Below are 56,529 nucleotides of genomic sequence, written 5' to 3' on the forward strand. Positions count from 1 at the left end.
CCCCTATCGTTGTCGTCGAAGACCCCTTTGACGTCCGCCTGGAGCGCCTGCGCGAAGAGTATTTCGACCATATGTGGGCCGATTTTTCTGCTGCTTACGGTGAAGAAGCGGGCTGGAAAGAGTACAGCGAGTACCTGCATCACGGCCTGTTCGCCATTCGCCGTCGTCTGGGGCAGCAGCGTTTTGCGGAATTTACGGCGCTGCTGGACGCTGCACTTGCCGAACAACAGCGAACGGGCAGCACTGACGCACACTTCAGCTGGCTTGTACCGCTCCTGAATGACTATTACGACCCGATGTACGGCTATCAGCTGGAGAAAAAGGCGGAGAAGATTATTTTTCGCGGGACGTATGTCGAGGTCGCTGACTGGCTTAATCGCTAAAAGAAAGCCGGGTGGCGGCTACGCCTTACCCGGCCTACATGTGCTACCCGACTGTTCCCTCTCCCTTTCAGGGAGAAGGTTAGGCTGAGGGTGCCTTAGAAGTCGTAACGCAGACGCACCAGGTTCATGTCACCCAGGTTGTCGGTGCTGGAGGTGAACACGTGTTCGTAATCCACGCGGAAACCGTAATCCAGCTGGAAGCTGATACCCACGCCGTTGTCGATACGCTGGTAGTTACGGCCATTCACGTACTCAATACGGTCACCCATGAAGTAAGGCTGGATGGATTTCACCGCGTACTGACCGATTGGGAATTTGTAACCCGCAAAGTATTCAATACCCCATGCATCACCGGCGAAATAGTCGTTAACAGACACTTTTTTGGTGGTCAAGAAGTTCTGGTACCAGCCGCCGCCCGCGGAGAAGGTCCAGTTGTCCGGCGTCCAGCTCAGCGCAGTACCGAGGATGTTCTGGTCGTAGGTTTTGCTGTCGCCGTTGTCCGGGTTACGCATGTCCGCACGGGTGTAGTTCCACGCGGCGCCCCAGGTCAGGTCGGTGGTCAGGTGGTAATCGATACCCAGTGAGCCGCCGCCTTTGCGCTTGTAGCGCAGGCCGTTGCCCGGCAGGTATTCGCTGTCTTCAAACAGGTAAGATGCATAGATGTCGGCATCGCCCACGGTTTTCTTATATTTCAGCATCTGGCGTGAACGATAAGAACCGTCGTAGTCGCCGTTGATACCGTTACCCGGTGCCTGACCGATCATGTCGTAGTCCCAGATATCGGTTTTCGCACCCACCACATCATAATAAACGCTGTTCTGTTGACCGAAGGTCAGCGTACCCCAGGTGTCGCTCTTCAGACCGGTGTAGAGCATACGACGAGACGTGTCGTGCGCACCGTCTGCGTAGTGGTGATCCCAGTTGAACTGCGCAGGAATGTTCACGCCCAGCTCGTAGTAGCTGATCCAGCTGATGTCATCAAACAGGTAGTAATCAGCCGCGAAACGGAAACGGGTGCCGCCGTCAAAGCCGTTACGCTTGTAGCTGTTTTTACCGTCGTCGCCGGTCATGTTCTGGAACTGAGGACGAATACTGCCGCCAACGGTGAAGTTCAGGCGGCTCAGCGGGTTACCCGCCTGAGGATCCTGCTTAAGTACGGTGATTTCTGCCTGAGATGCAAAAGTAGTCAATGCCACTGCCGCGCCGATCGTTGCCGCCAGCGCTGATTTTTTTATAGTCATTATTTTTCCTTAATAGACACGCTGCTAAATATTTAGCGGGTGAATATTAACTGGAAATAATCGGGCTGTGTGGACGGGTTTTTAATGTTTTGTGCTACTAAACGCTATAGCGTTATCACTTTGTGCTATTTATGTGCTACGCACCGGCATAAAACCCGGTGCGTAATTATCACCATGCTAAATCAATTCACAAACTGGCGGAAAAGGGCTTTGCCCTTTAACAATCGCGTGCCGAGCCAGCCACCGCAAAGCGAGAGCAGCCCCGCGCCGCAGAGGGGCAGGATCAGCCAGAGACGCCAGTCAGGCTCCCACGGGAAGTCGAAGACCTTTGTCTGGAGCACCGCCAGCGCCGTCTCTGCACCAATCGCCGCGACCAGCCCTGCCACCAGCCCCAGTAAAGCAAATTCGCTCCAGAGCGTCATGCGCAGCAGGCGCTTGCCCGCGCCAAGCGTGCGGTAGACTATCAGCTCCTGATGACGCTGGCGCATGCCCACCTGCACCTGAGCCAGCAGCAGCAGCACGCCGCAGATTGTCACCAGCACCACCATCACCTCCAGCGCGCGGCTCACCTGCTCCAGCACCTGTCCCACCTGTTTCAGGATCGCGCCAATATCCAGCAGGCTGACCGTCGGGAATTCCCGGTTAAGCTGGGTCAACATGCCGTTGCCGTTTTCCCAGCGGAAGCTGGTCAGCCAGCTCTGCGGCTGTCCGTCCAGCGCGCCTGGCGGAAAGATAAAGAAGAAGTTCGGCCGCAGGCTTTCCCAGTCCACTTTACGCAGGCTGGTGACTTTGGCAGTAAAATCCTGGGTATCACCGGTGAAGGTGACGCTGTCCCCGAGCTTCACGTTCAGACGCGTCGCCAGCCCCTCTTCCATCGACACCTCCCCCGCTTTCGGCGGCCAGGTGCCGGCGGTTATCGGGTTGTGATCCGGGCGTTTCTCCTGCCAGGTCAGGTTAAGTTCGCGGTTCAGCGATTCGTCTTTATTTCCCTCCGTCGACTGGCCGTTTATCTGCGTCAGTCGGGCGCGAACGATGGGATAGAACGACTCGGGGATAATGTGGTGCTCCGACAGGAAACCCTTCAGCGGCGTCACCTGTTCTGGGGCAATGTTGATCAGGAAATAGTTCGGGCTTTCCGGAGGAAGCTGCTGCTGCCAGCGATCCAGCAGATCGCCGCGAAGCACGAGTAGCAGCGCCAGCAGCATAAACGACAGCGAAAAGGCCGACAGCTGGCTGAGCGTTGACCATGGCTGATGCAGCAGGCGGTTGACCGCCAGCCGCACAGGCAGCGATTTGACCGTCAGCTTTCTAAGAACGTTGAGCAACAGCCAGCCCAGCACGCCGCACAACAGCGCCAGTACAACCGCCCCGGCCAGCACGGCCCACAGCAGCGTGCTGCCGCCCATCAGCCAGGCCAGCAGCCCGACCGCAACAGCAATAATCACCGGAAGATAGAACTTCAGCGGCCAGACGTTCGCCACCACATCGTTGCGCAGCACCCGCAGCGGCTGCGTGGCGAGCAGCAGGCGGTACGGGCGCAGCCCCACCAGCACCGAGATCACCGTCATCGCACCTATCGCCCACAGCCAAGGCCAGAGGCTGGCCGGGGGCAAGGCGGCTGGCAGCACCGGTTTCAGCATCACCATCAGCAGTTTTTCAAACAGCAGCCCTATTATTCCGCCGGTAAGCGCAGAGAGAACCAGCAGCATCAGCCACTGGCCGACGATCAGCCTGCGCAGCTGCGCCCGCCCCGCGCCGAGAGTTTTGAGGATCGCCACCAGGTCGTAGCGGCTGCGGCAGTAGTGCCCCATCGCCACGGCAACCGCCGCCACCGCCAGCAGCAGAGTTAACAGCGCAGACAGCAGCAGGAACTGTTGAGAACGTTCAAGAGATTTACCCAGCGCCCCTTCGTCCTGCTCCAGCCCGTACCAGCGATGCTCCGGCTTGAGCTGCGGCAGAAGCCATTTTTCATACGCCTCCAACTGGGCAGGCGTCCCGCCAAACTTGTAGCGCCAGGTGACGCGGCTTCCCGGCTGAACGGCATGGGTTGCCGCAACGTCGGCAGTGTTCATCAGCAGGCGCGGCGCAAGCTGGAACGGGTTAAAGCCGGAGTCGGGCTCCTGCACCACTTCCCCGGCGATGTTCAGCGTCGCGTCGCCGACGTCGATACTGTCACCAGGTTTCAGGTTCAGAAGCGCCATCAGACGAGATGCCAGCAGCACCGTGCCGGGCGTCGGTTTTAACCCCGGCGGGCTGGTTTGTAATTCCCCGTACATCGGGTAGATGTCGTCCACGGCCTTGACGCTGGCGAGCTGCGGGGTATCTCCCGCGAAGGTCATGGTCTGGAAGGTGATTTGCTCCCCCACCTTCAGCCCTTCTTTGCGCGCTTCGTCAATCCAGCCCGACGGCACAGGGCGAGAGCTCTGCAGCGCCCGGTCCCCCGCCATAAACTCGCGGCTCTGCTGGCTGAGCCCTTTTTCCATGCGATCGCTGACGCTGCCGAGCGCCAGCACGCAGGCCACCGCCAGGCTTAACGCCAGCCAGACAATCAGCAGCGAGGGCGAGCGCCATTCGCGCCAGAACCAGCGGGCGATCATGCTTCCTCCTGAAGGATACCGTTCACCAGCCGCAGGCGGCGGTCGCAGCGGGCGGCGAGCTGCGGATCGTGGGTCACGAGGATCAGCGTAGTGCCATGTTCGCGGTTAAGCGAAAACAGCAGGTCAGCAATTTTGTCGCCGGTTTTACGGTCAAGGTTGCCGGTGGGCTCATCGGCAAACAGCACTTCCGGGCGGCCGTTAAACGCCCGCGCCAGCGCCACGCGCTGCTGCTCGCCGCCGGAAAGCTGTGCGGGAAGATGGTCGAGGCGCTTGCCCAGGCCGAGCTGTTCCAGCAGCGTCTTCGCCTGCGTGCGGCTTTCGCGGCTGTTTTCACCGCGCAGCAGCGCCGGAAGTTCGACGTTTTCCAGCGCGTTCAGGGTCGGGATCAGCATAAAGGACTGAAAGACAAAACCGATATGGCGCGCGCGCAGCGCGGCCCGCGCCTCTTCATCAAGCTGGTGCAGCGGTTGCCCGACCAGGTGGACTTCCCCACTGCTGCCGTCGTCCAGACCGGCCAGAATCGCCAGCAGCGTGGACTTGCCGGAACCGGATTCGCCAATCAGCGCGATGGTTTCGGCGCGTTTGACAACGAGTTCAACTCCGGTAAGGATTGAAAGCTCCTGCTCCCCCTGACCGACGGACTTCTTAAGACGATGAACTTCAACACTGTTTTCCGCTGGCATTTGCCCTTCCTGTTTTTGATGCTGATGACCTTCCGCGCGGCGGCAGCGGACACGTTACTGATTCTTGGCGACAGCCTGAGCGCGGGCTACCGCATGGCGGCCAGCGCGGCCTGGCCGGCTCTGCTCAACGACAAATGGCAAAGCAAGACAACCGTTGTCAACGGCAGCATCAGCGGCGACACCTCGCAGCAGGGGCTGTCGCGCCTGCCTTCGTTGCTCAAGCAGCATCAGCCGCGCTGGGTGCTGGTTGAGCTTGGCGGTAATGACGGCCTGCGTGGCTTCCAGCCTCAGCAAACCGAGCAAACGCTGCGCACCATTTTGCAGGACATCAAGGCGGCAAACGCCCAGCCGCTGCTGATGCAAATTCGCCTGCCCGCCAACTACGGTCGTCGGTATAATGAGGCCTTTAGCGCGATCTACCCTAAGCTTGCCAAAGAGTTTGATATTCCGCTCCTGCCATTTTTCATGGAAGAGGTCTATCTCAAACCCCAGTGGATGCAGGACGACGGTATTCATCCCAATCGCGATGCGCAGCCGTTTATTGCCGACTGGATGGCAACGCGGCTGGCTCCTTTAGTTAAACATGACTCGTAATTCAGCGGAGTTCCTGACAGGTAAAGTTATGCAAAAATCGGTCTTAATAACAGGATGTTCCAGCGGAATCGGCCTTGAGAGCGCACTTGAGCTAAAACGCCAGGGATTTCGGGTGCTGGCAGCCTGCCGCAAGCCTGACGATGTCGAGCGCATGAACGGGCTGGGCTTTACCGGCGTGCTGCTGGATATGGACTCGCCGGAGAGCGTTGAATGCGCCGCCGACAAGGTGATAGCCCTGACCGACAATCGTCTGTACGGGCTCTTTAATAACGCCGGTTACGGCGTGTATGGCCCGCTCGATACGCTCTCGCGCGAAACGCTGGAGAAGCAGTTTTCGACCAATTTCTTCGGCGTCCATCAGCTCACTATGCGTCTGCTCCCGGCCATGCTGCCGCACGGTGAAGGGCGGATCGTGATGACATCGTCAGTGATGGGGCTGATTTCCACCCCGGGACGCGGCGCCTACGCTGCCAGTAAATATGCGCTGGAAGCGTGGTCCGATGCCCTGCGTATGGAGTTGCGCCACAGCGGCATCAAGGTCAGCCTGATTGAACCCGGCCCGATCCGCACCCGCTTTACCGAAAACGTGAACCAGACACAGGCGGACAAGCCGGTCGAAAACCCCGGCATTGCCGCACGCTTTACCCTCGGCCCAGAGGCAGTGGTTGCCAAAGTTCGCCATGCTTTTGAGAGCGAGCATCCCAAAATGCGCTATCCGGTGACGCTGGTCACCCATGCCGTAGGCTGGTTAAAACGCCTGCTGCCGGGCCGGATAATGGACAAAATTTTGCACGGCTGAGTTGAAGCGACGACGCTCATCCCCATGTAAAGAGTAAACCGACAAAAGAGAAAGCCGCATGTCCGTACAGAATATCGTCAATATTACAGAAGCAAACCTGCAACAGGTCCTCGAACAGTCGATGACCAAACCGGTGCTGTTCTACTTCTGGTCTGAGCGCAGCCAGCACTGCCTGCAGCTGACGCCGGTACTGGAAAGCCTTGCCGCGCAGTACAACGGTCAGTTCATTCTCGCTAAGCTGGACTGTGACGCCGAGCCGATGGTCGCGTCGCAGTTCGGTCTGCGCGCCATTCCAACCGTCTATCTGTTCCAGAACGGTCAGCCTGTTGACGGCTTCCAGGGGCCGCAGCCGGAAGAGGCTATCCGCGCCCTGCTGGATAAAGTGCTGCCGCGCGAAGAAGAGCTGAAAGCGCAGGAAGGCATGGCGCTGATGCAGGAAGGCAAATACGACGAGGCGCTGCCGCTGCTTAAAGAGGCATGGCAACTGTCGAACCAGAACAGCCAGATTGGCCTGCTGTTGGCGGAAACACAGATCGCCCTGCACCGTTCAGAAGACGCGGAAGCCGTACTCAGGACGGTTCCAATGCAGGATCAGGACACCCGCTATCAGGGGCTGGTGGCGCAGATTGAGCTGCTGAAGCAGGCGGCGGACACCCCGGAAATTCAGCAGCTGCAGCAGCAGGTAGCCGACAACCCGGCGGATGCCGCGCTGGCAAGCCAGCTGGCGCTGCAGCTGCATCAGGTGGGACGTAACGAAGAGGCGCTGGAACTGCTGTTCAGCCATCTGCAAAAAGACCTGGCTGCCGCAGACGGTCAGGCACGTAAGATGTTCCAGGAGATCCTGGCCGCGCTGGGCACCGGAGACGCGCTGGCGTCGAAGTATCGTCGCCAGCTGTACGCGTTGTTATATTGATGCACTTTGCCCGGTGGCGGCTTCGCCTTACCGGGCCTACAAAAGCACGAATCGTAGGCCGGGCAAACGCAGTGCCGCCCGGCACAATCAGCGCACGTTTTTCAACTGCGTCACCACCAGCTGGTGGCGCGCGTTGTAGAACTTCCTATACGTCAGGTAACAGGCAATGATGGTTGACAGGCTTGCCGTAGAAAGCAGCATAAACGTCACCATGATCTGATACTTAATTGCTTTTACCGGATCGATACCGGCAAAAATCAGCCCCGACATCATGCCCGGCAGGCTCACCAGCCCCACCGTTTTGGCTGAATCCACCGTTGGGATCAGCGATGAACGAATGCTCTCGCGGATCAGCCGCGCCGAGGCCACTTTTGGCGTCGCCCCCAGGCTTAACTTCTCCTGCAACTGCTGCTGTTCGCTGCTGAAACGCTGGCCGAGGTTGTTATAACAGAGCCCAACGGCCACCATGGCGTTCCCCGCAATCATCCCGGAGATAGGGATCACCTGCATCGGCGTAAACTCAATCGAGCCGGAGAGCACCAGCACCGCCAGGGTGAGCGCCGTCCCGGTGGTAATCGCGATAAACGACGAAATGAACGCCTTATCAATGTACTTACTGCGCTTTTGCGCGTTCCACGCCGCGTTAAAGCAGATAAAGAGCACCATCAGCAGCGTCAGCACCGCGTGGTTGACGTTGAATATATACTTCAGCACATAGCCGACGATGATGAGCTGAACCACCGCGCGGCAGATACTCCAGACAATATCTTTTTCCAGCCCCAGCTTTTCCCGGTAGCTGACGACGATAGCAATCAGCACCAGCACCATCGAAAACGCCAGTGATTCATTGGTAATGTTATGCTCACCCACGGTCCGCCTCCTGCATTTTCCCGCCGTGCGGCTGGAGCGTAATCACGTCGTCCGCATGGGTAATTTCGTTTGAGTCGTGCGTCACCCACAGCACGGCAATTTTCTGCTCGCGGGCGTAACGATGAATAATCTCGTTGACGTTGCGTTTGTTGGCGTCATCGAGCGCGCTGGTAATCTCGTCCAGCAGCAACACTTTCGGTAAAAACTGCAGATTACGGATCAGCGAGACGCGCTGCTTCTCTCCGCCCGAGAGTTCATTGATGGATTTGGTCAGCGTCTCCTGCGCGAGGCCAAAGCGCGCCAGATCGCTCTGGAATTTTTCCGGCTCCGGCGTTTTATTGCGGATTTGCCACGGGAAAATCAGGTTGTCATAGACCGTGTCGCCAAAAAGCACTGGCGTTTGTACACAATAAGAGACCTGCTGACGATAGCTTTCCGGGGAAAGCATCGCGATATCCTGCCCTTCAAACAGAATGGTTCCCTCCGTGGGGCTTAACAGTGAAGCCACAATTTTCAGTAAGGTGCTTTTACCGCAGCCTGATGGCCCCGTTATCAGCCTGAACTCACCGGGAGAAAGGCTAAACCCGACGTGTTGAAGGATCGTGCTGTTTCCCACTCGAAAGCCGACGTCCTTGATCTGCAATACTGCATTTTCGTTGTTCATATTTTTTCCAGTACCCCCTGAGCGTTATTAGCATAATCCGCGCCGCACGTTCGTCACAACGCGTTTTAGCCGCGCCCTTTTTCGTCATGACTTCCTATTGCGTTTAACCTGTATTCATTAGACATGCTTTACACTTTCGCTTTACAGTTTACGACGTGACCTTAGCGACACTTCCGCATCGCTGGTTTAGAACATTCGTTAAAGTGGTGTTAAGCTCTGCCCGCAACACAATAAGGAAGTACCAGAATGACTAATATTCACACTTTTTATGAGTTTTCTGAACTTGAACCCGGCGTGAAAACCATCGATCAGCTTCTTGCCGCTATTGCTTCAGAATCCATTACGGCTTATGTGTTTGGCGGGGAGCTTGTCCGGTTTGTTAAAGGCCTGCTGAAAATGAAGCCGGTCATTCAGCTCAAGAATTGCCGCTTTGCATTTGATAACGGTACTCGCTTCGTTGAAATCGACGGCAAAGGGAATGTGAAAGAGTTCAAACCCGGCAAGGTTCCGGCCTGGTTCCAGTCTCCCGGTGAATTTGCCCGCGGTCAGTGGCTGGTCAACCATGATTTTGCCGATCTCATGACGCCGGAGTTTATCCGCGCGTTTATCGAGCGTTTCCCGGACGTGAATAAAAGACGCGAACACGCTAACCTGCTGTTCGATCTGCAGCTCAATAAGATAGCGTCCGCGCAGCCTGCGGCGAAAAAGGCTGGTAATGTCCAGGGCAAAACGACCAAACCCAAAGTCACCGATCTGCAGTCTTTCGAACTCTTTGGCCAGTTTTATACGCGCATGAAAGCGGCAGTCTTTGCTGACCAGTTCCCGACGCTGCAAATCCTGACGGGACACGACGCCGTCAACGACGCGCCCACCTCTCTGAAGGGCGCGGTACGCACCTGGTTCAAAGGGATCACCGGCCAGCTTCCGCCGAACAACAAGCGCGTGGGCGCCGGCAATGCGGAACTGTTCTGCGCGCCGATCCGCGAGCAGCTGCGTCAGGTAGAGGAAATCGGGCTGGAGACCTTCTACCACGGCCTGTCGAAAGCCATCGCTGACGCGGGTGAGGATGCGCTGATCGCTGATTTTACCTACATCTACCACTAACGCTCTGCCCCACCCGACGGGCAGGGCGAATTTTAACCCGTTAACCGATATACTTACGCACAGTACACACGCATTTTCTCTTATCAAAGCATGCAAAACAGGAGGTTTTTATGCTCATCGTTGTTCCTGTCCTTATTTTTGTTGCGCTGGTTATTGTGGGCGCAGGTGTCAAGATTGTCCCTCAGGGTTACCAGTGGACCGTTGAGCGGTTCGGTCGCTATACCAACACGCTGCAGCCCGGCCTAAGCCTGATTGTTCCGTTCATGGACCGGATTGGCCGCAAGATCAACATGATGGAGCAGGTGCTGGATATCCCTTCTCAGGAAGTGATCTCCAAAGATAACGCCAACGTGACCATTGATGCCGTCTGCTTTATTCAGGTGATTGACGCGCCGAAAGCGGCGTATGAAGTGAGCAACCTGGAGCTGGCGATCGTCAACCTGACAATGACCAACATCCGTACCGTGCTCGGCTCGATGGAGCTGGACGAAATGCTCTCCCAGCGCGACAGCATCAATACCCGCCTGCTGCACATTGTTGATGAGGCCACGAACCCGTGGGGGATCAAAGTCACCCGTATTGAGATCCGCGACGTGCGTCCACCGGCGGAGCTGATCGCCTCCATGAACGCCCAGATGAAGGCCGAGCGTACCAAGCGTGCCTATATTCTGGAAGCCGAAGGGGTCCGTCAGGCGGAGATCCTCAAAGCGGAAGGGGAAAAACAGTCGCAGATCCTGAAAGCGGAGGGTGATCGTCAGTCCGCGTTCTTACAGGCGGAAGCGCGTGAACGTTCCGCAGAAGCGGAAGCCCGTGCGACGCAGATGGTCTCCGAGGCGATTGCCGCCGGTGATATCCAGGCCGTGAATTACTTCGTCGCACAAAAATATACCGATGCGCTGAAAGAGATCGGCTCCGCGAACAACAGCAAAGTGGTGATGATGCCGCTGGATGCCAGCAGCCTGATGGGCTCTATCGCGGGGATCGCCGAACTGATCAAAGACAGCGGAAACGAGCGTAAAAAATGATTGAGCTCATCGTTGCACATCCTCATGCCTTCTGGCTAAGCCTCGGTGGCTTGTTGCTGGCGGCGGAGATGCTTGGCGGCAACGGCTACCTGCTCTGGAGCGGTGTTGCCGCGGTCATTACGGGCCTGCTGGTCTGGATCCTTCCTCTGGACTGGGCGTGGCAGGGTGCGCTGTTTGCCGTGCTGACGCTGGTCGCCGCCTGGCTGTGGTGGCGCTGGCTGAACAAGCGGGTGAAGGCGCAGAAGCCGGTCGATGCGCATCTCAACCAGCGCGGGCAGCAAATTGTCGGCAAGCGTTTTACGCTCGACAGCGCGCTGGTGAACGGGCGCGGGCACATGCGGGTGGGCGACAGCTCGTGGCCCGTGGTGGCCGATGACGACCTCAGCGCCGGCACGCGGGTTGAGGTCATTGCGGTGGAAGCCATTACCCTGCGGGTGAAAGCCTGCTAAGCATGGGTTTTGCGATGACAGCAGCCGGCAAGATTATCGATAATCGGGCAGTCGGCGCTGTCATCACCCGGGCAGGATTCCGCCAGCTGCAGCAGCTGTTCGCGCATCGCCTGTAGCTCGATGATGTGGCGTTCAATCTCCGCCACTTTTTCCAGCGTGCGTTTTTTCACGTCGGCGCTGTGGCGCTTCGGATCGTTAAACAGGTTAACCAGCTCGCCGCACTCTTCCAGGTTAAACCCCACCTGTCTTGCCTGGCGCAGCAGCGTCAGTTCATCCAGATGCAGCTGCGTGTAGCTGCGGTAGCCGTTTTCACTGCGCAGCGGCGGCGTTACCAGCCCCTTCTCTTCATAAAAGCGGATTGCCTTGCTGGTTAAGCCGGTTTTTTTGGCCACGTCACTGATATTCACATTTCCCCCTTGACCTTCCCCTTGATGGAAGGTTTAACCTTCATAACAGTTAGCGAAAAGCGTTACTCCGGTCAACAACTGACCAATATATTATACGGGAGTTTTGTTATGTCTCACACTATCGACCTGACGCTGGACGGCCTCTCCTGCGGCCACTGTGTCAAACGCGTTAAAGAAAGCCTGGAACAGCGCCCTGATGTGGAAAGCGCTGACGTGACTATCGATCATGCCGCCGTGACCGGCAGCGCCAGCGCCGACGCGCTAATTGATACCATTAAACAGGCCGGTTACGGGGCGGAGTTAAGCCACCCAAAGGCTAAACCGCTGGCAGAGTCATCATCCCCGTCGGAAGCACTGACAGCGGCCACTCCTGAGCTTCCGGCAGCTGATGATATTGATGACAGCCAACAGCTGCTGATCAACGGCATGAGCTGCGCCAGCTGCGTTTCCCGGGTACAAAACGCCTTGCAGGCCGTACCGGGCGTCGCGCAGGCACGGGTCAACCTTGCGGAGCGTACTGCGCTGGTGATGGGCAGTGCCTCCGCCGCAGAGTTAGTGCAGGCCGTGGAAAAAGCGGGCTACGGGGCGGAGGCCATCGAAGATGACGCCGAACGCCGCGAGCGCCAGCAGGAAACGGCTATTGCCACCATGAAGCGCTTCCGCTGGCAGGCGATTGTCGCCCTGCTGGTGGGTATTCCGGTGATGGTGTGGGGCATGATGGGTGACAACATGATGGTCACCGCAGACAACCGCACGCTGTGGCTGGTGATTGGTCTGATTACCCTTGCGGTCATGGTCTTTGCAGGCGGGCATTTTTATACCAGCGCCTGGAAGAGCCTGAAAAACCGCACGGCGACGATGGATACCCTGGTCGCGCTCGGTACCGGCGCGGCATGGCTGTACTCCATGAGCGTGAACGTCTGGCCCCAGTGGTTCCCGATGGAAGCCCGCCATCTCTATTATGAAGCCAGCGCGATGATTATCGGCCTGATTAACCTGGGCCACATGCTGGAAGCGCGCGCGCGTCAGCGCTCCTCGAAAGCGCTGGAACGTTTGCTCGATTTAACCCCGCCAACGGCTCGCGTGGTCACAGACGACGGGGAGAAAAGCGTCCCGCTGGCGGAGGTGCAGCCGGGCATGACGCTGCGCCTGACCACCGGCGACCGGGTGCCCGTCGACGGTGAAATCACCCAGGGCGACGCCTGGCTGGATGAAGCGATGCTGACCGGGGAGCCGATCCCCCAGCAAAAATCCCAGGGCGACGCGGTCCATGCGGGTACGGTAGTGCAGGACGGCAGCGTGCTGTTCCGCGCCAGCGCCGTCGGCAGCCATACCACCCTTTCGCGCATTATCCGCATGGTCCGCCAGGCCCAAAGCAGCAAGCCGGAAATTGGTCAGCTTGCTGACAAAATCTCGGCCATTTTTGTGCCGGTGGTGGTCGGCATTGCCCTGCTGAGCGCCGCGATCTGGTATCTCTTCGGCCCGGCGCCGCAGATTGTCTACACCCTGGTGATCGCCACCACGGTGCTGATCATCGCCTGTCCGTGTGCCCTCGGCCTGGCGACGCCGATGTCGATCATCTCCGGCGTGGGCCGCGCCGCCGAGTTTGGCGTGCTGGTCCGTGATGCGGATGCCCTGCAGCGGGCGAGCACACTGGATACAATTGTCTTTGATAAAACCGGTACGCTGACCGAAGGCAAACCGCAGGTGGTGGCCGTGAGCACAACTGGCATTGCGGAAGAAGAGGCGCTGCGTCTCGCCGCCGCGCTGGAGCAGGGCTCCAGCCACCCGCTGGCCCGCGCCATTCTCGATAAAGCGGGCGATGCCGCCCTGCCGCAGGTCAACAATTTCCGCACCCTGCGCGGGCTCGGCGTCAGCGGTGAAGCCGACGGCCACGCGCTGCTGCTGGGCAACCAGGCGCTGCTGAATGAAAACGGTGTTGATACCAGCGCGCTGGAAAGCGAGCTGAAAGCGCAGGCGTCTCAGGGTGCCACCCCGGTTCTGCTGGCGGTGGATGGCAAAGCCGCCGCGCTGCTGGCCGTGCGCGATCCGCTTCGCCAGGACAGCGTGGATGCCTTACAGCGTCTGCACCGCGCGGGCTATCGTCTGGTGATGCTGACCGGGGATAACCCGACCACTGCCAACGCCATCGCGAAAGAGGCCGGAATTGATGAGGTCATTGCGGGCGTGCTGCCGGACGGTAAAGCGGACGCCATCAAAAAACTGCAAAGTCAGGGTCGCCAGGTGGCGATGGTGGGCGACGGCATCAACGACGCCCCAGCGCTGGCTCAGGCGGACGTGGGGATTGCCATGGGCGGCGGGAGCGATGTCGCCATTGAAACCGCCGCCATTACGCTGATGCGCCATAGCCTGATGGGCGTTGCCGACGCGCTGGCCATTTCGAAAGCTACGTTGCGCAACATGAAGCAGAACCTGCTGGGGGCGTTCGTCTATAACTCGCTCGGTATTCCGATTGCCGCCGGGATTTTGTGGCCGCTGACCGGAACCCTGCTGAACCCGGTGGTCGCGGGTGCGGCGATGGCGCTCTCCTCCATTACCGTAGTGAGCAACGCCAACCGTCTGCTGTGGTTTAAACCGAAGGATTGAACCTTGTACCCGTACGCGCTAGCATGAACATTTCCGGTCATGGAGCGCGTATGGGTCTGTTTAATCGTCTAAAAACATCGTTTCGCGCCCTCTTTCCTCGCCGTTACGCCTGGCCCGGTCTGGATATCTCACTCCCCGGCGGGCAACACCTGCACCTGGTCGGCAGCATCCATATGGGCACCCAGGACATGTCTCCCCTGCCACCCGGCCTGATAAAACGGCTAAAACGCGCCGACGCGCTGGTCGTTGAGGCGGATATTTCGGGTCAGGAGTCACCGTTTGCCGGGCTGGAAAGCGATCTCCCCCTGACGGAACGTCTGGATGAAACCCAGCTTGCGGAACTGACGCGCGTCGCAGATGAAACCGGCGTGTCGCTCTCCATGATTGACACCCTGCCGCTCTGGCAGATTGCCATGGTGCTACAGGCCACGCAGGCGCAGCGTCTGGGCCTGCGCGGTGATTACGGCATTGATTACCAGCTGCTGAACGTGGCGCGGGCGCGCCGTATGCCCATCATCGAGCTGGAAGGGACGGACAGCCAGATTGCGCTCCTGCGCCAGCTTCCTGACGACGGTCTGATGCTGCTGGATGATACCCTGACCCACTGGCACACCAACGCGCGTCTGCTGCAAACCATGATTGGCTGGTGGCTGGATGCACCGCCTGCGGACGGTAAGCTGGCCTTACCGTCGACGTTCAGTGAATCGCTTTACGATGTGCTGATGAATGCGCGCAACAAAGCCTGGCGAGAGACGCTGCATGCGTTACCTGCGGGAGAGTACGTGGTCGCGGTCGGGGCGCTGCATTTGTACGGAGAAGGGAATTTGCCGTCGCTGCTGAAATAAAAAAATGGCCAATATCTCTATTGGCCCGTCAAAGAGGAATTTCATAGTTTTTATTATACCGAAGTGACCTTCGGCTGAGCCGATTGTCGCTCAAAGTGACCATCACTGCCAACACTATTGCGCAAGATGGTGCTATTTTTTAGACAAACGTCAGGCGTATGCTGGCTGCATGAATTGTCTGTCGTAAGAAGGATAGCTATGACTCCCGCCGTTAAATTACTCGAAAAAAACAACATTTCTTTCCGGATCCATACCTACGATCACGATCCGAATGAAACCAATTTTGGTGATGAAGTGGTGCGCAAGCTGGGGCTGAACGCGGACCAGGTGTATAAGACGCTGCTGGTCGCGGTGAATGGCGATATGAAGCACCTCGCCGTGGCAGTAACGCCCGTTGCCGGGCAGCTCGATCTCAAAAAAGTGGCGAAGGCGCTGGGGGCGAAAAAGGTGGATATGGCGGACCCGATGGTTGCGCAACGCACCACGGGCTACCTGGTCGGCGGGATCAGCCCGCTCGGGCAGAAAAAACGCCTGCCGACGCTGATTGATGCGCCTTCACAGGCGTTTGAGACGATCTATATTTCGGGCGGTAAACGCGGGCTGGATATTGAACTGGCCGCGGGCGATCTGGCGAAAATGCTGGACGCGAAGTTTGCGGATATTGCGCGCCGGGATTGAGAAAATTGCCCGGTGGCGCTGCGCTTACCGGGCCTACGATTCGAATGTAGGCCGGGTAAGGCGAAGCCGCCACCCGGCAAAACACCCGCACTACTGCCAGCTCACCTCGCCCTTCGGCTCATACGCGTTCACGTCAATCGGCGAGTTCTGCTCGATGTACTGCTTCAGCACTTCCGCATCAATAAAGCCAGTGTTTACGTAGCCCGGTTTATTATCGATGTGCGGATAGCCGTCGCCGCCAGTGGCGTTAAAGCTCAACGTCGCCAGACGGTAGGTTTTCGCAGGGTCTACCGGCTCGCCTTTGATTTTCAGATCGTTGAGCTTGCCGTCCTTCGCCACAAAGCTGACGTTCGCGAACTGCGGATAGGCACCCGAGTCCGGCTTCATCTGCGCCACGGCGGTCAGGTAGTCAATCACCTCTTTCCCGCTCATATCCGCATAGACCACCACGTTGCCGAACGGCTGCACTTTGAGCACGTCTTTATAGGTGATGTTTCCGCCTTCGATAGAGTCACGAATGCCGCCGCCGCTCATAACGCCAAAGTCAGCACCGGTACGCGCCATTTGCGCGGCCAGCACCAGGTGGCCCATGTTGGTCTGCACGAAACGGACTTTACTGCGGTCCCCTTCCAGACGACCGTTCAGCGTGCCGATTTTCACGTCCAGCTGCGCTTTGCCTTTATTCTGGAACGGCGTCAGCAGGGAGAGCATCTGCTGGTTTTCAGCAATCTCTGGCGTGTAAAGTACGCGCTCACTTTTCCCGTCCGGGTAGGTGACTTTCTTCTTCAGGTTGACCGGGATGAGCTGATAATGCACCAGCTTCATCTCGCCGTTGCGGAACTCAAAGTCCGCCCGGCCCACGTATTTACCCCACTCATGCGCCTGTACAATCCAGATCCCGTTCTGACGGTCCGGCGCGCACGGCGTGCCCGGCACGTAGTCCACCTGCTTTTTGTTCTCCGACGCCATGCACACCGGATCCTGTGAGTGACCGCCCACAATCATTGCCAGCGAACCTGCCGGCAGGCTGCGCGCCATCTCCACGTCGCCCGGCGCATTGGAGCCGTGCTCACCGTTGTCGTAGTGCCCCATGTGGGTAGTGGCGATAATCACGTCCGGCTTTTCGTTCTGCTGCAGCTCCTGGATCACCAGCTTCGCTTCGTCTGCCGGTTTGCGGAATTCTATATCGGTGAAGAACTCAGGGTTGCCAATTTTCGCCGTGTCGTCGGTGGTTAAACCAATGACCGCGATTTTGAGATCCTGACGCTTAAACAGCGCCCACGGCTTAAACAGACGTTCACCGGTGCTTTTCTGATAAATATTGGCAGAGAGGAACGGGAATTTGGACCACTTCTCCTGCTGGCGCAGCACGCTCAGCGGATTATCGAACTCGTGGTTGCCGACGGCCATCGCGTCGTAGCCAATCAGGTTCATGCCGCGAAAATCGGGTTCAGCGTCCTGTAAATCGGATTCCGGCACGCCGGTATTAATATCTCCGCCGGACAGCAGCAGTACGCTGCCGCCCTGGGCCGCCACCTCTTTGCGAATGCCGTCCACCAGCGTTTTTTGCGCCGACAGGCCATATTCGCCGTATTCGCTGCGCCAGAAATGACCGTGGTGATCGTTGGTATGCAGAATGGTGATTTTATAGGTTTTATCTTTTTCATACGCCTGCGCGGGCAGGCTTACCATGCCCCATGCGGCAATAAGCATCAGCGCGACGCCCCGCTTCATTAACTTCATCTTCTCTCTCCCTGACCAATAGACAAAGGCAAAAATTACAGTGACTAACAAGAATAGACAAATAAGTTTTCAGAATTGCGACTTTCTTCAAATGTCACAGGCGGGTATGTTAGTCGGATAATAATTACTCCCTGCATCTCTAATAACAAATCGACGTGGTATTTATGGCAATCAGTGAATCAACCCAGCCCGTCCAGGGCGCTCCGGCGTCACCGCCGAAATCGCGCACTTCCTTTAAAGTATTAGGCGCAATCAGTCTCTCGCACCTGCTCAACGACATGATCCAGTCATTGATTCTGGCAATCTATCCGCTGCTGCAGGCCGAGTTCTCATTAACCTTTGTGCAGATCGGGATGATCACCCTGACCTTCCAGCTGGCCTCTTCGCTGCTGCAGCCGGTGGTGGGCTACTGGACGGATAAATACCCGATGCCGTGGTCGCTGCCGATTGGCATGTGCTTTACCTTAAGCGGGCTGGTGCTGCTGGCGATGGCAGGCAGTTTTGAAGCGGTTCTGCTCGCCGCCGCGCTGGTGGGAACCGGCTCGTCCGTCTTCCATCCCGAGTCCTCACGCGTGGCGCGTATGGCCTCCGGTGGCCGTCACGGGCTGGCACAGTCGCTCTTCCAGGTAGGCGGTAACTTCGGCAGCTCCCTCGGCCCGCTGCTGGCGGCGGTAATCATCGCCCCGTACGGCAAAGGCAACGTAGCGTGGTTTGTGCTGGCCGCCCTGCTGGCGATTGTTGTGCTGGCACAGATCAGCCGCTGGTACGCCGCTCAGCATCGTGTAAACAAGGGCAAACCTGTAGCGAAGGTTATCAATCCCCTCCCGCGCAACAAGGTTATTCTGGCCGTATCCGTACTGCTGGTGCTGATTTTCTCGAAATACTTCTATATGGCGAGCATCAGCAGCTATTACACCTTTTATCTGATGCAAAAATTCGGATTATCGGTACAAAACGCGCAGTTCCACCTGTTTGCCTTCCTCTTCGCGGTGGCCGCAGGAACGGTAATTGGCGGGCCAGTTGGCGATAAAATCGGGCGTAAATACGTGATTTGGGGCTCTATCCTCGGCGTAGCGCCGTTTACCCTTATTTTGCCCTACGCCAGCCTGGAATGGACAGGGATTTTGACCGTGATAATTGGTTTTATCCTCGCATCCGCGTTTTCCGCCATCCTGGTCTATGCTCAGGAACTGCTGCCCGGACGTATCGGTATGGTTTCCGGGCTCTTTTTCGGCTTCGCCTTTGGTATGGGTGGCCTTGGGGCTGCGGTGTTAGGGATGGTTGCGGATCACACCAGCATCTTCCTGGTCTATAAAATCTGCGCTTTCCTGCCACTTCTGGGGATGTTGACCATATTCCTGCCTGATAACCGTCATAAAGCCTGATATACATGCCGCCAAAGTTTTACTTTGGCGGCGCATCCCCCTGATGCCATAAGGCTCTCCTCCCTCTCCCCCCTCTGAATGTAGCAAAATGCACTTTTTTGAGTGCTTATTGCCGTTTTATTCAAACTTCAACAATTATTCATAAACATAATCACGAAAATTGTCATAAACTGTTACTCGGTTTTTGGTTTTCGCCAAAAAGGAACACCCACAACGAAAGGAGACGGAATGCATCACGCCACACCGCTTATCACCACCATTGTTGGTGGACTTGTGCTCGCTTTTATCCTCGGCATGATTGCCAATAAACTGCGTATTTCTCCTCTTGTCGGTTATTTACTGGCAGGTGTACTGGCGGGTCCGTTTACGCCAGGCTTCGTAGCGGATACCAAACTGGCACCGGAACTGGCGGAACTGGGCGTGATTCTGCTGATGTTTGGCGTCGGCCTGCATTTTTCCCTGAAGGATTTGATGGCGGTAAAGTCGATCGCCATACCCGGAGCGATCGCCCAGATAGGGGTGGCGACGCTGCTGGGGATGGCGCTTTCGGCACTCCTTGGCTGGTCATTAATGACCGGCATCGTCTTTGGGCTGTGCCTCTCCACCGCCAGTACCGTGGTGCTGCTGCGCGCGCTTGAAGAGAGACAGCTGATAGACAGCCAGCGCGGGCAGATCGCGATAGGCTGGCTGATTGTGGAAGATCTGGTGATGGTGCTGACGCTGGTGCTGCTGCCTGCCGTCGCCGGGATGATGGAAAAAGACAACATCGGCTTCGCCTCACTGGCGCTGGATATGAGTATCACCATCGGTAAGGTTGTGGCATTTATCGCCATCATGATGCTGGTGGGTCGCCGTCTGGTACCGTGGATCATGTCCCGCAGCGCGGCGACCGGCTCCCGCGAGCTGTTTACGCTCTCCGTCCTTGCGCTGGCGCTGGGCATTGCCTTTGGCGCCGTCGAACTGTTCGACGTCTCCTTCGCGCTGGGCGCGTTCTTCGCCGGGATGGTGCTGAACGAGTCCGAGCTGAGCCACCGCGCGGCGCACGATACTCTGCCGCTGCGTGATGCGTTTGCAGTGCTGTTCTTTGTCTCCGTCGGGATGCTGTTCGACCCGCTGATCCTCATCCAGCAGCCGCTCGCCGTGCTGGGCACGCTGGCAATCATTATCTTTGGTAAATCGCTCGCCGCCTTCTTCCTGGTACGGATGTTTGGCCACTCGCCGCGTACGGCGCTGACGATTGCCGCCAGCCTGGCGCAGATCGGTGAGTTCGCCTTTATTCTGGCCGGTCTGGGCATGGCATTGAACCTGCTGCCACAGGCGGGGCAAAATCTGGTGCTGGCGGGGGCAATCCTCTCCATCATGCTAAACCCGGTATTGTTTGCCCTGCTGGAAAAATACCTTGAGAAGACCGAAACCCTCGAAGAGCAGACGCTGGAAGAGGCAACGGAAGAAGAGAAGCAGATCCCGGTGGATATCTGTAATCACGCCCTGCTGGTGGGCTTTGGCCGCGTCGGCAGCCTGCTCGGTGAGAAGCTGATGGCGCAGGGGATCCCGCTGGTGGTGATAGAAACGTCGCGCACCCGCGTCGACGAGCTGCGCGAGCGCGGCATTCGTGCGGTGCTGGGCAATGCGGCGAACGAAGAGATCATGGAGCTGGCGCATCTGGACTGCGCCCGCTGGCTGCTGCTGACCATACCTAACGGCTATGAAGCGGGTGAGATTGTGGCGTCCGCCCGAGAGAAGTGCCCGAATATCGAGATTATCGCCCGGGCGCATTATGACGATGAGGTGGACTACATCACCGAGCGCGGTGCGAACCAGGTAGTGATGGGCGAGCGCGAGATTGCGAACACCATGCTGACGCTGCTGACGAAGCCGCCGGTTGAAGAAGGGGTGACGGGCTAGCTTGTGCGGTCTGGTTCCCCCTCACCCCGGCCCTCTCCCCATGGGGGAGAGGGTTAGGGTGAGGGGTTTTCTTTTAGCAATCAACGATCCCAGTACGCCTCTTCGAGGCTGTCTTCTCGTTCCGGCAGACCGCGCGTTAAGCGCGGAGAATGCTGATTCAGCACCTGATAGCTCACGCGGTTCGCGTACTTACACACCTGCGCCAGCGACGAATAGGTCAGCCAGCTGAACTTGTGCTTGCTGGAGTTCGGCACGTTGGTTTTGTGGTAGGCGTTAGCGGTAATATCGTGCAGCAGCGCCGCCAGTGCACCGTCGCCCGCACCGTTGGTGTTCATGATCTTCTCCGGCCCGCCCATATACGGCGCGATATGAGAGTAGATACGCAGCGGATTGACGCAATCTTTGTAGCGCATGCCGCGGCTGAACTCGTACTGGTTAAACTCGGCAATCGCGCCCGGCAGCAGCGGGTGCTGGGTTTTGCGTTTGCTCTCTTCTTCCGTAAAACCTGCCATATAGAGCCCAACCGGGCCAGCAGTGCAAAGCACCAGGTCCACCCAGTCCAGCGCTTTGTCAGATGCCAGCAGCGGATCGCTCTCGCCGGTCAGCGCTTCGGCCTCTTCTTCGTTCATCGCCAGAATCGAGACGTGCTCCTTCAGGAACGCCTGCCACCACTCCGGGTTATCGGCAATCACAAATTTAGTGCCCAGGGTTAACACCACCGGCACATCGTACTTTTTGGCGTACTCAATCGCCTTCATGGTCGCTTCCGGCATCGGCTCGCCCGGCTTGCAGCGCACCAGATACGACGTCAGCACCAGCGCCGAGGCGCCCGCGATCACTTCTTCGGGAATGCTTTCCGCGCGCAGTTTATTCATGTGGCCCGGACTGATGGCAAAGGTACGTTCGCCGGATTCGCCGATCAGCGTAAAGCAGCGGCCAATCGGGCCGTCAACGCCCTGAAGATAGTTCAGGTCGGTACGGCTGGAGGTGTTGCACAGGTAGCGGTAGGCGTAGCCACCGATTTCGATATTGCTGCACATCACGCCGAGCAGGACCGAACGGTCATCTGCCAGCACCGAGTAGTTGTGCATGGTGTTGCCGATGGTGCCGCCGGCGAACTGATGGGTAATCAGGTTTTCGCGCACCAGCTCCTGGTACAGCGCTTCGGCAACGTCGTCTTCAATCACCAGCGAGTGTCCGGCGCTCAGACCATAGCGGGCGACAAACTCATCATCCACTTTCGCTTCAATATCCACCAGCGTCTGGTCGATACCCACGACCCAGGCAGCGCTGGTTTCATTTTCAGGCTGGATTTGCTGCAGGAGCGGATCGCGAGCATCAACAGGAAAGTAGTGTTTGGATTTGCGTTTACCGGGAAATTTCATGGTCTGAACTGTACGAAGAATATGGGCCGGGAATGGTAGCACAAACCCGGCCCGGAGTGCGATCAGCGGCTGTTCGTCACCAGCGAGACCATCATGTCGATATGCTCAGGTGAGTCGTTAAGCGCCGGAATGTACTCGTACTTTTCGCCACCGGCCTCAAGGAAAAATTCCCGGTTTTGCACCGCGATCTCCTCCAGCGTTTCCAGACAGTCTGCCGAGAAGCCCGGCGACATCACCTGAATGTGCTTCACGCCCTTCTCGCCGAGCATTTTGAGGGTTTCATCGGTGTACGGCGTCAGCCACGGCTCGCGGCCAAAGCGCGACTGGAAGGTCATCATCACTTTCTCCGGCGGCAGGCCGAGGGCGGAGACCAGCTCGCGGGTGGTATCGCGGCAGCGCTGCGGGTAATCATCCCCTTCGTTGGCGAAGCGCTGCGGGATCCCGTGATAGGAGAGCAGCAGCAGATCCGGCTCGCCGTGCTTCTCAAACGACGCGCGGGCGCTGCTTGCAAGCGCCTTGATGTAGAGATCGTTATCGGCGTAATCGCGAATAAAGGTCACGCCCGGAATGCGGCGGCGGGTCGCCAGAATGCGGGCCAGCTCGTCCCAGACGGCGGCCACCGTCGAGCAGGAGTACTGCGGATACAAGGCCAGCACGACGATATGGTCCACGCCCTGCGCCAGCAGCGCGTCGACGGCGCTTTCCAGCGAAGGTTTACCGTAGCTCATGCCAAGCGCGACGGGCATATCCGGCAGGCGGGCAGCCAGCGCTTTTTCCTGACGACGGCTGTACACCATCAGCGGCGAGCCCTCTTCCATCCACACGGACTGATAGAGTTTGGCGACGCGCGGAGAACGAATCGGCAGAATGACACCACGCAGCAGCGGCCACCACAGCAGTCTTGGCGTATCCACGACGCGCGTGTCGCCTAAAAATTGTCGCAGGTAGCGTTTTACCGCGTCTGATGTAGGTGCTTCTGGAGTGCCCAGATTGGCAAGCAGGATGCCGGTTTTCGCCTGACTCATTCACGCCTCTTAACCATTTGATAGGCTGTCAATTGTAGCGGAAATGCGTTTAAACGAAACCCATTGCTGTAATAGGTGAGATGAGAATATTTCTCACCCGGGAGCCCGGGTGAGAGAGGTGCACTTAGCCGAGGATTTTTTCCAGCTCTGCACGTACGTCTGCCACGGCTTTGGTGCCGTCAACTTTGGCGTATTTGGTGTTACCCGCCTGCGCTTCTTTGGTGTAGTAGCCGATCAGCGGCGCAGTCATCTGATGGTATTCCACCAGGCGTTTACGCACGGTCTCTTCCTGATCGTCTTTACGGGTGGTCAGATCTTCGCCGGTCACGTCGTCTTTGCCTTCAACCTTAGGTGGGTTGAATTTGATGTGGTAAACGCGGCCAGAGGCAGCGTGTACGCGACGGCCAACGATACGGTCAACGATCAGCTCGTCCGGCACGTCGAACTCCAGCACGTAGTCCACGTTGATGCCCGCTTCTTTCATGGCGTCAGCCTGAGGAATGGTGCGCGGGAAGCCGTCCAGCAGGAAACCGTTACGGCAGTCTTCCTGCGCAATGCGCTCTTTAACCAGCGCGATAACCAGCTCGTCGGTTACCAGCTTGCCTGCGTCCATGATGTCTTTCGCTTGTTTACCCAGCTCGGAGCCAGATTTTACAGCGGCGCGCAGCATGTCACCGGTGGAGATTTGCGGAATACCGTATTTCTCCATGATGAACTGAGCCTGAGTTCCTTTACCCGCGCCCGGAGCGCCAAGCAGAATAATACGCATTGCGAAAATCCCCTCAAATGTCGTTTCAATTTTTCAAAAGCGCTAAACAATACCACCAGAACGGGCGTGGCTCAAGGAAGGCGGGAAGGCTGAAACGGTTAATGGGGGGAGATAATTTGGGAGGGTGCGGTTGATTCCCCTCACCCTAACCCTCTCCCCAAGGGGGAGAGGGTCGGGTGAGGGGTTGATGTTGAATTACGCCAGCAGCAGCGCATTCACACGTTTAATGAACAGGTTAGGATCTTCCAGCGTGCCGCGCTCGGCCAGCAATGACTGATCCAGCAGCAGTTCAACCCACTCGGCAAAGCGGGCGTCGTCCTGGGTATCCGCCGCGCGTTTCACCAGCGGATGATCCGGATTAAGCTCAAAGATATATTTTACTTCCGGCATCGCCTGGCCCGCCGCCGCGAACAGTTTCGCCATCTGGGTGCTCATTTCGTCGGCATCGGTGGTGACAATCGCCGGGGTGTCGGTCAGACGATGCGTGAAGCGCACCTCTTTCACGCGGTCGCCCAGCAGGGTTTTCACGCGCTCAACGAACGGCTCCAGCGCCTTCTCGGCTTCTTTTGCGCTTTCGTCTACTTCATCCGCCAGCTTGTCGATGGACTCGTCGGCTTTGGCAACGGACTGGAACGCTTTGCCGTCGAACTCGGTCAGGTAGTTCATCATCCACTCGTCGATGCGGTCAGAAAGCAGCAGCACTTCGATGCCTTTCTTACGCAGCAGCTCCAGGTGCGGGCTGCTCTTCGCCGCCGCGTAGCTGTCGGCGGTGATGTAGTAAATCTTCTCCTGCCCTTCTTTCATGCGGGAGACGTACTCTTCCAGCGACACGGTCTGCGCGGAGGAGTCGGTGTGCGTGGAGGCGAAGCGCAGCAGCTTAGCAATGGTTTCAACGTTCGCGGTGTCTTCCGCAGGGCCTTCTTTCAGCACCAGGCCGAACTGTTTCCAGAAGGTCTGATATTTTTCCGCATCGTCTTTCGCCAGTTTTTCCAGCATCTGCAGCGCACGTTTGGTCAGGGCGTTGCGCAGGTTACGGGTGACGGTGCTGTCCTGCAGAATTTCGCGCGAGACGTTCAGCGGCAGATCGTTGGAATCAATCAGACCGCGCACAAAGCGCAGGTAGTTAGGCATGAACTGCTCGGCGTCGTCCATGATGAACACGCGCTGCACGTACAGCTTCAGGCCGTGCTTGTGATCGCGGTTCCACATATCCCACGGCGCCTGCGCCGGGATGTACAGCAGGCTGGTGTACTCCTGCTTACCTTCCACACGGTTGTGGCTCCAGGTCAGCGGGTCAGTAAAGTCGTGGGCGATGTGCTTGTAAAACTCGTTGTACTCATCGTCTTTAATTTCAGCCTTGTTGCGCGTCCACAGCGCCTGCGCCTTGTTGATCTTCTCCCAGGAAACCACGGTTTCACCGTCTTTCTCTTCCTGTTTTTCAATCTCAACCGGCAGGGCGATGTGGTCGGAATATTTGCTGATGATGGAGCGCACGCGCCAGTCGTTCAGGAAATCGTCTTCGCCTCCGCGCAGGTGAAGAGTGATTTCGGTGCCGCGATCCGCTTTGGTGATGTCATCAACGGTGTATTCGCCTTCCCCTTTGGATTCCCACAGCACGCCGTTCCCGGCGCTGTCGCCCGCGGCACGGGTGCGCACGGTGACTTTATCCGCCACGATGAACGCCGAGTAGAAACCGACGCCGAACTGGCCGATCAGCTGACTGTCTTTCGCCTGGTCAGAACCCATGGATTCAAGGAACGCTTTGGTGCCGGATTTAGCGATGGTGCCAAGGTGGTCGATCACCTCGTCGCGGTTCATCCCGATGCCGTTATCGGCAATGGTCAGGGTGCGGTTCTCTTTATTGAACGAGACGCGCACGCGCAGCTCGCCGTCGCCTTCGTACAGATCCGGGTTAGACAGCGCGCGGAAGCGCAGCTTGTCTGCAGCGTCCGAGGCGTTGGAAATCAGCTCACGCAGGAAAATTTCTTTGTTGGAATACAGGGAATGGATCATCAGGTGCAGAAGCTGTTTTACTTCTGACTGGAAACCACGGGTTTCTTGTCCTTTCATCTAAGTCGACCTCAACAATGCCATTTAATGGGGTTTCAAAACGTTGAGAGGGAGATGGGGATAAGGGGGGAAATTTTCAAGCGGAGGCCGCGCGTGCAGCCTCCGTTTGGTCAGAAAATAATCTTGTGGCGTCCCGCCAGAGAGTGCGACAGCGTGGTGCCATCGACCATCTCCAGCTCGCCGCCCACCGGCACGCCGTGGGCAATGCGGCTGGCGTCAACGCCGTACTGCGCGCATAGCTCGGCGATGTAGTTGGCGGTTGCCTCCCCTTCCACCGTGGGGTTGGTGGCGAGGATCACTTCTTTGATGGTTTCGGACTCAAGACGCTGTTCAAGGCGATCAAGACCGATATCGTCCGGGCCAATGCCGTCCAGCGGGGAGAGATGCCCCATCAGCACAAAGTAGCGGCCGGAAAACTGCCCGGTTTGTTCGATGGCGTAGATGTCCGCCGGACTCTCCACCACGCAAATCTGACCGTTTTCCTGACGACGCGGGTTCGTACAGATGTTACACACGTCCTGCTCGGTAAAGGTACGGCAATCCGCACAGTGACCAATTTCTGACATGGCGCGGGTTAAAGCCTGCGCCAGGCGCATCCCGCCGCTGCGGTCGCGCTGCAATAGCGTAAACGCCATGCGCTGCGCTGACTTCGGGCCAACGCCCGGCAGGCAGCGCAGCGCTTCCATTAACTGCGTGAGCAGCGGACTGGTTTGCATCAGAACGGCATCTTAAAGCCCGGCGGCAGCTGCATACCGCTGGAAACAGAGGCCATTTTTTCTTTCTGGGTTTCGTCGATACGGCGAGCGGCATCGTTAAACGCGGCTGCAACCAGATCTTCCAGCATCTCTTTGTCGTCTTCGAGCAGGCTCGGGTCGATTTCAACGCGACGGCAGTTGTGCGCACCGTTGATGGTCACCTTGACCAGACCGGCACCGGATTCACCCGTGACTTCCAGCTGAGCGATCTCTTCCTGCATCTTCTGCATTTTTTCCTGCATCTGCTGAGCCTGCTTCATCAGGCCACCCAGACCGCCTTTTCCACCAAACATAGGCTTCTCTCTTCTTTCACGTTTAAGGATTACAACCGTAAGTCAGACTCACGATCAAATGGGGCGAATACTCTCTTCATCCAGATCGGCGTCGAAGAACCGGCGCAGGGTCTGAATGTTGTTATCCGCAATAATCGCCTCGCGCGCCTGCGCGAGCTTCTCTTCATAAATGGCCTGGCGCCACTCAAGCGGCGTTTTCACTGCCGGATTATCATCTTCAATGATAGTCAATTCAACCGGCACACCCTGTAGTGCAGTAAGCGCCTCCGCCAGCGCCTTTTGCGCGCCAGGGGAATTGAGGTGCCGCTGGCCCGGACGCAGGTGCAGACGCACCTGATTGCCGTCCTGCTCTTTCCAGGCGTTGAGCGCGACCTGCTCCACCAGCTTCGGCAGCTGAAGTTGGCTGACTTCGGCGGCCCAGGCGTCGCGCGCAATAGACTCTTCCGCAAGCTTCGCGGAAAGCTCCGGCGTTTTCTCATGCTCCAGCGCCTTTTTCAGCGCTTTTGGCGTGGCCACCTCTTCCTTCACCGTTTCGGTGATGGTGGTTGCCTTCCAGCGGTAAGCCTCTTCTTTCACCGGGGCTTTCTGCTCGAGCGCGGACGGTGCCGGACGCGACTGTACGCGCTCCGTTACCGAGGCCAGTCGTTCAAGCGCGGCGTTGTTCACCGGCCGCGCTCTTCCTGGCGCTGCCGGTTCACTCTTTTTTGGTTTGGTTACTCCCTGCGCACGCTGCAGCTGGCTGCGTGCAGCAAGCACCGAACTGGTGGCATCCGACAGCGGCACGTTTTGCTGCGGCGGCGGTGTCGGCTGCGGCGGTACCTGCTGCGGTGACATCACCGCCGTTGGGGCGACCGGCGCGAAAGACTGTCGCGGCACTTCCGGCTCCGGCAATGGCATACGCGGGTGGAACGCCAGCGCACGCAGCAGCGTCATTTCAACGCCCATACGCGGATCCGGCGCGTACGGCAGCTCTTTGCGGCCAATCAGCAGGGTCTGGTAGTAAAGCTGCACGTCGGCAGGCGGCACGGTGCGGGCAAGTTCACGCATCCGCTGTTCAATGGCGGCCATATCCGCACCGATGGCCGACGGAGACAGCTGCAGCATCGCCACGCGGTGCAGCAGGCTGAGCATCTCAACCAGCAGCGCTTCCCATTCAATGCCCCTACCCGCGGCGGCGTTGACCAGCGACATCACGCGCTCACCGTTGGCGGCAATCATCGCTTCGATGAGCGACAGCGCCTGATCGTCATCCAGCGTGCCGAGCATGGTGCTGACCGCCTCGGTGGAGAGCTTGCCGTCACCGCTGGCAATCGCCTGGTCGGTCAGGCTCAGAGCATCACGCAGGCTGCCGTCCGCCGCGCGGGCCAGCAGCTGCAGGGCGCGCGGCTCGTGAACGATATTCTCTTCATCAAGGATGTGCTCAAGCTGAGCGCGGATCTGCTCCACGTCCAGCGCCTTCAGGTGGAACTGCAGGCAGCGCGACAGGATGGTGACCGGCAGCTTTTGCGGATCGGTGGTCGCCAGCAGGAACTTCACGTGCGCGGGCGGCTCTTCCAGCGTTTTCAGCAGGGCGTTAAAGCTGTGGCGCGACAGCATGTGCACTTCATCGATCAGATAGACCTTGAAGCGTCCGCGCGCCGGGGCGTACTGCACGTTGTCGAGCAGATCGCGGGTGTCTTCCACTTTGGTACGCGAGGCGGCGTCGATCTCGATCAGATCGACAAAACGCCCCTGCTCGATCTCCCGGCAGTTATCGCACACGCCGCACGGGGTGGCGGTGATCCCGGTTTCGCAGTTGAGACCTTTCGCCAGCAGACGGGCAATAGAGGTCTTACCGACGCCGCGGGTGCCGGAAAAAAGATAGGCGTGATGGATGCGACCTAGCGACAAGCCGTTCGCCAGGGCCGTCAGCACATGTTCCTGACCGACAACGTCAGCAAAGGTTTGTGGTCGCCATTTACGGGCTAACACCTGATAACTCATGGGCAGGCTCTGCAACGCTGGAAGGTGAATTTATGGAGGGGAATGCTATCACAACCTCACCCATTGAGCGAGGTTGTGAAAACCGGGATTAATGACCCGGGAAAGGCACCAGGCTGTAGCTGGTAATACCCTGTTTTTCCAGGCGCTGTTCACCGCCGAGATCGAACAGGTTGATGATGAAGGCCGCGTCGGTCACTTCCCCACCCAGACGACGGATCAGCTTCACGGTCGCTTCAATGGTGCCGCCGGTTGCCAGCAGATCGTCCACCACCAGCACTTTGTCGCCAGGCTTGATGGCATCAACGTGGATTTCAAGCTGATCGGTGCCGTACTCCAGCTCGTAGCTCTCCGCGATGGTTTCACGCGGCAGTTTGCGCGGCTTACGCACCGGCACAAAACCCACGCCCATCGCCAGCGCAACCGGTGCGCCGAACAGGAAGCCACGGGCTTCGGTACCTACTACTTTGGTGATCCCGGCGTTTTTATAACGCTCCACCAGCAGTTCAATGCTGAGCGCGTACGCTTTCGGGTCTTCCAGCAAGCTGGTGACATCACGGAAAAGAATGCCAGGCTTTGGATAGTCCTGGATGCTTTTGATGCTGTTTTTCAGATATTCAAGCTGCTGTGCAGTTGCGGTCATCGGTTTGTGCCTAAATGAAACAGTGTTACTCACGGCGCGCAACGAGTCGGCAAAGGTAACAATTGCTTAACCTTTAACCAGGCGCGCCTGTGCTCGAAAACGGTCGAATTTACTGGCTGTACGCAATAATTGCAACCGCCATGATGAGGCTTCAGTGCTTTTGTTGCTTTTCATCAACCACGGGGATCCGCCACATAAAGATAAGCAGGCAGAAGAGGATGAAAAGCAGCAGGATCCGCACCCACATCATTTTCACCAGCCATAATGAAATCGCGAAGGTGATTAAGATCACCGCGACCGCGCGGGGCTTCGCGCCGGGCGGCATGGCACGGTGTTGTTGCCAGTGCCGCAAGTACCCGCCAAACCACGAACGGTAGAGCAGCCAGTGGTGAAAGCGCGGCGACGAGCGGGCGAAGCACCAGGCCGCCAGCAGGATAAACGGCGTGGTCGGCAGTAAGGGTAAAAACACACCCAGCGTGCCAAGCACTACCGCGAGCCAGCCAATGATGATTAAAATAGTACGCTTCATAATGCGAATCGTTATCAAACTGAACGGCTACTTTACCACTGGAGAGCGCCTTGAAAACAGCACTGCTTCTTGAGAGGCTGCAAAATCAGCTGATTGCTCTGCGGACGCAGGCTACACCGCTAATGGGGCACGCCACGCTGAAGCCGCGCTTTGACCGGCAGCTTTTCCGCACTCGCAGTACCGTCATTCAGGATTACCTGGCTGAGGCCCAGACAAATCTCGATGAATTGCGCCATGCGGTTGAAAGCGGGCAGCAGGAACAGGTGGTATGGCTTGCGGAGCATCTCACCGAGCAGATCACCGCCCTGCACCGGGAAATCGCCGCCTGGCCGCTGCGCGCCTGGGACAGCGCCTCGCCAGGGCCTGGAAAATGGCAGCGCAAGCGGCTGGAGAACCAGGAGTTCGAGCGCCGGCTGTTTGAGATGAAGCGCGAACGCGAGACGCGCCTGAACAACAGCGAAACGCTGGAAGAGCAGCAGCTCTTAATGCGTGAAATCAGCGCGCTGGAAGGCCGCATCGTCCGCTGCCGTCAGGCGCTGGATGAGATTGAGCGCGTGATTGAACGCCTGACCCGTTAACAGGAGCCACATCTATGTCACTGGAAAATGCACCCGATGAGGTCAAGCTGGCCGTCGATTTGATTATGCTTCTGGAGAATCATGAGATCCCAGCGGAGACGGTGCTGAAGGCACTGGAGATTGTACGGCGGGATTTTGAGGAAAAGGTGAAGGCCGGTTGCCCTCACCCTGGCCCTCTCCCATAGGGAGAGGGAAAATAGTTTAGGCGGGAGTCGGATCGTCACCCTTAATCTCGCGCTTCACTTCCGTATGCTCATCACCTTTCTCATTATGCAGGTGAACCTCAAGCTGGTTGAAGGCGATATTAATGTTGTTTTCGCGGCACAGGCGATCGATCGCACGGTTCAGTTCATCCACGGTGTAGCTGCGATCGCGCAGTTCACGCACGTACAGACGCAGTTCGTGATCCAGCGTGCTCGGCCCGAAGGTGGTGAAGAAGACGTCCGGCGCGGGCTCGTGCATGACCTTTGGATGCGATTTAGCGGCTTTTAACAATACCTCTTTCACTTTATCCAGGTCAGAGCCGTAGGCTACGCCGAGGCGAATCACCACGCGCGTGGTGGTATCCGAGAGCGACCAGTTGATCAGGCGCTCGGTCACGAACGCTTTGTTCGGGATGATCACCTCTTTACGGTCAAAATCGGTAATGGTGGTGGCACGAATACGGATCTTGCTGACCGTACCGGAGAAGGTACCGATGGTAACGGTATCGCCGATACGCACCGGACGTTCGAACAGGATGATCAGGCCGGACACAAAGTTACCGAAGATCTCCTGCAGGCCAAAACCAAGACCGACCGAGAGAGCCGCCGCCAGCCACTGCAGTTTATCCCACGAGACGCCCAGCGAGCCGAATACCGTCATCGCCCCGACGATAATGATGACGTAATTCAGGATGGTGGTGATGGCGTATGACGCCCCCTGGCGCAGGTTCAGCCTTGAGAGCACCAGCACTTCCAGCAGACCCGGCAGGTTGCGAATCAGCGCCCAGGCCACCACCGACGACACCAGCGCAAACAGCAGGCTGCCCATGGTGACGCTTTTCATCACCGCCGCGCCGGCTTCGGTACCGTTGTACTGCCAGAGAGTAATACTGTCGAGATAGGCGAAGACGGTAATCAAATCCGACCAGATCGCCCAGAACATCACCGCAAACAGGGCGATCATCACCAGCATGGTGATACGCAGCGTCTGCTGGTTGACCTGCTCAAGAGCAATGGTCGGCTCTTCCTGCGGCTCTGCGCCTTCGGCCCCCTCTTTCACCTGATGCTGACGACGCGCAATGGCACGACGGTAAGCAATGCGGCGGGCCGCGACGCTTAAACCGCGCAGTACGGTCTGATAGAGCAGGTTCCAGACAATCACCAGATAGACCGTCTCGATCCAGCGCCCGGACAGGCGCAGCGTGGTATAGAAGTAGCCCGTTGCCGTAAGCACCATCAGCGCCAGCGGAATGATCGCCAGCACCGTCACGGTGGCCAGACGAAGATTGTGGGACTCTTTATCGCGCCAGCTGTCGCGGCACATCGGCCACATCAGGATCGCGATCAGCAGCAGGTTGAGCAGAATGACCAACTGGCCCAGCACATCATCCATCAGATGCAGCGGGGAAAGCTCTGACACCACCGACCAGAAGTGCAGCGGCAGAAGCGCAAGGCTGACGCGCACAATCTGGCGACGCCAGTGGCTGGTTAGCTGAGCCGGCATGTTGAAATGACGCACCGCCACGCCGTCTTTTTCCAGCACCTTCCAGCACACGCCAAATACCAGCCAGAACAGCGCCAGTTTTTTACTGAACGCCCAGAGCAGATCGCTGACGTTAAGCTGCATCGTGAGCAGAATCAGACCCACGGCCAGAATAATCAGACACACCGGCAGCGCGCGGATGAGATCGATCAGAATCGCTTTAGGCGTATGGAGCTGGCTGTCGTTACGCAACTGCCCCACTTCCGACGCCAGCTTCGCCTGGTACTGTTTCAGCCATTTCAGACGCCAGCGGATCAGACCGGCAATCAGCAGCAGCGGTAAACCGGCCAGGAAAGCAATCATTACCGCAGGCCAGGCTTTCTCCCAGTTTACGGTGATTTTCATGCTCTTAATCTGCGTTTTCAGCGTTTCCGGGAAGGACTTAATCCAGTCCCAGTCCATCGGCTTGTTGCTGTTCACCCAGAAAATCTGCTGCGTCAAAATCTCCTGCAGGCTTTTTGACACGCTGACCAGCTGCTGCTGGTTGATCTGCAGATTAATGGCCATCATCAGCTGGTTGCCCAGTTGCTTGTTAAGCTGATCGAGCAGCTCGCGACGCATATCCACCACCTGGAGCAGCGCGTCATGCACTTCCGGGTTTACGTCGCTGGAGTGCCCTTCTTCAACTTTGGCGACATAGGCATCGCTCTGGAAAAGGGCGTCGCGCTGCTGGTTGACGTCAAACTGTTCCAGACGTAAATCCGCAATGCGGTTAGTCATGTCCTCCAGCTCGTCGGCGGAGGGGAGCGTCTGCTGCTGCTGATAGAGAATACGCGACAGCAGAAGGCTACCTTTCAGGACCGCAATCTGCTCTTTGATGTTGCGTTCCGCCTGCAGCGCGCGATCCAGCCAGTTTTTCACTTTGATATTTTGCTGAACCAGCGAGTTGCCGTTTTCCGTCGCCAGTATCAGGCGCTGGCTGAGCTGGTGGTTAGCCTCAAGCTCCTGCTTCACCAGCGGGTTGGCCTGAATACGGGCGGTTTCGTCCGGCGAGACGGCTTCCTGGGCGGTTTTTTCCGTCAGGGTCAGGCGTTTGCTGTTTACCGCCTCCTGCAACAGCTGAAGCTGGTGCTCCAGCCGGTTGATATTCGCCGTCACGTAATCACGCTGTTTCTGGAGCGTGTCCTGCAGCACCGTATTCCCTTCCAGGCTTTTACGCTGCTGTTCAATTTGCGCATTGAGCAAGGACTGCTGAACCAGCAACAGGGTTTGCTGCGTCGGGCGCAGCGTGCCTTCCCCTACCGTTGTGCCGTTCAGGCGGTTGCGGATCTGCTGCAGCTGTTGGGACGCGGCGTACATTGCGTTTTGCACGCGCTCGGGCTGGGTTTGCAGGGAGACGAGCTGGCTGTTGTAGGTCGCGAGGTCAGACTGTGCCGTTTGCAGATCGTCGAGCAGTTGCGCGACGCGTGATTCCAGCTGGCGTAAGGAGAGCGTGGAGAGCGTTTTGCGCGTTTCGTCGTCGTTATCGACGTCACTCAGCGCGCTCAACGCTTCCGTAGCCTTACGCATGTTCTCAGGCGCCTGCGCCACCTTCTGACGAAGCTGGGTGGTTTCTGCTTTAACGCGCTCGATTTTATCAATGTTTTCCAGCGTTTCCGTCAGATCCTGCTGGGTGAGTTTCTCCTGAGGAGAGAGCTCTTTTTGTTTGTTCAGGGTGTCGAGCTGCGACTGAATTTCGCTGCGCGAGGGAATATCAGTGCTGTTGTCTGCGCGGGCCCAGGAAAGCGGCGCGGTGGAGAAGAAAAACAGCATAGCAAAGAGCAATGCAAATACAGGATGTTGCGAGCGATTGATGGGCAGCATAGTTGTGAATGATGTCAGCAGATGACCGAAAATAGTCCGGCGTGAAGAATATCACGCTCGTCGGAAGCAGAATAGCGAGAACGTTAGCCTCTGAGATAAATCCTGGAAAGGGCTCAGGCCGTCAGCGAAGGCGCGTCGCTGCGCAGCGTCGGGCAGAGTTGTAGCATTTCCAGTAAAATCGCCACGTAGCTGCGGGCTTCCTCTTTGAGGTCAAAGGATTGCGGCGCAAAAAGCCAGTTTTCCATCAGACCTGAAATGTAGCTGCGCATCAGGATAGCCGCCCGGCGGGTGAGTAAATTGGCGGGTAACAGCTTTGCCTGCATACACAGGTTCAGGTTCTGTTCAATGCGATCGTAGCTCTCCAGGCTGAGGCTGCGCTGCGCCTGTTGCACCACCGCCATTTCGCCCACGAACTCACATTTATGAAAGATAATTTCCATCATTAATCTGCGACGCTCTTCAACTACCGTTGCTTCAAGGATATATACTAATATTTCTCTCAATACTGAGAGTGGATCGTCGGGGAATTTTGCCCGATACTCACTCTCGAGATCGCTAATGCTGGACTCTGAAAGCTCCCAGATTTCACTGAACAGATCTGACTTGTCTTTAAAATGCCAGTAAATCGCTCCCCGCGTCACACCGGCAGCCTGAGCAATTTGTGCCAGCGAGGTGGAAGAAACCCCCTGCTGAGAGAACAAACGTATTGCCACATCAAGGATGTGTTGTCGGGTTTCCAGCGCTTGTTGTTTAGTTTTTCGTGCCATAGGTGGGTGAATTTACAGGAGTCAGATTTACATACATTTGTGAATGTATGTACCATAGCATGACGATAATATAAACGCAGCAATGGGTTTTTAGACTCAGGACCCTTGATCAATTTGAAATCGGACACTCGAGGTTTACATATGAACAAAAACAGAGGGTTAACGCCTCTGGCGGTCGTTCTGATGCTCTCAGGCAGCTTAGCGCTTACAGGATGTGACGACAAACCAGCTCAACAAGGAGCTCAGCAGGCGCCAGAAGTCGGCGTTGTGACACTCAAATCTGAACCTCTACAGATCACCACAGAATTACCAGGCCGTACAAATGCTTACCGCATTGCGGAAGTGCGTCCTCAGGTTAGCGGCATTATCCTGAAACGTAACTTTACCGAAGGCGGCGATGTGAAGGCCGGTGAGTCTCTGTATCAGATTGATCCCGCGACCTATCAGGCTTCTTATGAAAGCGCGAAAGGTGACCTGGCTAAAGCACAAGCGGCGGCGAAAATCGCTCAGCTGACGCTGAACCGCTACCAGAAACTGCTCGGTACCAAATACATCAGCCAACAGGATTACGATACCGCTCTGGCAGATGCCCAGCAGGCTAACGCGGCCGTGGTAGCAGCCAAAGCGGCTGTCGAAACCGCCCGCATTAACCTGGCCTATACCAAAGTGACCTCCCCTATCAGCGGTCGTATTGGTAAATCTTCCGTGACGGAAGGGGCGCTGGTGCAGAACGGGCAGACCACTGCGCTGGCAACCGTGCAGCAGCTTGATCCGATCTACGTTGACGTGACGCAGTCCAGTAACGATTTCCTGCGCCTGAAACAGGAGCTGGCAAACGGCACCCTGAAACAGGAAAACGGCAAAGCCAAAGTGGAGCTGGTTACCAACGACGGTATCAAGTTCCCGCAGGAAGGTACCCTGGAATTCTCTGATGTGACGGTCGACCAGACCACCGGTTCCATCACCTTACGGGCGATTTTCCCGAACCCTGACAAGAATCTGCTGCCAGGTATGTTCGTTCGCGCGCGTCTGGAGGAAGGAACGAACCCAACCGCACTTCTGGTTCCACAGCAGGGTGTCACCCGTACGCCACGCGGCGATGCGAGTGCACTGGTTGTCGGGGCTGATAACAAAGTCGAAACGCGCAATATCACCGCTACCCAGGCGATTGGCGATAAATGGCTGGTGACGGAAGGTCTGAAAGATGGCGATCGCGTGATTGTTACTGGTTTGCAAAAAGTACGTCCTGGCGCGCAGGTAAAAGCACAGGAAGTGACCTCTGACGATAAACAACAAGCTTCGGCCGCTGGCCAGTCAGAACAAACCAAGTCTTAACTTAAACAGGAGCCGTTAAGACATGCCTAATTTCTTTATCGATCGCCCCATATTTGCGTGGGTGATCGCCATTATCATCATGCTGGCCGGGGGACTTGCGATCCTGAAGCTGCCTGTCGCGCAATATCCAACGATTGCGCCACCGGCGGTGACGATCTCCGCAACCTACCCGGGGGCTGATGCGAAAACGGTGCAGGACACCGTAACCCAGGTTATCGAACAGAACATGAACGGTATCGATAACCTGATGTACATGTCCTCAAACAGTGACTCCACCGGTACGGTGCAGATCACCCTGACCTTTGAATCCGGTACGGATGCGGACATCGCGCAGGTTCAGGTGCAGAACAAACTGCAGCTGGCGATGCCTCTTCTGCCGCAGGAAGTGCAACAGCAGGGTGTGAGCGTCGAGAAATCGTCCAGTAGCTTCCTGATGGTTGTCGGCGTTATCAACACCAACGGCACCATGACGCAGGAGGATATTTCCGACTACGTGGGCGCCAACATGAAGGACGCCATCAGCCGTACTTCCGGTGTGGGTGACGTGCAGCTGTTCGGTTCACAGTACGCGATGCGTATCTGGATGGATCCGAACAAACTGAACAACTTCCAGCTCACGCCGGTTGACGTGATTAACGCCATTAAAGCGCAGAACGCCCAGGTGGCAGCCGGTCAGTTAGGCGGTACGCCGCCGGTGAAAGGCCAGCAGCTTAACGCGTCGATTATCGCGCAAACCCGTCTGACCTCCGCTGATGAGTTCAGCAAAATTCTGCTGAAGGTGAACCAGGACGGTTCGCAGGTTCGTCTGCGCGACGTAGCCAAAGTGGAGCTGGGTGGCGAAAACTACGACATCATTGCGAAGTTTAACGGCAAACCGGCGTCCGGTCTGGGTATCAAACTGGCGACGGGCGCGAACGCCCTGGACACCGCAACGGCGATCCGAGCGGAACTGAAGAAGATGGAACCGTTCTTCCCGTCAGGCCTGAAAATCGTTTATCCGTATGACACTACGCCGTTCGTAAAAATTTCGATTCACGAAGTGGTTAAAACGCTGGTAGAAGCGATCATCCTGGTGTTCCTGGTGATGTATCTGTTCCTGCAAAACTTCCGCGCGACGCTGATCCCAACCATCGCCGTGCCGGTCGTTCTGCTGGGGACCTTTGCCATCCTCGCGGCCTTTGGGTTCTCGATAAACACCCTGACGATGTTCGGGATGGTGCTCGCCATCGGCCTGCTGGTGGATGACGCCATCGTGGTGGTAGAGAACGTCGAGCGCGTAATGGCGGAAGAAGGTCTACCGCCGAAGGAAGCCACCCGTAAATCCATGGGCCAGATCCAGGGCGCGCTGGTCGGTATTGCGATGGTACTGTCCGCGGTATTTATCCCGATGGCCTTCTTCGGGGGCTCTACGGGTGCGATTTACCGCCAGTTCTCCATTACCATCGTTTCAGCGATGGCGCTGTCGGTACTGGTGGCGTTGATCCTGACGCCAGCGCTGTGTGCCACGATGCTGAAGCCGATTCAGAAAGGCGGTCACGGCGAGCATAAGGGGTTCTTCGGCTGGTTCAACCGCATGTTTGATAAGAGCACGCACCACTACACCGACAGCGTGGGCAACATCCTGCGCAGCACCGGTCGTTATCTGCTGCTCTATATCATCATCGTCGTGGGGATGGCGTTCCTGTTCGTTCGTCTGCCAAGCTCGTTCCTGCCAGATGAAGACCAGGGCGTGTTCCTGACGATGGCACAGCTTCCGGCGGGTGCTTCGCAAGAGCGTACCCAGAAAGTGCTGGACGAAGTGACGGACTACTATCTCACCAAAGAGAAAGCGAACGTTGAATCCGTGTTTGCGGTTAACGGCTTTGGCTTTGCGGGTCGTGGCCAGAACACCGGTATCGCCTTCGTTTCTCTGAAAGACTGGGCCGATCGTCCGGGCGATGAGAATAAAGTTGAAGCGATCACGGGCCGTGCCATGGGCACCTTCTCGCAGATTAAAGATGCGATGGTCTTCGCCTTTAACCTGCCAGCGATTGTTGAACTGGGTACGGCGACCGGTTTCGACTTCCAGCTGATCGACCAGGGCGGTCTGGGTCACGAGAAACTGACGCAGGCGCGTAACCAGCTGTTCGGCGAAGTGGCTAAACACCCTGACCTGCTGGTTGGCGTACGTCCAAACGGCCTGGAAGATACGCCGCAGTACAAGATCGACATCGATCAGGAAAAAGCGCAGGCGCTGGGCGTGTCCATCAGCGACATTAATACCACGCTGGGCGCGGCCTGGGGCGGTAGCTACGTCAACGACTTCATCGACCGCGGTCGCGTGAAGAAAGTGTACGTGATGTCAGAAGCGCAGTACCGTATGTTGCCGAACGATATTAACAACTGGTACGTTCGCGGCAGCAATGGTCAGATGGTGCCGTTCTCAGCCTTCTCGACGTCGCGCTGGGAATACGGTTCACCGCGTCTGGAACGTTACAACGGTCTGCCGTCGATGGAAATTCTGGGTCAGGCCGCACCAGGCCGAAGCACCGGTGAAGCCATGAACCTGATGGAAGAGCTGGCAAGCAAACTGCCTGCGGGTATCGGCTATGACTGGACCGGCATGTCCTATCAGGAACGTCTGTCCGGTAACCAGGCCCCTGCCCTGTACGCTATTTCACTGATTGTGGTCTTCCTCTGTCTGGCAGCGCTGTACGAGAGCTGGTCAATTCCGTTCTCCGTTATGCTGGTGGTTCCACTTGGGGTTATCGGTGCGCTGCTTGCGGCAACGTTCCGTGGTTTGACCAACGACGTGTACTTCCAGGTAGGCCTGCTGACAACCATTGGCTTGTCGGCGAAGAACGCGATACTTATCGTGGAATTCGCCAAAGATCTGATGGAGAAAGAGGGTAAAGGCCTTATTGAGGCGACGCTGGAAGCGGTGCGTATGCGTCTGCGTCCAATCCTGATGACGTCACTGGCGTTCATCCTCGGCGTAATGCCGCTGGTTATCAGCTCCGGTGCGGGTTCCGGTGCGCAGAACGCGGTAGGTACGGGCGTTATGGGCGGTATGATTACTGCGACAGTACTGGCTATCTTCTTCGTTCCGGTGTTCTTCGTGGTGGTTCGCCGCCGCTTCAGCCGTAAGAATGAAGATGTTGAGCACAGTCATTCGGTAGAACCTCACTGATACCGGTTTCATATAATAAAAAGGCCGCATTTGCGGCCTTTTTCATTTTCAGAAAAAATCATAAAATAAGCTTATTGATGTCCTATTTATTTTCTGCCATCTTAAACAGACATATCATAATTAACTGATAACTTAATCGGTGAATTCAGAATCTTTTTAAATTCATTTCTCTGCTTTAACTGTTATTAGGAATATTCCTAAGAATAGATTGAGACAATCTTCATATCGGATCTGGACTTTCACACGTTGTTTAAGCTAAGTCAATGAAACGTAAGGATGCGAAAAAAAACGATTGTTCATTCCGATAAAAAGGTACGTTTCCGGATGAACAATTGCGTACATGCTCGCAGCCTGCGGTTTTATTTGTAATTTTTCGTAATAGCGCGATGAAATCCAGGAAGGAGTGACTTATAGTTAGGTTATCAGGAACACAGCACGCATGTAGCTAAGTCAGTTGTATCCATCCCGACAATGTTGTTCGGTGAGTAAGAAATCACTCAGAAGGGGATGCGCTATGGACGAGTACTCGCCAAAAAGGCATGATATCGCGCAGTTGAAATTTCTCTGCGAATCCTTGTACCATGACTGCCTTGCCAATCTTGATGAAAGTAACCATGGCTGGGTAAACGACCCAACGTCTGCCATCAATTTACAGTTGAATGAGCTGATAGAGCATATCGCAACCTTCGCACTTAATTATAAAATTAAGTACAATGAAGATAATAAGCTCATTGAGCAAATTGATGAATACCTGGACGACACCTTTATGTTGTTCAGCAGTTACGGCATTAACGCTCAGGATTTGCAAAAATGGCGTAAATCGGGAAACCGGCTATTCCGCTGTTTCGTCAACGTGAGCAGAGCTAACCCGGTTAGTCTTTCCTGTTAAAATTATTACAATTACTAAGGTGAATTTATGTCTGATAAACCACTCACAAAAATCGATTATTTGATGCGTTTACGACGTTGTCAGTCAATTGACACACTCGAACGCGTCATTGAAAAGAATAAATACGAGCTTTCTGATAATGAACTGGCGGTATTTTATTCAGCCGCGGACCATCGCCTTGCAGAGCTAACGATGAATAAGCTATATGACAAAATCCCTACTTCTGTATGGAAATTTGTCCGTTAATCTTCGAAGTGTGTCTGTAGAGGTTCTACGCCACGTTTTAAGCTGTATTCACCTGTCCCGTTATGCTCCCTGTGCGAAAGCCAGGTCTCCGTGTAAAACGCGCTCATCAGCAACAATGTTGTGACTCTGGTCACATCGGCTTTTCGGGAACGTTCCCCTGATGGCCGGTTGCGATTACCCTTCCGGAATAACATCCAGAGAGGTTTCCGATGAGCATAGAAAAACAGAAGATGATTTCAGGTGAACATTACCGTCCGGGTGATGAGACGCTACGCGCCGACCGGCTGCGGGCTCGCCATCTGATTCACCGCTATAACCACACCGCGCCTAATGAGAAAACAGAACGCCAGAACATTCTGGCGGAACTGCTGGGGCAAAGCGAAGGGGCTTATATCGAGCCGAGTTTCCGCTGTGACTATGGATATAACATTTATCTGGGGAAAAACTTTTACGCTAACTTCGACTGCGTCATGCTGGATGTATGCCCCGTTCATATTGGCGATAACTGCATGCTCGCGCCGGGCGTTCATATTTATACGGCAACCCATCCGCTGGATGCGGAGGAGCGGAATAGCGGCCTGGAGTTCGGAAAACCCGTCAACATTGGTAATAATGTCTGGATTGGCGGCCGCGCGGTGATTAACCCAGGCGTCACCATTGGTGACAACGTGGTGGTCGCCTCCGGTGCCGTCGTGACGAAAGACGTCCCGGCTAACGTCGTCGTGGGCGGCAATCCCGCTAAAATCATCAAAACGCTGTAAGGTGTCGGGGAGTCAACTGTTATGGTCTTTTAGCGCCAGACTGTTACTTTTTTCAGCCTGATGGCTCCCCTAAAATTGGCAGATCCCCTGTATTGTCAACTCTCATGAAGGCAAAAAATGACCGAGATACAGCGCCTGCTTACCGCTACCATCGACGATCTTAACCACCGCGAAAAGCGCGACAATCGCCCGCGCTTTAGCATTAGCTTTATCCGCAAACACCCTGGACTGTTTGTCGCCATGTATGCCGCCTGGCTGGCGACGCTGATTGTGATGCTGAAATCCGAAACGCTGGTGGATTCCGTCTGGCTGCTGGTTGTGCTGTTTGTCGTCTTTAATGCTTTTTTCTTTTTCGACGTGAATCCCCGTTACCGTTACGAAGATATCGACGTTCTCGATTTCCGGGTGTGCTACAACGGCGAATGGTACAACACGCGTTACGTACCAGAGGAGCTGATCGACAGCATCCTGCACTCTCCGGCTGTCGACGCCGGGCAAAAAGAGAAGCTGCAGAAGATGGTCGCCACCAAGGGCCAGCTCTCTTTTTATGATGTCTTTACCCTTTCCCGTCCTGCTGCTGCGTAATTAACGCCTGCAGACGTCGGATACCCGGCGCAAACTGTGAAGCAGAAGTATTGCCGTAACCTAAAACCAGACCGGTTTGCCCCTGCTTCGCCTCAAGGTAATACCCGCTCAGGGCAGCGGGTGCCAGCTGAAACGCTCTCGCCTTCTCCACCAGCCGCTGGTCGTCAATACCGTCAATCGCCAGCGTCAGGTGCATCCCCCCTTCCCCGGCAAGAACGCGGTGCGGTGTATGAAGCTCTGCGCTCAGCACCTCCCGCAGTTGGCGGTAACGCTTACGATAAAGGCGGCGCATGGCGGCAAGATGACGGGCATAGTGGCCCTCCTCAATAAACAGCGCCAGGGTGCGCTGTTCAGCACGATGCCCGCCGCGCAGCAGTGAGCCGATGGCGGGACGCGCCGCCTGCGCCAGCGCTGGCGGTAACACCATGAACCCCATTCGCAGCGACGGAAAAAGCGTTTTGCTGAACGTCCCCAGATACACAACGGGCGCATTGTTGACCATTCCCAGCATCGCCGGTACGGGCTCACCAACATAACGGAATTCGCTGTCGTAATCGTCCTCAATGATCCACGCGTTGTGCTGCCGGGCCAGTTCCAGCAGCGCCAGACGCCGTCGCGCGCTGAGCACGCTTCCGTAGGGGAACTGATGCGATGGCGAGGTAAAAATCAGGGTGGGTGAAGGCGCACGCAGTCCTTCCCAGCTCATCCCCTCGTCATCGACCGGTATGCCTGTCATCGCCAGGCCAGTTTTGACAAAAGCGCTTTTCGCTCCGCTATAGCCGGGATTTTCCACCCAGGCGACATCCCCCGGCTCGCTTAACAGCACCGTGCACAGATTGACGCCCTCCAGCGCCCCTTCTGTTATCACAATCTGACTGGCGTCGCAGTCAATGCCGCGGGAGAGCGCAAGGTGGCGGGCTATCGCGGCCCGCAGCGTCGGCTCGCCGGCCGGGTCACCATACCCTAACAGGGCACTCCCCTCCTCACGCAGGACGCGATCGTACAACCGCCGCCACAGCGGCAAGGGGAAATAGTTAATGGCGGGCGTTCCCGGCGTAAACGCCATCACCGGAGTGTCGCGCGGCACAGGCGCGGGCAGCAGGGCGACACGTTTTGTCAGCCTGACGTCCGGGTCCGGTAATGTCCGGGCAATCGTACGTTGAGCGAATTGCCCCACCCGCGTCCCCTGACGGTTACGCAGCAAATAACCTTCCAGCGTGAGCTGGTCCAGCGCCGCATTGACGGTGTTCCGTGAAACGGAAAGCTGCTGCGCCAGCGTTCGCGAGCCGGGCAAATGGCAGCCGGACCGAAGCCTTCCGCACAGTATGGCCTCCCGTAAAGCAAGATAGAGCGCGCGCTGGAGCGTCTCCTCCCCACGCTTTTTCAGCGCGGCATGGAGCAAGGTATAAAGCTCATCACCCGGTATATTCATCTTTCCTCCTCGTGGTACCAGAAAAACATAGCCTGGTGGTTCTTTTTAAGGAACCAGCAATTCACTAATCTGGAGATCTTTTCAACGTCATGGAAATAAAGATGAATACATTCAATGAGTTTGGACAGCCCGTAGGCGAAGCTCTTATCGACTGGCAGCCTCGCCCGCATCCGTCCCGGGTGGTACTTCAGGGTCACTATTGTCGGCTTGAGCCGCTGCGCGTGGAGCATGCTCATGCGTTGTTCACTGCGTATTCCCTGGCCGGAGATACCCGCAGCTGGACGTGGCTGCTGCGTGAACCTGATGCCACCGCAGAAGAGTTTGCCAATTGGGTGGCGAGCGTGAGCGAATTATCCGATCCCATCCACTTTACCGTCATAGATAACCGGACCCAGTCCCCTGTCGGGACGCTTTCCCTGATGCGGATCGATCCTAAAAACGGCGTCGTGGAAGTGGGGCACGTTCACTTCTCGTCACTGTTAAGCCGCACGCCCATGTCGACAGAAGCGCAGTATCTGCTGATGCGGTACGTGTTCGATACCCTGGGCTACCGGCGCTATGAATGGAAGTGCAACAGCCTGAACGAACCATCCCGCAAAGCGGCACTGCGTCTGGGCTTTCAGTTTGAAGGGCGTTTTCGCCAGGCGCTGGTCATAAAAGGCCATAACCGGGATACCGACTGGTTTTCGATTCTCGACAAAGAGTGGCCAGCGCTGGCGAGCGCGTTTGAAAGCTGGCTTGCCACCGACAATTTTACTGCCGATGGCAAACAGAAAAGATCCCTGGAAAGCTGGCGAGAAACGCGCGTCTAGCGCCTTTTTTTACGCCCCTGCACCGCCTTAAAGCGCGGGTTAGATTTGCAAATCACGTATAAGCGTCCCTTGCGTTTGACTATCTGGCAATCCGGGTGACGCTGTTTTGCACTGCGCAATGAGTTAAGCACCTGCATGGTTAGCCCCGCTTCGCATTAAGAAAGCCGCCAAAACGCTTGCGGAAGCGCGCTGCGCTGCCGTCCGTCGAGAACGTTTTCTGCTTACCGGTGTAAAACGGATGCGATTTTGAAGAAACTTCGATAGTGATGTACGGATAGGTTTCACCGTCGAGCTCAATTTCGCGGTCGGTTTTGATGGTTGAACCGACTTTAAAGTATTCATTGGCGCTGGTGTCGTGGAATACCACGGTGCGATACGCTGGATGGATGTTAGGTTTCATCGTAAATCCTTTGTGTTTTGTTATAACATAACAAAAATGATATCCAGGCCAGGTTGAAAAAACAACCCCCTCTCTGCCGAGGATATTTTCTGATTTGACGTAGATAAAATGAAAACCCTGCCCCCACGTGCTATAACTATTTCATTTCGCGGTAAAATCTTTCTCTGCAGGCAGGACACTCAATGCCCGAATTCGGACATGTGAGAAAGGACATGACAGCATGAAAACCCGACATCTGGTCAGTCTGGTGACTGGCGTACTTATCTTTTCCGTGCTGGTTCCCATTTGCCTCAGCATCTGGCTGGCCCATCGCCAGGCGGAAGAGAAATTTGTCGATGCGCTGGATAGCTATGCTTCTCGCGTGCTGATACGTACTGACAGGGTCGTGGATCAGGCAAAAGAAGCGTTAAATCACCTGCAGGGATTTAAGGGCGTTCCCTGTAGTCCGCTGCATTTGAGGGAAATACGTCGGGTCGCGTTCTCATGGCGCTATATCCAGGAGGTGATCTACATCGACAATCTAAAACCCCTCTGTTCTTCGCTTGAGCAGGCCAGTAAATCCGCCTCTTATCCTCCCCCCATGCGTATCACCGAAGATGGCTACAGCGCGTGGCTTACCGCACAAAACGATCTTGGCTTTCACCGCTACATGGCCGTGCTCGGGAAGGGCCATTACCTTGTTCTGGTCGATCCTGCCTCGCTTGTGGATGTGATCCCTTTCGGTGAGATCGCCATTGATGCCGCCCTGGTGGGCAACGCAACGCACCTTATTTTCGCCAGCAGCAACACGCTTGATCCGCATATCCGCGATCGGGTCAACGATCGGGGCGTCTCCAGCGTTCAGTACAAGGGATCCATGTACGTGATGAAGCCGGTACCTGAGCTTGGATTTACCGTCGTTGCCTGGGCGGCGCTCACCCCTCTGGCTGAAAGCTGGCACCGGCAGCTGCTTTTCTGGCTGCCGTTTGGCGTACTGATAAGCCTGCTGGCGGCACTGTTTGTGCTGCGGATACTGCGTCGTATTCAGTCGCCACGCAATCGCCTGCTTGATGCTATTAGCAACCGTGAATTTATGGTGCACTATCAGCCCATCGTGGCGCTCTGTAGCGGAAAAATTGTCGGCGCAGAGGCGCTGGCGCGCTGGCCGCAGACGGATGGAAGCAATCTCTCGCCTGATATTTTTGTGCCGCTTGCCGAGCAAACCGGCCTTATCTCGCAGCTGACGCAGTTAGTGATGGAAAAAGTGTTTGAAGATATGGGCCACTGGCTGCAGCTTCATGCCGATCAGCATATCTCCATCAACCTCGCCCCTGCTGATTTAACCTCTGGCAATCTGCCGCCGCTGCTAAGCCAGCTTATGAATAAGTGGCAAATCCATCCCGGACAAATCGCCCTCGAGTTAACCGAGCGTGGCTTTGCCGACCCCAAAATCAGCGCGCCCGCTATCGCCGCATTCCGCCGCTCTGGCCACCCTGTTTATATTGATGATTTTGGTACGGGCTATTCCAGCCTCAGCTATCTGCAGAATCTGGATGTCGACACGCTAAAAATTGATAAATCCTTCGTGGATGCGCTGGAGTACAAAAACGTGACGCCGCACATCATCGAAATGGCGAAGTCACTGCAGCTGGCGATGGTGGCGGAAGGCGTTGAGACCGAAGGGCAGCTCGCCTGGTTACACCGCCACGGGGTGCAGTACGGACAGGGGTGGTATTACAGTAAGGCGCTGCCAAAAGCAGAGTTTATTCTCTGGGCAGAACATAACCTGGAGACGCATACTATTTAAGATAGGATTTGATTACCTGCATCACGACGCCAAGATCGGCTTCACGCTGCGCCTCTTCGGGCTCTTTCACCACATGATCGGTGAGATGCCCTTCAATCACCTGCATCATCATGCCATTGACTGCCCCACGGATCGCCGCCAGCTGCTGTAACACTTCGGCGCACTCATGATCGCTGTTGAGCATTTTCTCAAGGGCGTTACTCTGCCCCTGAATTTTCTTCAGGCGAGTCAATAACATCTTCTTGTCGCGAACGGTATGTGACATCTCGGCATCCTTATTTTTTTGGCTTTTAAAGCATATCACGCTCTACTCCCCCTGAGTATTTTTCTACTGGGGGGTAGTATTAAACTACTGGGGGGGAGTACTATTTGCTCACACTTTCCATTCCGGAATTTCCCATGAACGATTTTGCTTCACTTTTGCAGCAGGGCAATGCCTGGCTGTTTGTTCCCAGCGCCATCCTGCTCGGCGCGCTGCATGGCCTGGAACCGGGTCACTCAAAAACGATGATGGCCGCTTTTATCGTGGCGATCCGCGGCACGCTGAAACAGGCGGTGCTGCTTGGTCTGGCGGCAACGCTTTCCCATACGGCGGTCGTCTGGATCATTGCCATGGCTGGATTGTGGTTTGGCCGGGGCTGGGATGCACATACGTCCGAACCCTGGTTCCAGCTGTTCTCCGGGGTGTTGATCGTTCTGATCGCCCTGTGGATGGCGTGGCGAACCTGGAAAGAGAGCCAGCCGCACGATCATCATCACGATCACCACCATCATCATGACCATGACCATCATCATGATCACCACCATCACCACGAACACCCGCTGGTTGAAGAGGAGTGGCAGGACGCCCACCAGCGCGCGCATGCGCAGGATATTAACCGACGCTTCAGCGGACAAAACGTGACGACCGGACAGATTGCGATGTTTGGCCTGACCGGCGGGCTTATCCCCTGCCCGGCGTCCATCACCGTTCTGCTGATTTGCCTGCAGCTGAAGCATTTCGCCCTCGGCGCAACGCTGGTATTCAGCTTCAGCATCGGTCTGGCGTTAACGCTTGTCGCTTCCGGCGCGATTGCCGCCTTAAGCCTCAAACATGCGACAAAACGCTGGCCCGGATTTAGCGAATTGTCCCGTAAAGCACCGTGGATCTCCGCTGCGCTGATTACCGTGGTGGGCATTTACATGAGCCTGCACGGCCTGAGCGGCATTCTGGCGTAAGCAGGCGGCCACGTCCGGTGGCCGCCTCTCTGGTCAGGTAAGAGTCTGCTGCCAGCTGAAGGTATAACGAAGCTGGCTTGTCTGCAGGATGAACTCCGGCGAAACGCTGGGGCTCCAGGAGTCATCGCCGCCCACGCCCATATGGAACGCATCGAGGTTGAGCCAGCACCCCGGCTCTTCCCGCAGCAGATGATGATGGGTTGTTTCTCGTAGCTGCTGCTGGCTATAACGGCTCACCGAGAAATGGAACCGGCCATTCAGCTGATGTGTGCCCAGCAGAAGTTCCCGGGTATCGCAGCGCAAACCATTTTCCGTCGGGAAGATATACGGCGTGTGCATGGCATCCAGAGGTAATATCCAGCGCCCCTGCTGTGCCGCCAGCTTTCTGTCCGGGTAGTTTTCATGCGGCCCCAGCCCCAGCCAGTCAACCTTTTCCGGCGCTTCAGCGAGATGAACACTGAGGCCAACGCGGGCGGGCGCGGGGATATCAGTCGCAATATCGACCTCAATATCGCCATGCAGAACTCCCCGCTCGTCCACCCGCCAGATTTTACGACTCAGGAACAGCGTCTTTCCGTGATGCTCCCATGCGTGTCGGGTGGTGACCACCACCTCGCCTGCGTGCTGTTCTGCGTCACAGCGCAGCACGCGCGAGGTAAGATCGTACATCCCCGCCGCTTTCCAGCGTTCAACCCACGCGTTCGGATCGATGCGCGTCGCTTCGCTCACGCCAATATCGTTGTCCAGCGGCGCGCGGCTAAAATTATCCGTCAGCGGTGAAATCAGCGTTTCAGCGCCATTTCGCCACCATTGAGTCAGGTTTCCTGTTTGGCGATCGAACTGCCAGCGCTGCTGCTGATGCGTTATCTCAAGCATATTCTCATGCTGCGTCAGGCGCGGAGGCTCGCCCGCAGAGACTTCTGGCGCGATAAACAGGGGAACCGGGAGCGGCCACTGCTCCCACGCGCAGAGATGGTCTGCCGGCGACCACGGCGTAGCCCGCGGCTGGCGTACTTCAACGTTCAGCCAGACCTCACCCGGTCCGGCGTTGAGCTCCGACAGGTCCAGCTCCAGACGCTGGATGCCTTCAGGCGCCATCGCCAGCGTCACCTCGCCCGCGGCCAGCACGTCTCCGTCCCGGGCAACCTTCCAGCTCAGCACCTCGTTATCGGTGGGGCGGAACAGGTAGCCGCTTTGCACCTCAATCATTAGCGGAGAAGTGCTGACCAACGTAAAGGTAAAGAACTGCTGGGCGCGCTGCGCCTCATACAGCGCCGGATGCGGCGTGCGATCGGGGAATACCAGTCCGTTAAGGCAAAACTGCCGATCGTTCGGCTTATCGCCAAAGTCTCCGCCGTAGGCCCAGAACGCGTTGCCCTTTTCGTCTTTCTTCGTCAACGCCTGATCGACCCAGTCCCAGACAAACCCACCCTGCAGGCGAGGATGGCTGCGAAACGCCTGCCAGTATTTTGCAAATCCGCCGAAGCTGTTCCCCATCGCGTGGGCGTATTCACAGAGGATCAGCGGACGCGTTTCGTCGGGCATGCCGATCCATTTCTTGATTGACCATTTAGGCACCGCCGGGAAGGGCTGATCCTGATCGACCCGGGCGTACATCGGACAGACAATATCGGTCGCCGCCGTATTCGCCCCGCCGCCTTCGTACTGCACCGGGCGCGTTGGATCGGTAGTTTTCAGCCAGCGGTACAGCGCATCGTGATTCGCACCGTGGCCGGACTCGTTGCCCAGGGACCAGATGATAATGGAGGGGTGATTGCGATCGCGCTGCACCATGCGGGTCACGCGCTCGCTCATGGCGGGCAGCCAGCGCGGATCGTCAGCAAGGCGGCTCATCGGCACCATGCCGTGGGTTTCGATATTGGCTTCGTCAACGACGTACAGCCCATAGCGATCGCAAAGGCTGTACCACAGCGGATGGTTCGGGTAGTGCGAGCAGCGCACGGCGTTAAAGTTGTGCTGCTTCATGATTTCGATATCGCGGCGCATGGTCGCCTCGTCCATCACCTGGCCGTTTTCCGGATGATGCTCATGACGGTTAACGCCGCGGATAAGCAGCGGCTTACCGTTGAGCTTCAGCAGGCCGTTGCTGATGTCAACGCGGCGGAAGCCCACATCGCACGCTTCAATCTCCAGCACCTCACCCTGCGGGTTGCGAAGCGCAATCGTCAGGCGATACAGCTCCGGCGTTTCAGCACTCCAGAGCACAGGGGACTCGACGGGGATCGCCACCGTCAGGCGCTCGGCCCAGCTGCCGCGCTCGTCGACAATGGCCGTACCCGGACGCCGGGAAACGCTGGCGTATTTTTCCCCCTTGCGCCACAGGGTAAAGTCTACCTCGCAGTCCGCAAAGCCGGAGCCCGTAAGCGCGACATCGGCCTTCAGCACCGCGCGATCCAGCTCCGCATTCAGGTCCGTCACCACATGATAATCGGCAATCTGCGTTTTGGGTTTATGCAGTAAGGTCACATCGCGGAAAATTCCGCTCATGCGCCACATGTCCTGATCTTCCAGATAGCTGCCGTCGCACCAGCGCAACACCATGACCGCCAGGCGGTTCTCACCGGATCGCAGGACCGCCGAGAGATCGAATTCGGCAGGCAACCGGCTGTCCTGGGAATAGCCTATCCACTGCCCGTTACACCACAGATGAAACGCCGAGTTCACGCCGTCGAAGACGATGCGGGTCTGCCCGCACTGAAGCCAAATGTCATCAACCTCAAATGTGAGCGAGTAACAACCGGTTGGGTTTTCCTGCGGCACAAAAGGCGGATTAACAGGGATAGGATAGGTAACGTTAGTGTAGATGGGCGTGTCAAACCCCTGCATCTGCCAGTTCGACGGCACGGGCATCGCAACGGCGTCCGCACAATCTTCGGTTACCCACGCCTCCGGGATTTGCTCGGGTGCAGGAAAATAGTTAAACCGCCACACCCCATTGAGAGAGCGTCTGCTGGCGGATGCTGCATCATCCCGGGCAGGCTGTTCAAGACGCCAGCTGTGTAACGGCGCATGTGCCTCGAGACGGTTCCACTGGGTGACGCCCGGGTTTTCCCAGTCCCGTCGGGCCAGAATGGCGCTGAGAGTCAGCGGTGAAGCGGTGGACATAGTAACCTCTTTGCGAAGCGCTCACAATTTTGGCTAACATGCCCTGGCTCCCGGTAACGGTAAAGCATTCATTCGCGGGGTAGCGAGTCCGATCACAAAGTTTTATTTGCGGGCAAGCTGCCCGGCAAGGAGGGCCAGACTTCTGAGCTGCTGCGCCAGATCCTCGCGTTCGGCCTGCTGCGGGGTGCGGCGCGCGCTGGAGTGGCGGATAACCAGCGTCACCGGCAGTTGAACCTGCCAGCATTCCTCCCCCCCGGTGGGGGCCAGAAGCCACTCCACGCTGCGCTCGCCCGCCTCGCGAAACGCCTGACGAATGGTCGTCAGCGGCGGAGAAAACCAGGCGCTGTCGGCCGTATCGTCAAACCCCACCACCGATATCTGGCCAGGAACAGCGATCCCTTTTTCCGCGCAGGCGCGCATCACCCCGAGCGCCATCTGATCGTTCGCCACCAGAATCGCATCCGGTAATACCGCCCCCGAGAGCAGCACATGTCCCTTCTCATAGCCGCTGGCCGCGCTCCAGTCGCCGTAAGCCACGGCCTCCGCGTTAAGACCCGCCTCAGCCAGCGTCGCTTGCCATCCTGCCAGACGCGCCCGCGCAGAGACAGAACTTTCCGGCCCGCTCAGCAGAGCAATTCGCTGATGCCCCAGCGAAAGCAGATGCTCAACGCCCAGGCGCGCGCCCTCCCCGGCGTTAAAGACGAGGCTGTTTACCTGCGCTGACGGTGACACGTCGAGGAACAGCACCGGAACGGGCGTCGCCAGCCCCCTGAGTTCTTCGGCGTGAGGATCGTCAAGCGGCACATTGACCAGCAGCGCGTCCACCCGCTGCGCCAGCAGCGCCTGAAGCGCCGCCTGACACTGCTGCGGCTGCTCCACCATGGAAATCAGGACGCTCGCCCCCTGTTCTGCCGCCCGGGATTTTACCGCCGAGACAATTTGTGATGGCGCGTGCAGCGCCAGATCGGTAGTGATGAGGCCCAGCGTACGGGTGCGTTTCCCCGCCAGCTGCTGCGCCCGCAGGTTGGGAACGTAATGCAGCTCCGCCATTGCCTGCTGCACCTTTTCCCGCGTGCGGGCAGAGACGTGTTCCGCGTCGTTAATGACGCGGGAAACGGTCTGATAAGAAACCCCCGCCAGGAGGGCGACATCATAGAGAGTGATTGCTTTCATGCGTTCTGGCATCGCGATTTTCGAAGCGTCTATTCTGGCACAGCAACGCCGTTAAAACATGTGAGCGCTTCGCAAATTAAACAACCCGCTCAGGCTGAGGTATTTCCGCAATGCGCGGCTTCTGGCGGAACCAGGGCAAACAGACCTGAATAAGTGGGCCAATGGTCAAAGCGTACACCACCGTTCCCACCCCAAACGAGCCGCCCAGCACGCACCCAATCAGCAGGACGGACACTTCAATAGAGGTACGCACGCTGCGAATGGACCATCCCAGCCGGGCGTGAATACCGGTCATCAGTCCGTCGCGCGGACCAGGCCCGAAACCAGCGCCTATGTACATGCTGGTGGCGATCGCGTTCATTACGATACCTGACACCAGGAACGCAATTTGCACAGGCAACGAATTCAGTTCCGGGATAAGCGCCATGCTGGCGTCCGCCGCCAGACCAATACATATCACGTTGCTTATCGTGCCAAGACCGGGCATCTGACGCAGTGGGATCCACAGTAAGAGTACCGCCGCCCCGGTCAAAATGATCACCGTCCCAATGCTCATTCCCAGCTGTATTCCCACGCCAAGGTGAAACACATCCCACGGATCGACACCCAGATCCGCGCGAATAAACATCGCGGTGGAAAGCCCGTACAGCCCTAAACCGACATAAAGTTGTAGCAGACGACGTACCATTTTTATCTTCTCCAGTGAACCCGACTTTCATCCTGACCTAAAATGGCACTATGATTAATGTCCAGTTTTCAAATAGTGGACTGCATATGTCATCACGCCGCTTCGGAAGCCAGTCTCTGGTACGCCTTTTAGGCCACTGGCAGCAAACCTCCTCCCGCACCCCGCTCTGGCGCCAGCTGGCCGACGCGTTGCGTTTGTTGATCCTTGACGGGCGGCTGGCATTGAATACGCGACTGCCGGGCGAACGGGAGCTGGCCGCAGCGCTGGATGTCAGCCGGACGACCGTCAGTAGCGCCCTCGCCCATCTGCGTGAAGAGGGTTATCTTGAAAGCCGCCACGGCAGCGGGTCGCGCGTGATCCTCCCGAATACCCGCGCCGTTCCTACCCTTTCCGCAGCGAGTGCCGCCCTGGATCTCTCCACAGCCGCCCTCCATGCCGGGCCAGAGATCCACCAGGCCTATACCCATGCGCTTACGGCCATTACCCAGCACCTCTCGCTGACGGGCTACGATCAGCTTGGGCTGCCGGCGCTGCGCGAGGCTATTGCCGCACGCTATACCGCGCGGGGTCTTCCCACCCGGGCAGACGAGGTGATGGTGCTCAACGGTGCCGTCAGCGGGTTTGCGCTGGTACTGCGGATGATGGCCGGGCCGGGGGATCGCGTGGTGGTCGATCACCCCACTTATCCGCTGGCCATTGCCGCTATTCAGGGAGCGCAGTGTCGGCCAGTTGGGGTGTCGTTGCCGGAAATCGGCTGGGATACGGATGGATTCGCGGCCACGCTTGCCCAGACCGCGCCGCGCCTGGCTTACCTGATGCCAGATTTTCATAACCCAACCGGGCGATGCATGGATATCGCTACCCGTCAGGCCATAACCGATATTGCCGCACAAAGCCGCACGGCTCTGGTGGTGGATGAAACGATGGTCGATCTCTGGTTTGACTCTCCCCCGCCACCACCGCTGGCTTCATTTAACCCGCAGGCCAGCGTGATAACGTTAGGCTCTGCCGGAAAGAGCTTCTGGGGCGGGCTGCGTCTCGGCTGGATCCGCGCCTCCTCGCGTACTATCGCCACGCTTGCCCAGACGCGCGATACCCTGGATTTAGGCTCGCCGCTGCTGGAGCAGCTGGCAACACTGTGGCTTATCGACAATAGCGAGCGTTTTCTGCCCGCCCGCCGCAAGATGCTGGCGGAACGGCGCGATCGATGCGGTGAGCTGCTGCGTGAACATTTCCCGGAGTGGAAATTCCATGAGGCGGAAGGTGGGCTCTCTTACTGGATCGAGCTTCCGGGCATGCTGGCGACGCAGCTTGCCGCGCGGGCAGAAATTATCGGGATAAACCTGGGGACCGGCACGCGGTTTGGTTTATCGGGGGCGTTTGACCGTTTTTTGCGTATGCCCTTTTCGCTCGAACCCGCGGAACTGGAAGAGGCGTTGCTGCGGATTAAACCGTTATGGCTTTCGCTAAATTCATATGCGCCATCGGTAAAACGCAGCCTGGTGTAATAGTTAAATATTTGAAGCGGATCATAAAATAAAAACTGCTGACTGCCACATATGCAGTCAGCAGTTTTCACTGGTCACAAATTAATGCTGAGGAGGAATAGGGAAACCTTTCAGGGAAATAACGAAATTACCTCCCTCTTTCTTTATTTTTGCGCCAGTATCACACCAGTCAGACGCAATACGAAAGAATTCATCGCTTCCAACATTCCAGCCAAGACGTACATGCTTCACGTAGCCTGAACGCAACAGATCGCAGGCCTCGTTATAGTCACTGGCAGTTGATAGTTGTTGTTTCATTTTCTCTTCTTCAGAAGTTTACGTAGAGCTTTGATTTCTTTAGGAGTAAAAGGAGAAACACTCTCTTCTTCCGTATGCTGATTATCAATATCCTCTTCCGATACTCCCGCCTCTTCTACTGCTTCGAATGCCAGCAGCAGCAGTTTCTCTGTAGTCACGCTTAAATTCTCGTTATTAACTTCCGCAAAGTGGCGAAGTCTTTCTTTTAGCGCTTCGTCAATTTTAACATTTAATACCGCAGTAGCCATGTTCGTCACTTCCCTTCGGAATCAGTTCTTTATTTAATACACGAAGTTAACACTGTTATCCAGATATATATTTTTAACTTATGACAGAAAAAAGACATCCGATAATAAAATGACAGGCTATTATTACAGGTTTATGACAGTAATATTTCAGCGCAATGAAATATATATTACAGAATATAGGCACTGTCGTAGTGTGGAATAACGGTTGAAAGAGAGGTGAAGCGGGAAAGATCGTATGAAACCACAAATGGGTGGGGGCCCTGCCAGCTACATCCCGGCACCCACGTCGTCTGCCCTGGCTGCTTCCTTCCGGACCTGACCTGGTGAACAGAGTAGCGTTGCGGGAGAACCAACAGAGCCCCCATTGAGAGCGTTGATAACCAACGCGCTGGCGCATTATCCCTGTGCGAAGAGCCAATTGCAAGCGACCAGGAACCGGATGCTGGTTTCTTGCGCAAACAGGCGCAGCAATCAGGACGATCTTCGTTTACCATGACGGTCCAAACATCCCCACAGGTGAAGGTATGGACGAACACGACTCCTTTCCCCAGCGCGTATGGCAAATCGTGGCCTCGATTCCGGAAGGCTACGTCACTACCTACGGTGATGTCGCACGGCTGGCCGGTTCCCCGCGCGCAGCGCGACAGGTTGGAGGCGTCCTCAAACGACTGCCGGAAGGGAGTACGCTGCCCTGGCATAGGGTGGTGAACCGTCATGGCGCCATCTCGTTAACCGGGCCGGATCTCCAGCGTCAGCGTCAGGCATTGCTTTCAGAGGGTGTGCAGGTGTCGGGAGCAGGAGAGATTGATTTGCAGAAATACCGCTGGGTGTACTAAACCCTCCCCCGAAGGAGAGGGTAATAGCAACAGTTACATCTGAGTCGGTGGAGTTGGCAGGGACGGCTGATTGGTCTGTGGAGCAACCGGGACTTCGGTTTGCTGCACCGGCACCAGATTCAGGTCGATTTTAGTTCCACCGTGGTTAATCGCTTCCTGGACCGTATCGGTGATAAAGACCAGCTTGCCGTTGATGGTTACCGCTGCACTCAGCAGGATACGGGCATTCGGCTGCACGTCTGACGGGTTATACGGCAGCACGAAGCTAAACGGCGCCTGCTTACCTTCAGTACGGACCGCACGCTGGGCCAGAACTTTCGACGGCGCGTCGGCCAGAGAAGCATCAGACAGCGTTACCGTTAATACCGCATCCGGCGGCAGAGCGACTTTCTGTTTGATCCAGATTGTACCGGAAACGTTAGGCTGCTGAATGGATTGCTGTGAAAGGGTATTAATCCCGTTCGGATCGGCTGCAGGGACCGGCACCTGGGCGCTCTTACCGGCACAGGCGGACAACGCCACCGCAATAGCTACACCACTAAGCATGGGCACGAGTTTCATTGAAGTCTCCTTATCATCAATGCACCAGCGGGATCGATCCCATCCGATGTCGTTTCAATCACATAACGTAGTTAAGTGTGGCACAGATCACCGATTAATGCCTGAAAACGTCCAGATATTCAGATTATTCTACCCATCGGACCACTTTCATTTCTGCGTTATACTCTGCCTATCTTTCGCTACGGCGTTTATTGAGGACAACTATGAGTCAGGCACTGAACAAT

Annotated in this window: 54 protein-coding genes, 1 other RNA gene and 1 other annotated feature (2 of these 56 cut by a window edge); of the genes, 26 read left to right on the top strand and 29 right to left on the bottom strand. The window is 56.9% G+C overall.

Features of this window, described 5'->3' with window-relative positions; genetic code table 11:
* Positions 1-383, top strand: partial view of a tRNA 2-selenouridine(34) synthase MnmH gene (gene mnmH, locus D5066_RS04555; protein WP_119915198.1) — the end only. The gene continues 688 nt to the left of window position 1, outside the view; the window shows 383 of its 1,071 coding nt (coding positions 689-1,071); its start codon lies off the left edge, out of view; the stop codon is at positions 381-383.
* Positions 384-478: 95 nt separating this feature from the next.
* Here mnmH and D5066_RS04560 read toward each other — a convergent pair whose 3' ends face one another.
* From D5066_RS04560 to ybbA, 3 genes are all read right to left on the bottom strand, one after another.
* Complete coding sequence (locus D5066_RS04560) at positions 479-1,624, bottom strand: porin (protein WP_119915199.1); 1,146 nt, start codon at positions 1,622-1,624, stop codon at positions 479-481.
* A 182-nt stretch (positions 1,625-1,806) separates the two neighbouring features.
* A complete protein-coding gene (ybbP, locus tag D5066_RS04565; RefSeq protein WP_119915200.1) occupies positions 1,807-4,221 on the bottom strand; it encodes a putative ABC transporter permease subunit YbbP in 2,415 nt (804 codons plus the stop codon).
* A complete protein-coding gene (ybbA, locus tag D5066_RS04570) occupies positions 4,218-4,904 on the bottom strand; it encodes a putative ABC transporter ATP-binding protein YbbA (protein ID WP_119915317.1) in 687 nt (228 codons plus the stop codon). The genes ybbP and ybbA overlap by 4 nt, the downstream gene beginning before the upstream one ends.
* On the opposite strand from ybbA, the gene tesA reads away from it, so the two are divergent.
* Genes tesA through D5066_RS04585 form a run of 3 tightly spaced genes read left to right on the top strand, consistent with a single transcriptional unit; the run spans position 4,875 to position 7,210 of the window.
* Positions 4,875-5,498 (top strand): multifunctional acyl-CoA thioesterase I/protease I/lysophospholipase L1, encoded by a 624-nt coding sequence (gene tesA, locus D5066_RS04575; protein WP_119915201.1) that lies wholly within the window; start codon positions 4,875-4,877, stop codon positions 5,496-5,498. The genes ybbA and tesA overlap by 30 nt on opposite strands.
* Complete coding sequence (locus tag D5066_RS04580) at positions 5,488-6,297, top strand: SDR family oxidoreductase (protein WP_119915202.1); 810 nt, start codon at positions 5,488-5,490, stop codon at positions 6,295-6,297. Before tesA ends, D5066_RS04580 begins: the two co-directional genes overlap by 11 nt.
* Before the next feature lie 58 nt (positions 6,298-6,355).
* On the top strand, positions 6,356-7,210 hold the full coding sequence (locus tag D5066_RS04585) for a co-chaperone YbbN (RefSeq protein ID WP_119915203.1): 855 nt from the start codon (positions 6,356-6,358) through the stop codon (positions 7,208-7,210).
* A gap of 87 nt (positions 7,211-7,297) precedes the next feature.
* On the opposite strand, the gene fetB is transcribed toward D5066_RS04585, so the two are convergent.
* Together fetB and fetA are read right to left on the bottom strand one after the other, a co-directional pair.
* Complete coding sequence (fetB, locus tag D5066_RS04590) at positions 7,298-8,080, bottom strand: iron efflux ABC transporter permease subunit FetB (protein WP_080328021.1); 783 nt, start codon at positions 8,078-8,080, stop codon at positions 7,298-7,300.
* Positions 8,073-8,744 (bottom strand): iron efflux ABC transporter ATP-binding subunit FetA, encoded by a 672-nt coding sequence (fetA, locus tag D5066_RS04595; protein WP_119915204.1) that lies wholly within the window; start codon positions 8,742-8,744, stop codon positions 8,073-8,075. Before fetA ends, fetB begins: the two co-directional genes overlap by 8 nt.
* Before the next feature lie 246 nt (positions 8,745-8,990).
* Here fetA and D5066_RS04600 point away from each other — a divergent pair, with 246 nt between their 5' ends.
* The 3 genes from D5066_RS04600 to D5066_RS04610 all read left to right on the top strand — a co-directional run bounded on the left by D5066_RS04600 (position 8,991) and on the right by D5066_RS04610 (position 11,322).
* Positions 8,991-9,848, top strand: coding sequence for a hypothetical protein (locus D5066_RS04600; RefSeq protein ID WP_119915205.1), 858 nt, complete (start codon positions 8,991-8,993; stop codon positions 9,846-9,848).
* Between the two features lie 110 nt (positions 9,849-9,958).
* Positions 9,959-10,873 carry an SPFH domain-containing protein gene (locus D5066_RS04605; protein ID WP_008499312.1) on the top strand — a complete coding sequence of 305 codons (915 nt, stop codon included), beginning with the start codon at positions 9,959-9,961 and terminating at the stop codon, positions 10,871-10,873.
* Positions 10,870-11,322 carry an NfeD family protein gene (locus D5066_RS04610; RefSeq protein ID WP_119915206.1) on the top strand — a complete coding sequence of 151 codons (453 nt, stop codon included), beginning with the start codon at positions 10,870-10,872 and terminating at the stop codon, positions 11,320-11,322. Before D5066_RS04605 ends, D5066_RS04610 begins: the two co-directional genes overlap by 4 nt.
* Here the strand turns inward: D5066_RS04610 and cueR are convergent.
* Positions 11,319-11,729 (bottom strand): Cu(I)-responsive transcriptional regulator, encoded by a 411-nt coding sequence (gene cueR, locus D5066_RS04615; RefSeq protein ID WP_080328025.1) that lies wholly within the window; start codon positions 11,727-11,729, stop codon positions 11,319-11,321. The two genes, D5066_RS04610 and cueR, sit on opposite strands and share 4 nt — an antisense overlap.
* A 108-nt stretch (positions 11,730-11,837) precedes the next feature.
* Between cueR and copA the strand changes: the two genes are divergently transcribed.
* From copA to ybaK, 3 genes are all read left to right on the top strand, one after another.
* Complete coding sequence (gene copA / locus D5066_RS04620; RefSeq protein ID WP_119915207.1) at positions 11,838-14,336, top strand: copper-exporting P-type ATPase CopA; 2,499 nt, start codon at positions 11,838-11,840, stop codon at positions 14,334-14,336.
* Between the two features lie 50 nt (positions 14,337-14,386).
* Positions 14,387-15,181: a TraB/GumN family protein gene (locus D5066_RS04625; protein WP_119915208.1), complete on the top strand. Its 795-nt coding sequence runs from the start codon at positions 14,387-14,389 to the stop codon at positions 15,179-15,181.
* A gap of 198 nt (positions 15,182-15,379) precedes the next feature.
* Complete coding sequence (ybaK, locus tag D5066_RS04630) at positions 15,380-15,859, top strand: Cys-tRNA(Pro)/Cys-tRNA(Cys) deacylase YbaK (protein ID WP_119915209.1); 480 nt, start codon at positions 15,380-15,382, stop codon at positions 15,857-15,859.
* Positions 15,860-15,949: 90 nt separating this feature from the next.
* On the opposite strand, the gene ushA is transcribed toward ybaK, so the two are convergent.
* On the bottom strand, positions 15,950-17,602 hold the full coding sequence (ushA, locus tag D5066_RS04635) for a bifunctional UDP-sugar hydrolase/5'-nucleotidase UshA (protein ID WP_119915210.1): 1,653 nt from the start codon (positions 17,600-17,602) through the stop codon (positions 15,950-15,952).
* 164 nt (positions 17,603-17,766) lie between these two features.
* Between ushA and D5066_RS04640 the strand changes: the two genes are divergently transcribed.
* Both D5066_RS04640 and ybaL read left to right on the top strand, forming a co-directional pair.
* Complete coding sequence (locus D5066_RS04640; protein WP_080328029.1) at positions 17,767-18,987, top strand: MFS transporter; 1,221 nt, start codon at positions 17,767-17,769, stop codon at positions 18,985-18,987.
* Between the two features lie 228 nt (positions 18,988-19,215).
* Positions 19,216-20,892, top strand: a complete 1,677-nt coding sequence (ybaL, locus tag D5066_RS04645) for a YbaL family putative K(+) efflux transporter (protein ID WP_119915211.1) — start codon at positions 19,216-19,218, stop codon at positions 20,890-20,892.
* An 80-nt stretch (positions 20,893-20,972) separates the two neighbouring features.
* On the opposite strand, the gene D5066_RS04650 is transcribed toward ybaL, so the two are convergent.
* The 9 genes from D5066_RS04650 to D5066_RS04690 form a co-directional block, all read right to left on the bottom strand.
* A complete protein-coding gene (locus D5066_RS04650; protein WP_119915212.1) occupies positions 20,973-22,277 on the bottom strand; it encodes an inosine/guanosine kinase in 1,305 nt (434 codons plus the stop codon).
* A 62-nt stretch (positions 22,278-22,339) separates the two neighbouring features.
* The gene (gene hemH / locus D5066_RS04655; protein WP_119915213.1) at positions 22,340-23,302 is read right to left on the bottom strand and encodes a ferrochelatase; all 963 of its coding nucleotides are present in this window, start codon (positions 23,300-23,302) and stop codon (positions 22,340-22,342) included.
* Positions 23,303-23,426: 124 nt separating this feature from the next.
* A complete protein-coding gene (gene adk, locus D5066_RS04660) occupies positions 23,427-24,071 on the bottom strand; it encodes an adenylate kinase (protein WP_033144797.1) in 645 nt (214 codons plus the stop codon).
* Positions 24,072-24,266: 195 nt separating this feature from the next.
* A complete protein-coding gene (gene htpG, locus D5066_RS04665; protein ID WP_119915214.1) occupies positions 24,267-26,141 on the bottom strand; it encodes a molecular chaperone HtpG in 1,875 nt (624 codons plus the stop codon).
* A 110-nt stretch (positions 26,142-26,251) separates the two neighbouring features.
* Positions 26,252-26,857 (bottom strand): recombination mediator RecR, encoded by a 606-nt coding sequence (gene recR / locus D5066_RS04670; RefSeq protein ID WP_006809843.1) that lies wholly within the window; start codon positions 26,855-26,857, stop codon positions 26,252-26,254.
* Positions 26,857-27,189 carry a YbaB/EbfC family nucleoid-associated protein gene (locus D5066_RS04675; protein ID WP_003858972.1) on the bottom strand — a complete coding sequence of 111 codons (333 nt, stop codon included), beginning with the start codon at positions 27,187-27,189 and terminating at the stop codon, positions 26,857-26,859. Before D5066_RS04675 ends, recR begins: the two co-directional genes overlap by 1 nt.
* 54 nt (positions 27,190-27,243) lie before the next feature.
* Positions 27,244-29,172, bottom strand: a complete 1,929-nt coding sequence (gene dnaX, locus D5066_RS04680) for a DNA polymerase III subunit gamma/tau (RefSeq protein WP_119915215.1) — start codon at positions 29,170-29,172, stop codon at positions 27,244-27,246.
* Positions 27,850-27,914, bottom strand: a sequence feature (DnaX frameshifting element). Its footprint overlaps the gene before it by 65 nt.
* Positions 29,173-29,260: 88 nt before the next feature.
* Positions 29,261-29,812 (bottom strand): adenine phosphoribosyltransferase, encoded by a 552-nt coding sequence (gene apt, locus D5066_RS04685; protein WP_000127359.1) that lies wholly within the window; start codon positions 29,810-29,812, stop codon positions 29,261-29,263.
* Positions 29,813-29,963: 151 nt separating this feature from the next.
* Complete coding sequence (locus D5066_RS04690) at positions 29,964-30,341, bottom strand: DUF454 family protein (RefSeq protein WP_119915216.1); 378 nt, start codon at positions 30,339-30,341, stop codon at positions 29,964-29,966.
* A 50-nt stretch (positions 30,342-30,391) separates the two neighbouring features.
* Here D5066_RS04690 and priC point away from each other — a divergent pair, with 50 nt between their 5' ends.
* Complete coding sequence (priC, locus tag D5066_RS04695; RefSeq protein ID WP_119915217.1) at positions 30,392-30,919, top strand: primosomal replication protein N''; 528 nt, start codon at positions 30,392-30,394, stop codon at positions 30,917-30,919.
* A gap of 14 nt (positions 30,920-30,933) precedes the next feature.
* Positions 30,934-31,104, top strand: coding sequence for a pleiotropic regulatory protein RsmS (gene rsmS, locus D5066_RS04700; protein ID WP_080328036.1), 171 nt, complete (start codon positions 30,934-30,936; stop codon positions 31,102-31,104).
* A gap of 16 nt (positions 31,105-31,120) precedes the next feature.
* On the opposite strand, the gene mscK is transcribed toward rsmS, so the two are convergent.
* Both mscK and acrR read right to left on the bottom strand, forming a co-directional pair.
* Positions 31,121-34,468: a mechanosensitive channel MscK gene (gene mscK, locus D5066_RS04705; protein ID WP_119915218.1), complete on the bottom strand. Its 3,348-nt coding sequence runs from the start codon at positions 34,466-34,468 to the stop codon at positions 31,121-31,123.
* Between the two features lie 113 nt (positions 34,469-34,581).
* Positions 34,582-35,235 carry a multidrug efflux transporter transcriptional repressor AcrR gene (gene acrR / locus D5066_RS04710; RefSeq protein ID WP_023310602.1) on the bottom strand — a complete coding sequence of 218 codons (654 nt, stop codon included), beginning with the start codon at positions 35,233-35,235 and terminating at the stop codon, positions 34,582-34,584.
* A 141-nt stretch (positions 35,236-35,376) separates the two neighbouring features.
* Between acrR and acrA the strand changes: the two genes are divergently transcribed.
* The 6 genes from acrA to D5066_RS04740 all read left to right on the top strand — a co-directional run bounded on the left by acrA (position 35,377) and on the right by D5066_RS04740 (position 42,220).
* Complete coding sequence (gene acrA / locus D5066_RS04715) at positions 35,377-36,570, top strand: multidrug efflux RND transporter periplasmic adaptor subunit AcrA (protein WP_041911060.1); 1,194 nt, start codon at positions 35,377-35,379, stop codon at positions 36,568-36,570.
* A 22-nt stretch (positions 36,571-36,592) separates the two neighbouring features.
* Positions 36,593-39,739, top strand: a complete 3,147-nt coding sequence (acrB, locus tag D5066_RS04720; RefSeq protein ID WP_119915219.1) for a multidrug efflux RND transporter permease subunit AcrB — start codon at positions 36,593-36,595, stop codon at positions 39,737-39,739.
* A gap of 514 nt (positions 39,740-40,253) precedes the next feature.
* Positions 40,254-40,628: an Hha toxicity modulator TomB gene (tomB, locus tag D5066_RS04725; protein WP_008499288.1), complete on the top strand. Its 375-nt coding sequence runs from the start codon at positions 40,254-40,256 to the stop codon at positions 40,626-40,628.
* Positions 40,629-40,655: 27 nt separating this feature from the next.
* Entirely contained in the window at positions 40,656-40,874 is a 219-nt protein-coding gene (gene hha / locus D5066_RS04730) for a hemolysin expression-modulating protein Hha (protein ID WP_008499287.1), read from the top strand.
* Positions 40,875-41,083: 209 nt separating this feature from the next.
* Positions 41,084-41,635, top strand: coding sequence for a maltose O-acetyltransferase (gene maa, locus D5066_RS04735; protein WP_119915220.1), 552 nt, complete (start codon positions 41,084-41,086; stop codon positions 41,633-41,635).
* Between the two features lie 117 nt (positions 41,636-41,752).
* Positions 41,753-42,220 (top strand): YlaC family protein, encoded by a 468-nt coding sequence (locus D5066_RS04740; RefSeq protein WP_119915221.1) that lies wholly within the window; start codon positions 41,753-41,755, stop codon positions 42,218-42,220.
* On the opposite strand, the gene pdxR is transcribed toward D5066_RS04740, so the two are convergent.
* Entirely contained in the window at positions 42,192-43,652 is a 1,461-nt protein-coding gene (gene pdxR / locus D5066_RS04745) for a MocR-like pyridoxine biosynthesis transcription factor PdxR (RefSeq protein ID WP_119915222.1), read from the bottom strand. The genes D5066_RS04740 and pdxR overlap by 29 nt on opposite strands.
* 101 nt (positions 43,653-43,753) lie before the next feature.
* Between pdxR and D5066_RS04750 the strand changes: the two genes are divergently transcribed.
* Complete coding sequence (locus D5066_RS04750) at positions 43,754-44,464, top strand: GNAT family N-acetyltransferase (RefSeq protein WP_119915223.1); 711 nt, start codon at positions 43,754-43,756, stop codon at positions 44,462-44,464.
* Here D5066_RS04750 and ykgO read toward each other — a convergent pair.
* Positions 44,461-44,601 carry a type B 50S ribosomal protein L36 gene (ykgO, locus tag D5066_RS04755; protein WP_003859006.1) on the bottom strand — a complete coding sequence of 47 codons (141 nt, stop codon included), beginning with the start codon at positions 44,599-44,601 and terminating at the stop codon, positions 44,461-44,463. The two genes, D5066_RS04750 and ykgO, sit on opposite strands and share 4 nt — an antisense overlap.
* 2 nt (positions 44,602-44,603) lie before the next feature.
* A complete protein-coding gene (locus D5066_RS04760; RefSeq protein WP_006176933.1) occupies positions 44,604-44,864 on the bottom strand; it encodes a type B 50S ribosomal protein L31 in 261 nt (86 codons plus the stop codon).
* A 220-nt stretch (positions 44,865-45,084) separates the two neighbouring features.
* On the opposite strand from D5066_RS04760, the gene pdeB reads away from it, so the two are divergent.
* The gene (gene pdeB, locus D5066_RS04765; RefSeq protein WP_119915224.1) at positions 45,085-46,650 is read left to right on the top strand and encodes a cyclic di-3',5'-guanosine monophosphate phosphodiesterase PdeB; all 1,566 of its coding nucleotides are present in this window, start codon (positions 45,085-45,087) and stop codon (positions 46,648-46,650) included.
* Here the strand turns inward: pdeB and D5066_RS04770 are convergent.
* Positions 46,643-46,915 carry a metal/formaldehyde-sensitive transcriptional repressor gene (locus tag D5066_RS04770; RefSeq protein WP_080328044.1) on the bottom strand — a complete coding sequence of 91 codons (273 nt, stop codon included), beginning with the start codon at positions 46,913-46,915 and terminating at the stop codon, positions 46,643-46,645. The genes pdeB and D5066_RS04770 overlap by 8 nt on opposite strands.
* Positions 46,916-47,049: 134 nt before the next feature.
* Here D5066_RS04770 and D5066_RS04775 point away from each other — a divergent pair, with 134 nt between their 5' ends.
* Complete coding sequence (locus tag D5066_RS04775) at positions 47,050-47,868, top strand: nickel/cobalt efflux protein RcnA (protein ID WP_119915225.1); 819 nt, start codon at positions 47,050-47,052, stop codon at positions 47,866-47,868.
* A 33-nt stretch (positions 47,869-47,901) separates the two neighbouring features.
* Here D5066_RS04775 and D5066_RS04780 read toward each other — a convergent pair whose 3' ends face one another.
* The 3 genes from D5066_RS04780 to yczE all read right to left on the bottom strand — a co-directional run bounded on the left by D5066_RS04780 (position 47,902) and on the right by yczE (position 52,855).
* Positions 47,902-50,994: a beta-galactosidase gene (locus D5066_RS04780; protein WP_119915226.1), complete on the bottom strand. Its 3,093-nt coding sequence runs from the start codon at positions 50,992-50,994 to the stop codon at positions 47,902-47,904.
* Positions 50,995-51,096: 102 nt separating this feature from the next.
* A complete protein-coding gene (locus D5066_RS04785) occupies positions 51,097-52,167 on the bottom strand; it encodes a LacI family DNA-binding transcriptional regulator (protein ID WP_119915318.1) in 1,071 nt (356 codons plus the stop codon).
* Positions 52,168-52,243: 76 nt separating this feature from the next.
* On the bottom strand, positions 52,244-52,855 hold the full coding sequence (gene yczE / locus D5066_RS04790; protein WP_119915227.1) for a membrane protein YczE: 612 nt from the start codon (positions 52,853-52,855) through the stop codon (positions 52,244-52,246).
* Positions 52,856-52,941: 86 nt separating this feature from the next.
* Here yczE and yczR point away from each other — a divergent pair, with 86 nt between their 5' ends.
* Positions 52,942-54,363, top strand: a complete 1,422-nt coding sequence (yczR, locus tag D5066_RS04795; RefSeq protein ID WP_119915228.1) for a MocR-like transcription factor YczR — start codon at positions 52,942-52,944, stop codon at positions 54,361-54,363.
* An 81-nt stretch (positions 54,364-54,444) separates the two neighbouring features.
* Here yczR and D5066_RS04800 read toward each other — a convergent pair whose 3' ends face one another.
* The 3 genes from D5066_RS04800 to ffs all read right to left on the bottom strand — a co-directional run bounded on the left by D5066_RS04800 (position 54,445) and on the right by ffs (position 55,263).
* Complete coding sequence (locus tag D5066_RS04800) at positions 54,445-54,660, bottom strand: hypothetical protein (RefSeq protein ID WP_119915229.1); 216 nt, start codon at positions 54,658-54,660, stop codon at positions 54,445-54,447.
* Positions 54,657-54,908 (bottom strand): hypothetical protein, encoded by a 252-nt coding sequence (locus D5066_RS04805; protein WP_119915230.1) that lies wholly within the window; start codon positions 54,906-54,908, stop codon positions 54,657-54,659. The genes D5066_RS04800 and D5066_RS04805 overlap by 4 nt, the downstream gene beginning before the upstream one ends.
* A 258-nt stretch (positions 54,909-55,166) precedes the next feature.
* Positions 55,167-55,263, bottom strand: an RNA gene (gene ffs / locus D5066_RS04810) — signal recognition particle sRNA small type.
* Between the two features lie 169 nt (positions 55,264-55,432).
* Between ffs and D5066_RS04815 the strand changes: the two genes are divergently transcribed.
* Positions 55,433-55,744, top strand: coding sequence for an MGMT family protein (locus D5066_RS04815; RefSeq protein WP_119915231.1), 312 nt, complete (start codon positions 55,433-55,435; stop codon positions 55,742-55,744).
* A gap of 33 nt (positions 55,745-55,777) precedes the next feature.
* Here D5066_RS04815 and D5066_RS04820 read toward each other — a convergent pair whose 3' ends face one another.
* Positions 55,778-56,305 carry a YbaY family lipoprotein gene (locus tag D5066_RS04820; protein WP_080328050.1) on the bottom strand — a complete coding sequence of 176 codons (528 nt, stop codon included), beginning with the start codon at positions 56,303-56,305 and terminating at the stop codon, positions 55,778-55,780.
* Between the two features lie 203 nt (positions 56,306-56,508).
* Between D5066_RS04820 and tesB the strand changes: the two genes are divergently transcribed.
* A protein-coding gene (gene tesB / locus D5066_RS04825; protein WP_080328051.1) for an acyl-CoA thioesterase II crosses the window boundary here: on the top strand, positions 56,509-56,529 show its 5' portion. Its footprint extends 840 nt past the window's final position; 21 of the gene's 861 nt are visible here — the first part of the coding sequence; the start codon lies at positions 56,509-56,511; its stop codon lies beyond the right edge, outside the window.

This window comes from Enterobacter chuandaensis, from assembly GCF_003594915.1.
GTDB classification, from domain to species: domain Bacteria; phylum Pseudomonadota; class Gammaproteobacteria; order Enterobacterales; family Enterobacteriaceae; genus Enterobacter; species Enterobacter chuandaensis.

Excerpts from the sequence above, each read along its gene's own strand:
- D5066_RS04560 (WP_119915199.1), bottom strand. The coding sequence starts at position 1,624 with ATGACTATAAAAAAATCAGCGCTGGCGGCAACGATCGGCGCGGCAGTG.
- ybbP (WP_119915200.1), bottom strand. The coding sequence starts at position 4,221 with ATGATCGCCCGCTGGTTCTGGCGCGAATGGCGCTCGCCCTCGCTGCTG.
- tesA (WP_119915201.1), top strand. The coding sequence starts at position 4,875 with ATGAACTTCAACACTGTTTTCCGCTGGCATTTGCCCTTCCTGTTTTTG.
- ybbA (WP_119915317.1), bottom strand. The coding sequence starts at position 4,904 with ATGCCAGCGGAAAACAGTGTTGAAGTTCATCGTCTTAAGAAGTCCGTC.
- D5066_RS04580 (WP_119915202.1), top strand. The coding sequence starts at position 5,488 with ATGACTCGTAATTCAGCGGAGTTCCTGACAGGTAAAGTTATGCAAAAA.
- D5066_RS04585 (WP_119915203.1), top strand. The coding sequence starts at position 6,356 with ATGTCCGTACAGAATATCGTCAATATTACAGAAGCAAACCTGCAACAG.
- fetA (WP_119915204.1), bottom strand. The coding sequence starts at position 8,744 with ATGAACAACGAAAATGCAGTATTGCAGATCAAGGACGTCGGCTTTCGA.
- D5066_RS04600 (WP_119915205.1), top strand. The coding sequence starts at position 8,991 with ATGACTAATATTCACACTTTTTATGAGTTTTCTGAACTTGAACCCGGC.
- D5066_RS04605 (WP_008499312.1), top strand. The coding sequence starts at position 9,959 with ATGCTCATCGTTGTTCCTGTCCTTATTTTTGTTGCGCTGGTTATTGTG.
- D5066_RS04610 (WP_119915206.1), top strand. The coding sequence starts at position 10,870 with ATGATTGAGCTCATCGTTGCACATCCTCATGCCTTCTGGCTAAGCCTC.
- copA (WP_119915207.1), top strand. The coding sequence starts at position 11,838 with ATGTCTCACACTATCGACCTGACGCTGGACGGCCTCTCCTGCGGCCAC.
- D5066_RS04625 (WP_119915208.1), top strand. The coding sequence starts at position 14,387 with ATGGGTCTGTTTAATCGTCTAAAAACATCGTTTCGCGCCCTCTTTCCT.
- ybaK (WP_119915209.1), top strand. The coding sequence starts at position 15,380 with ATGACTCCCGCCGTTAAATTACTCGAAAAAAACAACATTTCTTTCCGG.
- ushA (WP_119915210.1), bottom strand. The coding sequence starts at position 17,602 with ATGAAGTTAATGAAGCGGGGCGTCGCGCTGATGCTTATTGCCGCATGG.
- D5066_RS04640 (WP_080328029.1), top strand. The coding sequence starts at position 17,767 with ATGGCAATCAGTGAATCAACCCAGCCCGTCCAGGGCGCTCCGGCGTCA.
- ybaL (WP_119915211.1), top strand. The coding sequence starts at position 19,216 with ATGCATCACGCCACACCGCTTATCACCACCATTGTTGGTGGACTTGTG.
- D5066_RS04650 (WP_119915212.1), bottom strand. The coding sequence starts at position 22,277 with ATGAAATTTCCCGGTAAACGCAAATCCAAACACTACTTTCCTGTTGAT.
- hemH (WP_119915213.1), bottom strand. The coding sequence starts at position 23,302 with ATGAGTCAGGCGAAAACCGGCATCCTGCTTGCCAATCTGGGCACTCCA.
- adk (WP_033144797.1), bottom strand. The coding sequence starts at position 24,071 with ATGCGTATTATTCTGCTTGGCGCTCCGGGCGCGGGTAAAGGAACTCAG.
- htpG (WP_119915214.1), bottom strand. The coding sequence starts at position 26,141 with ATGAAAGGACAAGAAACCCGTGGTTTCCAGTCAGAAGTAAAACAGCTT.
- recR (WP_006809843.1), bottom strand. The coding sequence starts at position 26,857 with ATGCAAACCAGTCCGCTGCTCACGCAGTTAATGGAAGCGCTGCGCTGC.
- D5066_RS04675 (WP_003858972.1), bottom strand. The coding sequence starts at position 27,189 with ATGTTTGGTGGAAAAGGCGGTCTGGGTGGCCTGATGAAGCAGGCTCAG.
- dnaX (WP_119915215.1), bottom strand. The coding sequence starts at position 29,172 with ATGAGTTATCAGGTGTTAGCCCGTAAATGGCGACCACAAACCTTTGCT.
- apt (WP_000127359.1), bottom strand. The coding sequence starts at position 29,812 with ATGACCGCAACTGCACAGCAGCTTGAATATCTGAAAAACAGCATCAAA.
- D5066_RS04690 (WP_119915216.1), bottom strand. The coding sequence starts at position 30,341 with ATGAAGCGTACTATTTTAATCATCATTGGCTGGCTCGCGGTAGTGCTT.
- rsmS (WP_080328036.1), top strand. The coding sequence starts at position 30,934 with ATGTCACTGGAAAATGCACCCGATGAGGTCAAGCTGGCCGTCGATTTG.
- mscK (WP_119915218.1), bottom strand. The coding sequence starts at position 34,468 with ATGCTGCCCATCAATCGCTCGCAACATCCTGTATTTGCATTGCTCTTT.
- acrR (WP_023310602.1), bottom strand. The coding sequence starts at position 35,235 with ATGGCACGAAAAACTAAACAACAAGCGCTGGAAACCCGACAACACATC.
- acrA (WP_041911060.1), top strand. The coding sequence starts at position 35,377 with ATGAACAAAAACAGAGGGTTAACGCCTCTGGCGGTCGTTCTGATGCTC.
- acrB (WP_119915219.1), top strand. The coding sequence starts at position 36,593 with ATGCCTAATTTCTTTATCGATCGCCCCATATTTGCGTGGGTGATCGCC.
- tomB (WP_008499288.1), top strand. The coding sequence starts at position 40,254 with ATGGACGAGTACTCGCCAAAAAGGCATGATATCGCGCAGTTGAAATTT.
- hha (WP_008499287.1), top strand. The coding sequence starts at position 40,656 with ATGTCTGATAAACCACTCACAAAAATCGATTATTTGATGCGTTTACGA.
- maa (WP_119915220.1), top strand. The coding sequence starts at position 41,084 with ATGAGCATAGAAAAACAGAAGATGATTTCAGGTGAACATTACCGTCCG.
- D5066_RS04740 (WP_119915221.1), top strand. The coding sequence starts at position 41,753 with ATGACCGAGATACAGCGCCTGCTTACCGCTACCATCGACGATCTTAAC.
- pdxR (WP_119915222.1), bottom strand. The coding sequence starts at position 43,652 with ATGAATATACCGGGTGATGAGCTTTATACCTTGCTCCATGCCGCGCTG.
- D5066_RS04750 (WP_119915223.1), top strand. The coding sequence starts at position 43,754 with ATGAATACATTCAATGAGTTTGGACAGCCCGTAGGCGAAGCTCTTATC.
- ykgO (WP_003859006.1), bottom strand. The coding sequence starts at position 44,601 with ATGCAGGTGCTTAACTCATTGCGCAGTGCAAAACAGCGTCACCCGGAT.
- D5066_RS04760 (WP_006176933.1), bottom strand. The coding sequence starts at position 44,864 with ATGAAACCTAACATCCATCCAGCGTATCGCACCGTGGTATTCCACGAC.
- pdeB (WP_119915224.1), top strand. The coding sequence starts at position 45,085 with ATGAAAACCCGACATCTGGTCAGTCTGGTGACTGGCGTACTTATCTTT.
- D5066_RS04770 (WP_080328044.1), bottom strand. The coding sequence starts at position 46,915 with ATGTCACATACCGTTCGCGACAAGAAGATGTTATTGACTCGCCTGAAG.
- D5066_RS04775 (WP_119915225.1), top strand. The coding sequence starts at position 47,050 with ATGAACGATTTTGCTTCACTTTTGCAGCAGGGCAATGCCTGGCTGTTT.
- D5066_RS04780 (WP_119915226.1), bottom strand. The coding sequence starts at position 50,994 with ATGTCCACCGCTTCACCGCTGACTCTCAGCGCCATTCTGGCCCGACGG.
- D5066_RS04785 (WP_119915318.1), bottom strand. The coding sequence starts at position 52,167 with ATGAAAGCAATCACTCTCTATGATGTCGCCCTCCTGGCGGGGGTTTCT.
- yczE (WP_119915227.1), bottom strand. The coding sequence starts at position 52,855 with ATGGTACGTCGTCTGCTACAACTTTATGTCGGTTTAGGGCTGTACGGG.
- yczR (WP_119915228.1), top strand. The coding sequence starts at position 52,942 with ATGTCATCACGCCGCTTCGGAAGCCAGTCTCTGGTACGCCTTTTAGGC.
- D5066_RS04800 (WP_119915229.1), bottom strand. The coding sequence starts at position 54,660 with ATGAAACAACAACTATCAACTGCCAGTGACTATAACGAGGCCTGCGAT.
- D5066_RS04805 (WP_119915230.1), bottom strand. The coding sequence starts at position 54,908 with ATGGCTACTGCGGTATTAAATGTTAAAATTGACGAAGCGCTAAAAGAA.
- D5066_RS04815 (WP_119915231.1), top strand. The coding sequence starts at position 55,433 with ATGGACGAACACGACTCCTTTCCCCAGCGCGTATGGCAAATCGTGGCC.
- D5066_RS04820 (WP_080328050.1), bottom strand. The coding sequence starts at position 56,305 with ATGAAACTCGTGCCCATGCTTAGTGGTGTAGCTATTGCGGTGGCGTTG.